The following is a 56,750-nucleotide window of genomic DNA, read 5'->3' on the forward strand; positions in this document are numbered from 1 at the left end:
TCATATATTAATAACTAATCCAGATATGATACATTTAGGTTTAGCACTAAGTAACAGATTTAGATTCTTATTAAGGACAGCTGATCATTTTATATTTGATGAAGTTCACGTATATGAGGGCGTTTTAGGTGCGCACATTAGAAATCTAGCCGATAGAATCAAGGAGTTCAAAAATGATATTCACATAGTTGCCTCAAGTGCGACTATAGGCGCTACTAAATACTTATTTGGGGAGTTGTTCGGAGTTGAGGGGGAAATTATAGAAGGTACAAGAAGAAGAAAAGGAATTGCGCTACATGGTCTAATAGATAGTGGTAATTCTAGTAGGTGGACATTAGCAGCTTATTTGGCTGCAGTTCTAGTTAAAAAAGGGTTTAAAGTACTTGTGTTTACCGATTCTCAACAGATGACAGAATTAGTAGCTAAAATAGCTGATAGATTTAGAGTGAATCTGGAAGTACATAGGGCGGGTTTAAATGCTGAAGAGAGGATAAAAGTAGAGGAAAAATTAAGAAATGGAGAACTGGACGGAGTAGTTGCTACACCTACATTGGAATTAGGAATAGACATAGGAAGTATAGATGCAGTGATAATGGCAGAAAATCCACCAAGTTATACTAAATATATTCAGAGAGCTGGAAGAGCGGGAAGGAGGAATAACGCCGGATTAATATTTACAATTTTAGGAGATGATCCTATAGATAGCTACTATCTTAGGCATCCAGAGGAGTTCTTCAACAGAAAAATTCAACCGCTAACATTTGATCCTACAAACATGGAAGTAATTAAGATTCACGCTTTAGCATATTTGGCTGAAAAATATAGAATAAGATTAGACAATTTACCTCCTCTCTGGAAAAAAGCATATGAAATGTTAAATATTGAAGGAAAAGCCAAAATTATAGGCAGCAACGTTTTGGCAGTTTCAGAAACTAAAAAGTACCTTGCCTCCACATCTCTTAGAAGTGTAGGTCCTATTGTAAGGATATACGAAGATAAGAAGAAAATTGGTGAAAGAGAACTTCCAGCAGCACTACATGATTTATATCCAAACGCAGTATACTTAATTTCAAAAAAGACCTACATTATAGAAGAGCTTGATATTGGCAGATTAATAGCAAAAGCAAGAAAAGTTAATAATGAACTGTCATATTATACTAAACCCCTCTATTCGATGGATTTGTTGGAGTTTAATAAGAAGGATGAGAGGGAAGTGTATGGAGAAAAAGTAGAGTATGGAGAAATGAAACTACTCATGAGAGTAGAGGGTTATGTAACTTATGACGTATATTTAAAAGGTAAAGGTGGGAGGAATGAATACTTCTATGAGAACCCCATTTCGTTTACATATAATACAAAGGGACTGTTGATATATCACCCGTTAATAGATGACTTCACTCTAATAGATCATATGGAGGCTTACCATGCAACCGAACATGTATTAATATCTGCAGCAAGAGTTGCCGCAGGAGCTTCGTTAACTGATCTAGGGGGAATAAGCTATCCTAGTGGGCACGTTGTAATATACGACTCTTCCATAGGTGGAAGTGGAATCGCTAAATTGCTATTTGAAAGATTAGACCAGGCTTATGAAGTTGCCTTAGATATAGTTAAGAATTGTAATTGTGAGGATGGATGTCCTAATTGCGTATATAGCCCATATTGTGGTAATAATAATAAATATTTATCAAGGAAAAAATCATTAAGATTAATAGATGGGTTAATAAGAGGTTCAATCAGGAGAGGAAGTAAGGATAGGGAGGGAAGTCCAATTGCATAATAAGTTTTACAGAATACTCAAGCCAACAAAAATAGGTAACGTTGAGGTAAAAAACGTAATAAAATACTCAGAAGGTTCGTCAATGTTGCCAAATGCTGTACCTAGATATGAATATTTTAGGGGGTCAGAGGGTGAGAATGTAGTAGATTTCATTGATTATAGGGGGATAGATGACTTAGGTGAGAAACTAAAAATAAAGGCTGGTACTAAGTGGAGGGAAGTTCTTGAAAAATATAAGGTAGAATTCTGGTCTAATATGGACTTTACAGTTGGAGGGTCTGTGTATTTTAATGACCCAATTATAGGCTTTAATGAATTTGGCAAGATAAATGGGAGGGTCGAAGTCGATGCCTACCTAGACGGTAAATATTACTCTGGACGATATAAGGGTGGGATTGTAATAAACGTTTATCTGAAAAAAGAGGACAAGGAAATTATTTATAAAAGATTAGATGGGGAATTATCTGAATTAATTCCTATCATAAAGAGTTGGTACGCTTCAAGAATACCCGTATTTAGGGAAGTCAGCCTTGTAAAGAAAGGGATGGAAAGCTACATACTAATATCATATCCCAAAATAAGAGAAGTGCTGTTACAGAAATTATTAAATGGATTCTATGACGAGATCTCACCAGTAGTTGAGCAGTTAGAATATGAGTATTGGTATCTAGGGTACTCATCTCTAAGTGATCTTGAAAATATAATTAATCTTATGAAAGAATCCCAGCTTTCAGTAATAAGGTTTAGAAAGGATGAAATTGCTTTTTCCATATACTCCAATAGACTACTGGAGTCTATAGGAAATACTCTAGAGTATTCTACTACAGAAGGAGAAGGTTTATTTAATGGATGCATTCTTTGTGGTAAGTGTGTTAGTGTTTGCCCATATGGTGAACAAACTAATGATGTATTTCACACTCCTCTAGGCTTCTATTCGATTTCGTATTTCGAGAAGGAGAACGATCTAGCTAATTGCCATATGTGTGGTCTGTGTGAACAAGTCTGTCCCGTAAGATTAGACATCACTAAGGAACTAAGAAAAGTGACAAAAATTAATCAAATACCACCTAAGAATCTGCTTAGAAGTATTAAGAGTGATCTAAATAGTGTACTAATAATAACATCCCTATCAGAGGAACTTGAAGATCAAATAATTAAATCTCTTATTTATCTACTTAAAAAAGGAAAAAGATTAGGTATATTTTACCTGGCCGAAGACTTCTCAAAAATAGTTAAGGATGAATCTAGTTTAGAAGAATTGTTAAAGTTTAAGGAAATTTATACGATAACACCTGAAGAGTATTTCTATTTACAGAGATTAAAGAAAAAGACTGTAGTGGATATCTACAATTTACAGTTATTGGCAATGAATGACTTAAAAATCAATAAAGATAATCTTCACATACCATGCTTGCTAAGAAGTGAATTAAACGAGTCAAATTTTACTTGTAGTAGTGTATTTCTTAATATTCTCAATAATAAAGATAATATCAATAGGACAATAGAGAAAAAAATTACATTATGTCCATTAACTGCAAGGGAATTAAATATTAAAACACCAATAGATCTACTTGAAATAAATCTAGATCAAAACTACATTAATAACTTTTTCAAAAAGTTAGAAATTGCCACGAAAGATTTAAGAGAAGATATTGAAGAAGACTTAGGCTGGTACAAGGATATTGACGATAGAATAGTAGATGAAGTATACTCTACATTAATAGATGGAATAATTAAAGGCGAGAACATAGAGAACCTAGTTCTACTATACTTCAAACTAAATAGTATGAACTTAACTGAAAATATTAAAGTGATCTTAATGGATAAGCTAACTAAAATTATTTTCTCCTAACAATATAGAGCAAATGGCCAACTTCTGGTAATATCAACTCCCTTATGGCTAATCTTACAGCGTCTGGCGAACCTGGCAGTAAGAAAATTACCTTGCCGTTTACTATTCCAGCAGTTGCTTTGGTCAAATATGATGCAGATCTTACTTCAGGATCATTATAACTCACTAGTCTAAATACATCCGAAAAACCCTCAATTTCTCTATCGAATATTCTTCTTATAGTCTCTACTGTAACATCACTCTGTGTATAACCAGTACCTCCTGTTGATATAATTACGTCAGTCTGGGAATTATCTAAGGCATTTGCAAATGCTTTAAGTATCTTTACCTTTTCATCTGGCACCAAATCATAGCCTACTACATTATAATTCGATTGTATAATTAGCTGTTTTATAATATCCCCGGACTCGTCTATTACTGGCTCTTTTTTCATCATCTTTTCATATCTAGAAGTGCTAATTGTAATTACGTAAAAATTTATATTAGTAGGCGCATGTTGCCTATGTTGTTTATGTGATGACATAGATTAATCAGTATTTAGGACGATTTTAACTTTACTACCTCCGCTATATCTAAGTCCAAGTCATTGAACTTCTCTCTAACCAGAATCTTTCCCTTTATATACATGATAGTATTAGGAGATAATTCTGTAAATCTAATTCGAAAACTAGTTAAAATATACTCATTACCACTATCGTCAATAGCAAGATACTTTACTGGGATTGTAAATGGCTTAATTAGTTTAGCAATTCTTATATGGCCATCAAATTCCTTTATCTCCTTGACTTGACCGAATTCTTCGCATTGGACAATTTTAAATGTATATCCTTGTCCTTCAAAAGTACCTTCTAGAACTCTTTTACTTTTCAAAAGTTTGAACGAAGAATAATCTAGAGTCTCTATTTCAGAGTCTTCAACAGTAAGCAATGGTCTAGTAATCCCTTTTTTTCTTAACTCCTCTAACATGTGATAATGTTCTGGTTTAAAGCTCAGTAAATCCATGTCATTACCTTTACCTAAATATAAATAGCTCCCCGTGATTCCTACCTCTCTATCAAAAAAGCTCAAGAATTCTCTTAGCTTATTATCAAATACTTTAAAGTTAAACGGATCTAGGATTTCACTTTCATTTAAGGGAACTAAAGGCACACTAAAGCCTATCTCATCAATATATTTTAATAAATTGCTGAATTTACTTCTAACTATTTCTAGTGCATCGTTAAGTCTCTTTATCTTTATACCATCAACTAGTCTAGGTAGTGCAACAGCATACCCATCTGGATGATAACAGCCTTTAACACTCCATATGACATTTTTATATTTTAGGAAATAACCTTCAACTACCTTATTCATTAGTTAACTTTTTAATAATCATGGCTTATCAACATTACGATTTGAAGATCACCATAGTGGGAGGAGGAATAGTAGGTAGTTCTATTTATAGAATGTTAAAGAAAAATGGAATTGAAGTACGATTAATTGATCCTAAGGTAAAAAGGCCATTTCCAAGCCTGATTCACTCATTGTTGCTAAAGGAAAAAGATATTGAGTTAGCCAAATTATCTTTAAATTTTTATAAAAAATTCAACATCCCCTATTATCCTTATAAATCTTATACTTTAGGTAAAATTAGTCCCTCTATAGTAGATTCGTGGATCTCTGCAGGCGTTAATATTAACATAAAATACGTGAATTGGATAGATGATGAAACTATTGAGGCTATCGGTGGAGATGGATTAGTATCTATTGGAAGTTTAATAAGATATACAGAAAAGATTGTATATCATTCTAATATTTTCATTAACAAAGGTAAAGGTTTCATTAAGATTAATGATAAATTATATGAAAGTGACTTGATAATTCTCTCAGCTGGAGCATGGAGTAAATATTTAGTTAATGTTAAACTTCCCGTAAAGACTTACTACTGTTGGGCTTCACTATTTCTAAGTAGAAAAAAAGAAGTAGGATCTAATATAATATATGATTATGTTAATAATTTCTATTCAAGGCCCGTTATAGGACTTGGATTGCCCTTTGCTATCATGGGAGATGGGAAAGTTATAGAAGCCACTCCCTTTCAGCAAAATATCTGCATAGAAGATAAGAATGAGGTTTCATCCAGAATTTCTAGGAGGTTAGGAGAAGTTAAGGAATTATACACTTCTGGTAATTTCTGTGAAGCTACACCAGACATGAGACCTGCATACGGGAAAATAGCTGAGAACGTGTATTACATTGGTGGATTCAACGGGTATGGTGCTGAAGTAGGACCAGGATTAGCTAACATCCTTGTAGAAGAGATCTTATCTAAAAAAGAGGACACTTATTTTAAAGAATATAAATTGGAGAGGTTTAATGAATATAATGACGATTTCGAAATAGGACAAGAACCTCATGAATTATAGATTTTTAAATGAGCTTCTATTATTTCGTCCTCGCTTACCGCAAACTTACTAATTTCTAAGTGAGCCCTCTGTTTCTCTCTGCATCTAGTGCAATCATATAATATCCACGCCCCCAAAAACTCATCGCCATAATAATATTTAATTCCCCTCCATCCTTTTTTAGCAATCAAATGATTGGCTACTTTTTCGCTCATGGTTTGAAATGCTACCATTTTCTCTAATTTTATATAATATGTAGAATAATACTTGAAGTACTTTGCGTGTATAAGTACCGAAAACGGCGTATAAAATTCGTCTATATCACTAACCTTAACTGTTTGCACAATGTTTTTATTATCAACGTATACTGCTACGTTTCTATAATCTTGAAATAGATCTTCTAAATATGACCAAGGAGGAGCTTGTGATCCTACTAACCATGATATCATAGTTAGCAGAGTTTTTAACTGGAAATAAAAAATTACTTCATAAGTGATGAAGTGACGGTTTTCTGAGTCGTGAAGACCATTCCCCTCACTGAGGCAGATATTATATGAGATCGAAATTAATGTTCATTAACGATATAGAAAAATTAGCCAAAAGAGTAGAAGAATCGTATGGAGGGGTAGAACTAGATGATATAATACAAAGATTAATAAATTTTTATGAATTAGGATTTACAAATATTAACCACTCTAGTATTCAACTAATATTGTCTGCTTACTTTAAGAGTCTAGGCTACAGAGTATTCGTAGAATATGAGAGGAAGGGAAGACTACTCGATCTTTACGTTAGTGATGAAGATATGGGAATTGAAGTAGAATATGGATATATACCTAATTCAAATGCCATAGATGCTGAGGAGTACCTAAAAAGTAGAATTTCGTTGAAAATTTTGAGGTATAGTACTCTATCCTCGAAATTCTATATTGCAGTGCCATCCTTTTATATACCCCCCATCCCTGATGAATTAATAGTTGATATAAAAGATAAGACAAAACTAAGGAGAATACTTGAACTAATTGGAAAATTTCATAAGACTAATGATATAATGTTGAATGATGCCAAATTGGCTAAAATTAATGGTATAATATCTGTAGATGTTAGCAACTTAAGTATAAGTATAATCGATATTAGTAAGTATAAACAGCTAAAAGACTTTTATAAATAGATAAAGAACTAGGAACGACAAAAATGGCACCGAAATATTGTCATCAATATACGGTAAGACTTCAGCAATTGTGGCAATAATCCCAGCTATTAAACCGGGTATATTCAGTAGATAATAACCAACTACTGTGCAGAATATTAACATCCCTAATGATCCCCAAAACCCCTTAACTCTTCTCTTATACACAAAATTTCTTATTATTCCGGTTATACCATCCCCGAAAGACATGAAAATTAAGGGGAGAATAGCAACGTAAATCAGACTTGCATTAGTCCAATAATTATGATCTAACAAGAACATCAACAAAAGAATTGTTCCGAAGGAGAATGCAAAGAATACCTCACCTAGATTTTCTCTATCCATAAACCATCTCATCTCCTTTCTTAGTACTCTTATGGCTATTAAGTACACCATAAGGAGATAAGATGTGACTATTGGTACTAATGGAGAGTTAAAAACGTATGGAGATAGTACTGCAACAATGCCTCCTCCTAACATATGTATCGCCTTTCTGCTTACATAGGCTCCGAATATTTGTGAAATCAGTTTAGAGATATACAGAACAACAATAACTACCCAGAGACTTAATACTATTCCCCAAGTGACATCATTAATAGTAAATAACATCCATAAAAATAGGCGATGAAACCTTATAAAAATTAATCCATAATAATCAAATTATGCAATTATACAGATACTCGTTTAAGGACGGATATTTAGTTCCAGATGAAAATGGCGACGTTACAGTATTCGTGGAAGGAAATTTAATCTCAATAGTTGATAAAAACGGCAATAAGATAGAAGGTGTTAGATTTAAGTATTTGGGTAACGAATCTGTCTCCCTGAAGAAACTTCGGTATTTGGCTAAATTTGTTAACATAGAGGTAAACGAAGATGTTCTTATGGTTTACCCTACATTAAGACAAAGAACTCTTGCCATAAACAAGCTTATGGGCGAAGTATTTGAAGTGTTCATCCATAATCTCTTAATATCGAAAAATTATAGGGTAAAAAGACAAAACGAAATCTATCCTTCGCTCCATAATTTCACTCTTACTAGATGGCATAATAGGCCAGACTTTATAATAGAAGATAAAGTTGTGATTGAGGCTAAGATACGCAAAAATGATTATCTCCAGACTCTAGAATATTCTAAATATTTCAAGTATGGCATGGTGGTATTTCCATTTACTGGAGAGTGTAGAGTACCTAAAGGTTGGATTTGCGTATTTCATACGATAAAGGATCAGTCTAGATTCTACTCTCTTCTTGAAAATTTATTATCTAGAGTTAAGTAGTTGGTATATGGAAATTGGGACTCCCTTATTTGAGGGTTCAAAGAAGATTCTTCTACTTGGGAGTGGAGAGTTAGGAAAGGAAATGGCTATTGAGGCACAAAGAATGGGGTTAGAAGTTATTACTGTGGATAGATATGATTTAGCTCCTGCAATGCATGTCGCACATAGAAAGTACGTAATAGATATGATGAACCCAAACGCTGTTAAGGCAGTTGTGAAAAGGGAAAATCCGGATGCAATTATAGCCGAAATAGAGGCAATTAATACTGATGCACTAGTTGATCTTGAAAGCAATGGTTTTAGAGTAATTCCTAATGCAAATGCAGTGAAGGCATGCATGAATAGAATTGAATTGAGGAGGTTTGCTACGGAAAAACTAGCCCTTCCAACTACAAAGTACGCATTTGCAGAAAATGAAGAAGAGGCAAAACATGCTTGCAAGGATATAGGTTTTCCTTGCTTAATTAAACCAGAGATGAGCTCTAGTGGTCATGGCCATGTACTAGTTAATAAGATTGATGACGTGGAAGAAGCTTATAGGGAGTCAGTATCTCATGCTAGAGGTAAGGGTAGAAGAGTTATAGTAGAAGAGTTCGTAAAGATAGATACTGAGTTAACAGTATTAACGTATAGATACTATTCGAATTCTGGTAGCATAATAACTAAGACTATAGAACCGATAGAACATAAAAGGCCAAGTTACTATTATGTTGAATCTTGGCACCCTTCTACAGTAAGTCGAGAAGTGAAAGAGACTGCTAGGGGAATTGCGCAAAAAGTTGTAGAGGAATTAGGAGGTTTAGGGATATATGGTGTTGAGATAATAGTAAGCGGAAATAGGATTCTCTTTAGCGAAGTAGCACCTAGACCACATGATACTGGATTAGTTACATTAGCTAGTAGTGATATAAACGAATTTCAAATTCATGTTAGAAGCGCAATAGGTCTACCAATTCCAGAAGTTAAGTTAGTCTCTCCAGCGGCTTCTCATGTAATTTTAGCACAAACTGAAAATGTTTGGGGACCTAAATTTATTAACGTGGAGAAGGCAATGGAGATCCCAGGAGTGCAAGTTAGGTTGTTCGGAAAACCTGTTACATATGAAAAGAGAAGGATGGGTATAGTGCTGGCAACTGGAAATAGTGTAGAAGAAGCAATAGAAAAGGTCAGAAAGGCGTCATCAATAATATTAGTTAAATGAATGTATCTTCTTTATTCGATCGATAGTGCTTCTTATTTTCTCCATAACAAACTGTGATGATTTAGTAGAGAAGGGATCATGGAGAGTTTCATACTCTAAGTCGTATATTCCCGCAATCTCAGCTATTGAAATTGTCCAAATTCTAGCAGTCGCATCATAGTTATATCCACCTCCTCCCAACATTATAAGCCTACCACTGGAGTACTTATGGGCTAGATGATGGACCTTTGTTACCACATCTAAATAACCATGGGTGGATAATTTTAACTCAACTAAAGGATCGTTAAAATATGAATCACCGCCCGTTATGAGGATAATAAGCTCTGGTTTATATCTTTCTATAACGGGGATTACTATCTCGTCAAATGCTAAAAGATAACCATCATCTCCAGTACCAGGTGGTAGAGGAATATTAATAGTATAACCTTCTCCTTTTCCTACTCCAATCTCGTTCACATCCCCGCTACCCGGGAAGAAGTTAGGATGAAACATATGCAGGGAAATTTTCAAAACCTTATCATCATCAATTAATAGTTCTTGTGTACCATCAGCATGATGACCATCTATATCAACTATTGCTATTTTTGAAAAGGAATTCTCACCTAATTTTGCTATGAGAGCAACATCGTTAAATACACAGAAACCAGCAGCTCTATTTCTCTTTGCGTGATGAAAACCCCCACCAATATTGATCGCGTGGTTAAACTCCCCACCCTTTATTAATTCTAATGCCTTTACACTACCACTTATCCTTATTAATGCAGCCTCATATATACCCTTAAATGCAGGAGTATCTCCATCATCTAAATATCCTTGACCTTCCTTGCTCTTATATTTTACAAATTCTATATATTCTTTGGAGTGGACTAACTGAAGAACCTCTTCTGATATCGGCTTAGGTTCAATCAATGTGATGAAATGAAACGCACTTCTTTCTTCCAGCAATCTCTTAGTCATACTTTCTCTTAATGATTTAAATGGATGATAGTCTGGGAAGGAGTAGTTATAGTATTCATCTGTCCATATAAAAGCCGTTTTATGCAAAGTATATCACTACTTTTTTATTTTTCAATTTAAAATACTTATCTAGTATGATAGATAGCACACTCATCACAAAGCCACAATATATTGCACATAGTATGGATAAATTGAGTGATATTATTTCTAAGATGAAAGAGAACAAAATGTGGACCGTACCCGTTATTAAGGATAGAAAATTATTAGGTTTAATCTCTTATAAGGATCTTCTTTCTAGAAGGGTGAGTTTAGAGACTAAAGCGATAAATGTTATGAATCCCAGTGTTACCGTACAAATTGATGAGGATATTAATAGATTAATTGCAAAATTTTACACTACCAAGGCAAGAGTGATACCAGTAGTAAATGAGAAGAAGGAATTTATTGGATTTGTAACAAGAGAGTCATTACTCTCATACTTATTGAAAGCTGATGAAATCCCAGAAAATAAAACTGCAAGGGAATACATGACCTCTCCAGCAACAACTATAGATGAAAATGACTCTATAGCTAGGGCTAGATGGGTAATGATAAGAGATAATATAAGCAGATTACCAGCTACTAAAGAGTATAGACTAACTGGAATCATAAGTGCAAGAGATATAGTTGATGCTTTGTATAGTGTAAGTGGAAGGAAAAGAGAGTCGATAATGAAAGATGAGGAAAGAGTTATGGCAATGCCAGTTAAAGAAATTATGAAGTACCCAGTCATAACAGCTAATGGAAAGGAACCGTTACCAGATGTAGTAGAAAAATTACTTAAATTTAGAATTTCTGGAATGCCTGTTATGGAAGGTGATAGGTTAAGTGGCGTAATAAGTGGGCTAGATATTATTAAGGCAGTAGCTGAAAAAATGCAACTATCAATACCAATTGAAGCTAAAATACCTCAAGAGCTAAAATCGAACCTTGATTTTAAGGCAAACATAGATGATATACTTGAAAGATATTTGAGCAAAATAGAAAGACTAACAGAAGTTATAAACTTTAAAGTATCGTTCAAGGAAGAAATGAGGAGTAGCGTAGGAAATAAAAAACTATATACTGCAATGGTAAGAGTAACTACTAAAATAGGCGATTATGTAGCTAAAGATACAGATTGGGAACCAATAGTTGCGTTAAAGAACGCTGTGGAAAAGATAGAGGAAAGAATATTAAGAAAACTAAGAAAAATAGAAGAGAGTAACAAAAAAGGAATTAAGGCAGAAGAGGCTTGAAAATTGGAGTAATACAACCCTTAGAAGTTAAGTCAGCAATTTTATTAGTTGAAAAGGCACTAAAGGAGGGAGCAGAGCTAGTATTATTACCAGAAAAATGGACAAAAAATATAGATGACGTACCATTAGTTGAATTTCAGAAATTGGCTAAAAGATACACTGCTTATATTTTACCTGGGGCATTTGAAGATGGAGTATCGGTAATTACTCCAATAATTGACGATAGTGGAAACCTAAAAGGAATAGCAAAGAAGATTCATCTATTTAATGAAGAAAAATTGAGACTTATTCCAGGTAATGAAGCCGTTCTCTTTACTTATAGAGGGATAAGGTTCGGAATTTTAATATGTTATGATATAGACTTTCCTGAAGTAGCCAGAGAATTGTTTTCTAAAGGAGTCGAGATAATTTTGGTACCCTCCAAAGTAAGAGGCAATGGTCTAGATATTTGGAATGAATTCCTTAGAATAAGAGTCTTAGAAAATAGGATAGGAATAGTAAACGCAAATGTCTATAATCCACCAGATTTCCCTGGAAGGAGCGTGGCAATTGTTCCAGAACAGAGACAAGACGGGATTGTGATACCCAAAGTAGTAGGAGTATTAGGAAGTGAAGAAGGCTATATGATAGTTGATATAGATCCCTTAAAATATATGTATCTAAGAGGAGATAGGCTAAAGGAATATGTTAAATTTACGGTTAAAGAGCTATGAGGGAATTTTATAAGCTAAACCTCTTGCCATGTCCTCCTTTAAAATCCTTTTGGATTTATAATCGTAGTATAGCTCAAGCTTAAATCTGGGATGTAAAGTCTCTCCCATAACCACTTTATCATTAGAAGCCTTTCCATTAAGTATCCTAAAATCTAGACTTTCCTCTTCCCTAGTTATTAATACTTCATTTTCATAAGGAAGAACATTCATAGATATAAGAGAAGGAATCAGATAATAGCTACCTGGTAACGCTAGATTTAATAGCACCTCCTTATTAGATGATAGTATTTTACTTACAACATTAGCATCAGTAAATATGTTCCTTTTCCTATTATGTGACTTGATTTTACCGTTTTCAAATTCTATGACAATATCCTCTTCTTCTCTTGAGGCTATCCGATAATCCAACTCTTGAAAACTTCTATACACCATGAATGTAAATCTCATAACTCCCTTTGTTATTAAAGCCTTAGGGGGTATGGTAGAATTATCAACAAATTTTACTTTCGTCTCTTGGCTAATTGGAATTGCGTAATATGGATAATATATAAAATCATCTTCTTTAATGCCTAATGTTTTAGCTGCATTCTTTACAAATAGGGTTCTATCAAACTTGTATTCTTCATATATATTCTTGACTTTAGACTCCAGACTTCTTGCTACATTAGAAATTATATCGTTTTCAAAATATGCATGAATTGCAAAAACTAAATCTAACTTGTTTGCATACTCTTTCGTCAATTCCAAAATTTTTATAAGATTGCTGTACTTTGATAAAAGTTTAAGTGAATCCATCACCAATACTACTTTTTATAACCTAAAATACTTAACGAGATTCAGAAAGCGTTAAAAATCTTAAGAATAGGAGATTTTTGGAAAATCTAAGCTTTCAGCATACTTAGTTAAAACATTATGGTGATGAACGCGCCCTTATCGGATCTTATGAAGAATACCACCGGCACTGATTCTTTCCAGGATTTCTTTCTTAGCATTTAGTCTCATCTTATCCACATCAAAAGTCTTCTCCATAATCCTCATACTCTTCTCTCTAAAGTTTTCACTTACGAATACTCTACTCTCTAGACTCTTGGACTCTATCAGGTCTTCTGGATCATAACCGCTGTTACGAATTCTCAGAATTATTTTACCGCCATTACAATCAATACAGACTCCATTAATTCCATATCTCGAAATTGGATACAATTTATGTTTTGATGAATAGACTTTACCAGAGGGCGTTATGTTGTAAATGGCGTCTAATCCCATTCTTAAGAATCCCGCACACAAATTCTTACCAATTATTGGAAGATCCTCGTAAAGGAACGCTATATATGCTGATACTACTTCTAGATCATCTACGCCCTTTCCTAATAGTATTTTTTTAAATTCATCAGAATAAATTATCGCACTATAGAGTTTCTCAAACATACTTATATTTTTTAAAAAACTAGCCTATAAATATTATCATTATAATATAGTGGACTAGTAAGTATTATTGTGTAAAGCCCCTTTTTAAACGTTATAGATAGAAGAGTCTAGACATGATAGTCACAGTTATAAATCAGAAAGGAGGAGTAGGGAAAACAACTACTTCAGTAAATTTGTCTTACTATTTAAGCAAGGAAAAGAAGACGGGATTACTCGATTTGGATCCGGAAGGAGGCGCCACCATATCTTATGGAATGAAAAGAGAGCTTAAAGAGCTCCCATTGGGTGAAAAAAGTGTTAATATTTTTAATGTAGAAGTATTTCCAGCACATATAGGGCTACTGAAGTTAGAACTAAATGGAGATGTGGAAGAGATTAGTAACAAAATTAAGGAAATAGGAAAACAGTTCGATTTTCTCGTGATAGACACACCACCCAATCTGGGTACCCTAGCCATATCAGCGATGTTGGTTGCCGATAGGATAGTTTCACCAGTTACCCCTCAACCTTTAGCGTTAGAAGCAATAAAGAATCTTGACTCTAGATTGAAGAGTATAGGGAAAAATGCATACTCTTTTACGAATTTTTCAAAGAAGGTAGTTAAGCTTGATAATCTATCATCGGTGAAATTTACGGAAATTATAATACCACCCTCTAGATTATTCATTGAAGCTTCTAGACTTGGAGTTCCTGCGTTAAGATATGAGGAAGTTAGATTAAGGAAACCTAAGCTAGTTATCTATTATCAGAAATTGGCAAAGGTGATTAGTGAATGAGCGAGCTGGATTTTCTATTAAAGAAGAAGAAAAAAAGTGAAGATGCAGAAAAAAGTGTCAACATCAACGAGAGTGTAAAAAAGGAGGAAAGTTTACACGAAGAGGAGAAAATCAAGAATGAGATGTTAAAGTTTATTGAAAGGGATCCGAAAATAGGTGTATGGAGTTATCCCGCATTTTTAGTCCTTCAGTACTTGTATCATACCGTGCCAGGATTTAAAATGAGCAGAACTGCTAAGGAAGCATTAGAAAAAGGATTAAAGGAAATGTACCCTATCCTCTTTGATGTTGCAGAAAAAATTGCAAAAGAGAAATTTAAAGAGTAGTCTACAGTAATATTTCTAGGAAGTATCACCAATCAGGTTTAAATGCTAGAGTGTATCTTTTTGTAACAATTAAGGTGATTAAATGGATATCTGTTTAAAGGCTAGGAATGACGAAGAAGTTTCAAGAGCTCTTAAATTAAATTATAATTGTATTGTATATACTAAACCTTTAAATAATGTACTAACTTTTATACCAGACCAATATATATCCGATATTGATATATTCAGTGAAAATACTATTATAATTACTAATGATGTACAGTTAATTAACAAATTAAAAAATAGAAATATGAAAATTGCATATAGAGTTGATAAACCATCTATGAACATTTTGGAATATAATTATTTTGTAATAGAATTTATACCAAAGAATATTAGAGATCTGAGATTCTATAAAGGTAAAATTTATATAGATAATATTGATAATTTAGACACTTATAGTAAATTAGAAAATCTAAAGATAACTGGAATATTTACTAATAACTTAGATTTTATAGTCGACGTGAAAAAATTATCTCTCTATAGAAAATAAAATTGTATAAAGACTGTGAACTTTTAAGTATAGAAAGGATAGCTATGGGTTGAAGAAAGATGAGTACAGAGTATAGAGTGAAGAGATTAGGTAATTGTATTCAGTTACAATTTAAGATAATAAGAAAATATTTCGTACTGAATCTAATTATGCTCCTCTAAGATTACAAGGAGTAGCAAAAGTCTTAGCGACAAAGAGGTGCTTTGCGGACTACTTCAGAATTGTACAAAAAGTTTCCAGATTATTCAGTTAAGTATTACCTATGGGAAAAGTGAAGCACAAGAGGGACTGGAGCAAATACAACAAGAACGTCATAACTAGGTACAAACCAATGTTCCCCCTCTACCTATTTGAACACTGGTTAGCTAACAGAGGAGAATAGATACGCTAGGACAAAGTATAAACCCCCAAAAAGAGTTCAACGACTTCCTAGCATCCCTACCTTATACAGAAGGAGTATTGAGAGCCCTAGAACAGTTAAAGATCATCCCCACAAGCCCCCAATTATCCCACATGGGAAGACTAAAAAACATTCCCACAAACAAGTGATGAACTAGAAGTAATTGCAGATGCAACGGGAATAAATAAGGAAGGACAATAACAAAATGGGTAGTAAAACCAGAGATTCAAAATTCCTCAAGATCGAGATAGTAATAGATAATAACGAATCCAACGTAATAAACGCTGAGATAACTAGTAACGAGGTTGAGACTGCAGTTAAGATAATCAAGGATCTCCAAGATAAGGGTAAGAAGTTTTATGGAGATAAGGTTTACGATTCTAATGAGGCTTACAAGACCGGGGTCGAGGCTACTCCTAGGCTTCTACTTAAAGCGGTAATCTTGCTAGGCGTAAGGCTGTAATGGAGTTCAAGAAATCGAGTTATAATCGTTGGGAGTTAGGTATTAGGTAGTGGGGTTAAGTCCTTATTCTCTGCGGTAAAGCTTACTTTTGGGGAGTATGTTAGCACAAGTTTTGTAGGTAAAGTGGTTGAGGCCAAGGTTTTGGGCTTACGCGCGGATAGTTCACTTAGCCAATTCTGTAGTCAGTAGGGCTCCAGCTATTGGGGTTGTGAGCTTTAGAATAACGTTGAAATAAATAATAAATTCTCATTATATCATGCCATTCCTAGAACAAATTGAAGATATCAACAAAGCAACAAAGAGGGAAAAATTAAGTAACCGAAAATTTACTTAAATATCAAATCACGTCAGTATATATAGAGAATAACTTTCTCTATGAAATTAGTAGTAATAAAGCAGAAATTAGAATATCTAGAATATATGAAAAATTTTAGATCCACAGAATTTAAATTATTGCTTAGGGATGAGAAATCTATCATAACTGGGATATCCAACATGGTAATTAGTGCATATAAAATACTTAATGATAATATAGTAAACTATGTGATCGAAAAAGGCAAATTTTATTCAAATTAAATCCACATCGATAGTTTCAAAATAGACTCCCTTCTCTTAAAAATTGATTTTTAACATGAAAAAGGGAATATCGTCAATCTTAGGTGCAATTATAATAATACAAATAGTAGTGTTGTCGGCAGGATTAATTCTTTACCTAACTTCATTAAATGCGAAAATGTCTAGTATAGCATACTCGCAAATACATAAAGAACTTCAAAACACACCTATATCCGTAGTTCCCACTTATCAAGGACCAATGATATTTTCAAGTAGTGCGTCCCATTTAACAATAACATATATAATATACCCTAATGGACAAGTGGTCCATACGAATATTCCGATTACGCAGAATGGTGTATATATTAACTTTGCTGGCTATCCATGGAGCATAGTAGTACTTAATGATGGGAATTGGTATAATATTTCTGCAAACGATAGACTAATAGATCCTAATATTACAGCATTAGGAGAAATTAGAATATACGAACCATATAGTTATACGATAAATCAAGGAAAAATAAACTTAAGTTATCTCATAACTCCACCCCTATATGGTAAAAATCTAGATCCCGCAAATTGGAACCTATTATCGGAAAGCCCAGCCTCATATACACCATATGGGATTCAAAACTCAATAATATTTACTCCAGAAAATAGTTCAATTCCAATTGTAGCCAATCTGACTTCAGGATTCCAATACTTTGACATAGCAATTCCTTATGCTAATCAAGTCTTTGTGGGAGTCCTTCAAGGAGCTACACCGGGAATCTATTACACGAAGAACTCACCACAATTCTCCTATTATTTGCCTTTAGAATTCGGTATCTCATATCAAGTAGATTATCTTGTACCACTCTACAACGCAACATTTAAGTATTCAACATGGGTTGATGGCGCCACATATTATGTAACGCTAAGTTACGTAACATATAATATGATTTACTTCATGAAAGAAAACAATTATATAATAAAAAGCTACCAAGGTGAAATACAGCTACTAGGCTATAAATTTCTAGGTTATCTTATAGCATCTAAAATAGATTATGGTTCTGCTGAGTTTGGTCTATGGAGCCCTTTAATTGGTACATCAATAAGTGATGTACCAATTCCGGGATACAATAATTATACCTTATATTCTGGGGTGATGATAAATGCTTCCTATACAGTATTTAATGAATCTGGTGTAATTCCACCATCAGCTAGCATAATACCATTGCAAGGAGGTAATGAATACTTGAATAGTTCAAATATTACTGAAGAGAGTTTAGTAAGTGTTGAAATGATGATAAGCGGTGGCAACTTAGATTATAACTCTAGCGGCACTCCAATACCTAATGTTATGAATTATACTTACTTTTGGTACTTTTTTAATCCTCAAATAAATCCCAATAACGTTAACCTAATTATCTCTATTACACCTAACTCACAAATAAGCGTAGCTCTAAGAGATTATGGAGAGTTTATATACCCAAACTTTGGATATGTTGCATACTCTTTAGCTGAAAAATACTCAGTTACACATAATTATGTAGGGTTAAATGGTGGACCCCCACTTACTGTAGTTAAGGATTACGTAGCTGGGACACTAATTAATTCAAGTAACGAAGGATACTTACCATTGGGATATCCAGTAGTTAGTGCTAATTATGAATATATGGTAATTCCACAAAATTATAATCAATACACTGAGACTGCAATATATCAGTACTTCAGAGCTATTAACTCACAGATCGAATACGATTTACCATTTATTATAATGATCCCTGAGAACGTCTATTATCCTTAATTTGTGTAGTGCAATTAAATATTAATTTTTTGTTTCAATATTTTTACATGTGATCTCAAAGTTTGGCTTTCAAAGGCTAAAAAGAGGTGCTCTGAAATACTTGGTATTGGAGTGCCTAAATGAGAAACCAATGAGAACATATGAGATTATAAAAAGTATAGAGAAGAAATTCGAAGGTTCTTATAGGCCTAGCACCGGATCTATATATCCAGTCTTAAAGGGCTTAGTGGAAAAAGACTTAGTAGAAGTGAAAGTTGAAAATGGAAAGAAGATCTACATTATAACAGATAAAGGTAAAAAAGAACTGGAAGAGATCAAGAACAAATCACTTAAACTTCTTGGCGATAATGCCAAATTCTCAAGGCAAATATTGCAAGAATTATTACAAATTGCATTTTATTTGTATAATAACAGATCAAAAATAGATGAAAATAATATACAAAAGATTATACAGCACTTAAGAAATTGTAGGAACGAGCTAAGGGATATCTTGTGAAATGTATTTGACTAATTCTAGAGATTTATTTACTACGATAACTGGATCTTTATCTAGAATGAAGAGTGAAGGCTCTTTACCAAAGTCACCTAGATCCACGATATAAGTAGGTACCTTGGATAATTTACGAAAACAAGACTCGACCATAAAGTTCATAGTACTGTGTTCTCTATATTTTACCTCTTTAGGCTCAGAAGATCTGTTAAATATACAAATATCTTGAGATGGAAGCTTCTCAATAACTTCTGTATAGTACTTTAAATTTATTGCACTTCTAAGATTCTTGTCATATTTCATTATAGTGAGGATTATCCTTGCAACATGGTCAGATGCTCCAAAAGCTGGTAGCATACAGTATATTACCTTTTTAAAAGCCACAGTTAACCTGCCCGGAATTGCCGCAACATCATTAACATTAGCTGCATTAGATACTGCATATCCAATATTAGTTCTAATTTCTGGAACAAGAAGATAGGCCCTTTCATTAGATACAAAAATATCTGCTGCTTCCTTAAGTCGTTTTAAAACATATTCTCTTTCACTTTCATCCTGCATAGAAAATAAATAGTATCTTGGCATATAATATTTTTAACTATTATTAGCCGTAGTCAATAGCTTCCGTTAGTCCATGGAAGTTATCAACTTGTTTGTATACTCCTTTAGACCGTAAGGGCAAAGGTAAAGCTAGCTAATACTTCTAATTTGAGCTTCATAACTTGCTCGGAAAAGTCGTGCTGACCTTTGCTTTAAAAGTTTAATGAAGTATAATCATATATTAAAACAACCAAATATGGGCATAAAACCCCTTTACCTATTCACTAATATGTTACTAAAAATAACTTCCTCCTTAAGGATTATTGATTCTCTCCTCACTTCAAAAAGTAATGTCTATCTTAATATTCTGATTTCTTTCCCATCCTAAATGTGAAAGCTTTTGGCCTATATCATTGTAAAATAAGTGTCTATCTTTAAGGTATTAGCGTAAGTTGATTCTTTTTTCATATAATATAGAATAAGCTAAATTAACCTAATAAACTGAGATAGTTACAAACCTTGTTAAAATAACCCGATAAAGAGTTTATAAGAAAAATATTTAAGTTAAGAAGAACCTTTTAATAGTTAGAGTTGAGTGATATGGGATTAAAGGATGTTATTGTAGATCTTTTCCAACTTGACAAAGATTGGACTACAAGAATTGTTATGGGAATGTTAGTTTTAGGTATTATATGGGGTTTATTAGGTGTTATTGATTCCTTAATGGTTAGATTAGTTGAAGCATCTTGGGGCCTTTCAGCTGTATTACCTCTAACACCTCAAGAATATTTTGCCGGTATAACATTACATGCTGAAAGGGATCTATTTGGTTTTGCCCAACAAATTATTTATGCAATATTTATTTATTTTACTATAAAACTTTTAAACATAGAGCCAAGAGCCAAGTGGATGCTTAACCTTGGGTTTATTGCAGTTAACCTTTCAATGATGTTTATGGAAGGGCCTATTCTAATTGTACCGGCAGCGGGTTTTGATAATTACTTCTCAGCTACAATATGGTACTATATATCGCCTCTAGGAATTCCGGGTTATTCTCAGTATGTGGTAAGTCCATTATTCTTCTGGGGCTGGATATTACTGGATGCCTTCACTTATATAGGAGGTTTCTGGATAGTATATCACTACTATTTAGCTAGTAAAAATATGAAAGAAAAACTTCCAGTTCCTCTAGTTTACTTCCTAATGGTTACCTTAATGTTCATGATAGGGTATTCTGGTGTTACTGCAGCTGATGTATGGGATGTTTTGGCATTTTATCACATAGTAGGATTAGATCCAATAGCGAATCAGATAGCGTTTTGGATATTTGGTCACGCCGTAGTGTATATGGCCTGGGTTCCGGCTGTTGGTGCCCTTTATCTACTGATACCTATGTTAGCTAATAAACCACTATATAGTGATAGAATGGGAAGAATATCTGCACTATTATACTTAATATTCTCTAACAATGTTCCTATTCATCACTTATACATGGTCAATCTCCCTATAACATTAAAGTTCCTCCAAGAAGTTCTAACATATTCTGTAGTTATACCATCTATGATGACGTTCTTTAACCTATGGGCTACTGCTAAAGGCACAAACGTAAATTGGAACATTATAACTGCCTGGACTGTAACTTCGTTTGCTGGTGCAATAGCTGCTGGTGTTACTGGTATATCTAATGCGACTATAAGTTTTGACGCAATCGTTCATAACACGGATTGGATTGTTGGACATTTCCACGCGATGATATTATTCTCTATAGTGCCTGCAGCGTGGGCTGTATTATATATTATGATAACCATGATCAGTGGAAGAATGTGGTTTTCAAAGGTAATGGCATGGGTTCATTACATTGGTTATATGATAGGGACTACTCTCCTAATTGTAGGATTTGAGCTAGTAGGATTCTATGGTATAGTTAGGAGAGCTGAGGTTTATCCTAGAGTGCCTGGACTCATAGATGCTGAGGTTATTACGACTGTTGGTGCCATCATAGCTGATTTAGCTACTTTAGTTTGGTTCTTAAATCTGGTGTTAACGTTAGTTAAAGGAAGACTAGTTAGGCTGGAAGGACTATCATTACCTCAAATTGCTGGTGCTGTAGCTATGAGTTTGGAGTGGCCATCATCAGTTCCCTTCACCCCTATATTACAGTTCATAAAAGCTCATAATGCTAGTAAAAAAGGTCTTGGATCCATGATAGCATTGGCAGTTGTAGGTGCAATATTGATAATAATTAGTGCTTTTATACTAGCTTTTGCGGGTGATGCGTATACTACGCAAACCTGGATTTGGATTACCATTTTAACAATTGGAATTGTTTTTTCAGCTATTGGTTCTCTTAAAGGTATGAAGTCAATATGAGGTGGTTTAAGTGGATAAGAAGGAGAAATTCGAACTCTATTGGGTTATATATGTAATTGTATTATTCGCAATAGTGATATACGCTACTGCACCTGCAGTATATACTATTGGAGGTGATTCAACTTCTGTTCAAGCTGGTGTCATAATTCCTACCAGTGCAGTCAATGAAGGTAAGATCGTACAAGGTACTTTATACGCCTACCAGTACTATTTTGCAATAAAGGAGAATGGTGGTGGTATTACCTCTAACGAATTAGGAAGTCCGTTTTATTACAACATAATGGTGACTCATCCTGGACAATATATTAACTTGACTATGTACGCTGCACCACATATGGCCACTACTGATTTCTATTTTCCAGATTACGCTACACATGTCGATGATGTCCAAGTAGTTCCTGGCATAGTTCAATACGCGCCAATAGTAGTTCCTAATATTACTGGTGCTTTTGCTTTCCTAAACGGTGAATATAATGGCCCTTGGTTTAGCTATCAAGATGGACTGTTACTAGTACTACCCTACCAAGGATATATGAACCCAACTGATATCGATAAATACATTACACAAACTCATTTAGCACAGACAAGTACATTAGTTGGCGATCCGTACAATCCTCCTATAGTTGTATATAATACTACAACGAGCCCAACCATAACTCTTGTTGCCAATAACTACGCAATGTTCAATGACTCTGTTCCAGGCCCGACGGCTATAGTATTAGCTAGCTCCAATGTTACTGTAAACATGTACATACCAACCCCTAATAATGATCATAACTTCTTGTACAATTATTCAACCACTGGTACTTCATACCCAGTTACTGACGTTTATGTGGGAATATATGCTGTTTGGTGGAATGGAAGTATAACTCTGGTTAAAGAGGTACCAATACAATACGATAAGACAATTACTTTCACCTTTACTGCTACTGCACCAGCATATCTATATGGTCTAATAACACCTGTTTACTATAATTATAACTTTATGAAAATGTCAACCACATTAACCGGGGAACAAACTGGATATGTAATGGGGTTATGGGGTGCAATACTAGTTGAACAGGGGTGAGGATCGTGGTAAGTTTCTTTAAATTATTAGGTATAGCCTATATTTTGGCTATAGGGTTACTAGTTTGGGAATTAACCATGGAGACTCTACATGCAGCTGCTGTTAGCTATATTTTACCATTCACGATCGGTGCGTTCATAGGGTTCATATCATTCTTCTTGTTTGTCTATTTTGCACCAGAAGATGAACATAAGTAAGTGAAGGTAATCTCTTTTTTTAATTATTTTTGATTTTTCTCATATAGAGTAAAACTTTTTAAGCTAAATTAAGTTAGTATATATTAGTGAGATGTAATGGAAAGAATAGATAAACCAATGGCAATAAGCGGAATTTTAATATTAGGTCTTTCACTTACGATGTTGTTAATGGCAATATTCTCATCCTCAATGTTGGCATGGCTTGCACCAGAACCTAGATACTACATCCCAACATTAGGTTTTATAATATCCATGTTTTTGCTAGCTTGTTGTAAGACGACTAGAAACTAAAGCGAGGAAATTCTTGTATATTTTTTCCTCAACTTCATCTTCTTCTACTCTTTTTAATTGACTAATTTGCTTTATAGCAAACTTTACATTACAAGGTTTATTTCTACTCATTTTTTCTGGACCCATAAACGGTGAATCAGTTTCTGTAAGAATAAAATCTAAAGGTATCTCCTTAACCACTCTCTGTCTATCCTTATCCCTCACTATTATTGGGGGAATTGATATTAATCCACCAAGTTCAATTACCTTATCAGCTATTTTTATACTTCCCTCAAAACTATGTATTACAAATTTAACTTTTCTGAATGAGGTAATCATCTCCAAGAAATCTTTCATTCCTCCCCTTATATGGATTATTACTGGCTTTTCTTCTATCTCAGCTATTTGCAAGAATCTCTCTAGAATTTCAATTTGTTTTCTTTTGAGTTCGTTCTCCTTTATCCAAAAGTAATCTAAACCAACCTCACTTATTATATTTGCGTATCTTGTTAACTCCACGCACTTATCTACCTCATTTATCTTATCTTTCACAAACTCAGGATGAAAGCCTATTGCCGGAATAATATTGTTATATTTTCTAGCTAATTTAAGCGTTTTTAAATTGCTTTGGAGATCAACACCAGCGTTTACTATTAGAATTTCACATTCATTTACTATAAAATCCCTATCCGCATCAAAGTCTCCAACATCTATATGAGCGTGAGAATCCACTAACATTAAAGGAAAAAGAGAAAAAAGATTTAAAAAACTACTTCCAAGGCTCCTTCAGTAACTGTATTTTTACTACTCCCTCACTTTCATCGTAGGTTACTTTAACTAAATCTCCTTCCTTAATTTGAAACTTCTGTCTTACTTTTGCTGGAATTGTTACTTGATAGTTTCTTGATACTTTTACTATTTCTTCTACTGCCATTCTATTCACCATAATACTCTATTACTAATCTAATATATAAATCTTACCCATATCTGTAAATAATAGATACTAGTACATAAGTGAGAATGATGTAGTAATGCTTTATATCCAAAATATATTAGTAATACTTTATGCTAATTATTTTTGTATAATACTTGCATTAGAGGTTTATAGATTCAATAGTTACCTTACTATGATTGGAAAAAATTTTTATATGTGACTTGTTAGATTCTTTATTAGTGAGATAAATGTCGGAAACCCAATTAAGTGAGGGAACTAGAATAAAGCTACCATCTGGAAAGGATGCTGGTCTAGTGGATATTTTGTCATTTTGCTATGGTCTATCGGAAACTGATGTCACAGTATTATTAGCCTTAATGAAAGGCGATGCTAGAGGTACTGAAGAGTTGGAAAGTGATCTTAAGCTTTCTAAAGCTTCAATTAATAGAAGTTTAAACAAGTTACTTGAGATGGGATTAGTAATGAGAATAAAGGAGCCAGGGAACAAGGCTGGAAGACCAAGATATTTATACAAGGCTAGAGATTATACTGAGCTTAAAGGTAAGATGCTTAGCGATATAAAGGATTGTGCAGATAAAATGGCACAACTAGTTGAAAAGGAGTTTAAGCCATTGTAATTTTTTCTGAGTTTTTCTATTTTTAGTACTTTAGCTTTAAAAGCTTTAATATAATAATGAATATTAATGTTTTGGCATAGGAGAAGAGGCTTAAAGTGGCTTATATTGTACGTATTATCTAAAGGGACAATGACTGGCGCCCAAATTATGGATGAGATTGAGAGGACAAGCTATGGTATGTGGAGACCATCTCCAGGCTCTGTGTATCCTGCATTGGACGCTCTGGAATCTGAAGGTTTAATAAGAATTAGTAAAGTTGACGGGTGGAAAAAATATTATGAATTGACAGAAGAGGGTAGAAAAGCTATCGGAGTTATGTCAGAGGAGGATAAAGTTAAAGAAGCAATAGAACAATTGGAGTTCTCTGCTAGATACATAGTTGAGAATCTAGAGAAATTGAATGACGAGGATAAGCGAAAAGTGAAAAATATTTTGGATGAGTTAAGTAAAGTTATGCGATAAATTTTTATTTGTTAAGTTATATTTACTCTCAATATGCCTATTGAAGTTTACGAGTATGATAAGTATATTTTGTTGAAATTTTACCCAAAAGACAATAAATATAATTTATTTAATGTTGAGTTCATGACACAGTTGATAGATACTTTATCAGCAATAAATGACAATAAGGGTAAAAGATTTCTTATTATTAGGGGAGAGGATAACTTTGGTACAGGTGCGGACATTAGAGAATTAATTAAAGCCTCCAACGATAATGAATTCGCTATTACATTCTTCACCTATATGAGGGAAATATTTCATAAAATGCTAGATATGAATAAAATAGTTATTTCCCAAGTAAAAAAGATAGCCTATGGAGCTTCTATGGAGCTTCTATTGCTATCAGATTACGTCATATCGGAATCTAAGGCAATGTTCGCAACACCGGGTGTAAAAATAGGTGTATTTCCCCCGGTTCTCTCATCAATTGGCCATTTTATATTAGGTTATAATAACATTAAAAGAATAGCAATGAAAGGTGAGGTTATTGATGCAAATGAGGCTAAATCTATAGGTTTAGTACACATTGTTAATGACGATTTGGATAAGGCAACCTTTGAATTGATTAAAGAACTATCAATTTCTGCACCTTCTGCAACTTTATATATAAAAAGAAATATGCTAAGACCATTTAGAGATTACATTGATAAAGCTTTTAATGATCTTATTATACAAATCCAGAGTGAAGAAGCAAGAGAGGGACTATTAAGCTTTATTAATAAGACCAACCCACCCTGGTTTTAGTCAATTTCTCTTAACTTTAAAAGTCGTCCTCCCGCATAAAGGAAGAGTACGGTAAAGAAGAAAACTATGGAGACTAATATGGGATTTGGCGATACACCGTATACTATTAAATCTCGTATAATTGTTATAATTACAGATAATGGTTGGTATTCTACAAATATTCTTACTATCGGCGGATATACGTTAGGAGGGAAGAAGGCATTACTCAAGAACATTAGCGGAAATACTAGAACGTTAGCCACTATCTCTGAAAGAAATATCTTATCCTTTGGTGTTAATCCGTAGATTATTGCCCCTAGGCCACCAAATAATAAGGTTGAGATTACTAAGAATCCCAAGAATTCTATACCTATTATTGGTATAAAACCAAATAGAATTCCCAGAATTATTACTGCAGCTGTGGAAATTAGTGTTATAATTATCACATAGATTATTAGTGAGATCACCCACTCATAACTCTTTAATGGAGATGTAGCTAATCTTTCGATTATCCTATCTCTGAAATAACTAGCCGAAACTCCTATCGTACTAAGTATTCCATTAGAGAGTGATATTATCCCTATTATTCCAGATATTAAATAATAATAATAAGTATATCCTGATATTTGTAAAACTGTGAAGTCACGTGTATTATTAACCTTTTGATAATACTGGTCAATAACTGACTCTAATACTGGTACAAACTCTTGATTTTGCTTACTGGTATATATTGTGAAACTAGACCCATTCACCTTGACGTAAATATAGTCATGCTCTACTGCGTATTTTAGACTTACGTTAGTTAATCCTTGAAATATCTCAGTGGTATTAAGATACTTGGCTAGACCATAATCTCCCTCCACTGCAACAATAACGTGAAAATAACTACTAAAACCCCCAAATACGAGACCGAATAGTAACGTTATGATAATAGGAAATATTATTATCCAGAAGATTACGAATCTATTTCTTAAATTATCCTTAACCAATGCAGAAACAGTCAGTAATATCCTATTCATTATTCTCACCATCCTCTAAAGACTTAATTAATTCTAGGTAAGCATCTTCCAAATTACTAGTCTTAAATTCTGCCATTATCTCGCTTGCAGTGGAAACTTTAATCACCTTGCCCCCGTATAGTATTGCTACTCTATCTGATAATTTTTGTGCCTCATCTAAATAATGCGTTGTTAGAAATATCGTTACCCCTTTATTTTTCATCATCTTTATGATTTCCCAAAACTCTCTTCTAGCCTTAGGATCTAAACCCAAGGTGGGTTCGTCTAAAAATAAAATTTCTTGATTTCCAGCAAATGCTGATGCAAGACCTACTCTTCTCATATAACCCCCAGATAAGTATCTTAGTTTTTGGTTTTTCACTTCCTCTAAGTCTAACAGTGAAATTAGTTCATCAACTTGTGTTTCCTTTCCATTATATAATTTAACGAAATATTCTATGTTCTCCCTTACCGTTAAATCTAGAAATCCTTGATAATCTTGAGGCATTACTCCAATCTTTTCTCTAATTTTTCCACACTCCTCCGGTACCCTATACCCTATTACCCTAACTTCTCCCCTATATGGTTTTATCACACAAGATAGTACTTTCACAGTTGTTGTCTTCCCTGCTCCATTGGGACCAAGCAATGAGAATATTTCGCCTTTATAGACTGTAAATGAGATCCCCCTTAGTACTTCTTTATCTTTGTAATTTTTATATAAATCCCTAACCTCTACTATAACATTACTCATATATGCTAATTATTTTATAATAGTTAATGTGAATTTCGGTAAAGTTTCTATCAATAAATTTATTTATAATTTACCAACAGGGGACTGTCTTACTTGTCCATCAATAGGTGAAGACGCTGCAGTTCTTGAGACAAAAGGCGAGTATTTGATCGTACATTCAGATCCAATTACCGAGGCTAAAAGTGACAACGGTTTTCTTTCAATAGCGGTGGCGTGTAATGATATAAATATGAAAGGAGCGCAATGCAGATGGGTAAACAGTGTTATCTTACTTTCAGATATTTCCCATTTGGGTGGTATAATTTCTGGAATATCAGAAGCGTGTAACTTAATAGGCTGTAAAGTTGTAGGTGGTCATACAGAGGTTACAAGTAATGTTAAACAAGACATTGTAATTACTACCGCAATGGGCACTTCTAATAAGTTTTTGAACTACAAGAGTGTAAAAGAGGGAATGAAAGTCGTACTTGTTGGAAGCCCGGGTATTGAGGGAACATGGATTTTAGCTAAAGATTATAGTGAATTGCTATTAGAAAAGGGTGTAAGTAGGGAGGTTATTGAGAAGGCAAAGGGCTTTAAGATGGACATAATAGTCCAACAGAGAGCTTTAAGTATTTTAGATTATGTAGCTGCAATGCACGACGCTACAGAAGGAGGAGTAATGCAAGCACTACTTGAGATCGCAAAAGCCACCGGATATACTGTCTTGATTAATTTGGATAAGATTGGGTTGAGATATGAGACTAAAATTATAACTAAGGCTTTAAATATTGATCCTTTAAAACTAATTTCCTCTGGGTCTTTTATTGCAATATCTAATCATCCAGAAAAGATTCTTGAGAGAATAAGTGAGGCATATGTAATAGGAGAGATTAAGAGGGGAGATTCGGTTTTAGAGATTAAGGGCGTTGGAACTTTTAATCAAGATTTCGAGGAGGAATTGGTCAAGTTTGAAAGCAATTATCTTAGCTGGGGGAAAGGGTAAAAGAGTAACGTTATTTAAACCTTTTTTAGTAGTTTGTGGTAAACCGTTAATTTCATGGGTTTTTGACGCGGTAAATAAGGTATGTGATAAGGTATACTTAGGTATTAGTCCATCCCATCCCTTATTTCCAATATTTAAGGATTCTATTTTCAAAATATTTCCTACTCCAGATATTAGTTATGAAAACGACATCAAATATGTAGTTGATAATCTAAAACCACCAATACTAGTTTTACCTATTGATCTCGCGTTCATTGACGATAATGCCATAAAAACTTTGATTGACAAGTGTAATGTTGACGTATGTAGTCTCAAAAGTAACGGTAATTATCTAGGTGTCTCATACTGGATTGGATTAAATTTTTCGAATTATGCTACTATTGAAGTAAAGAGAAGGTTATATAATATAAATACTTGGGAAGATTATATTAGAGCCAATAAGGAGTGTAATATGCTTTGAAAAGAATAATCGTTCTTTCGCCTTTTAGGGGTCTTTTTAGGTCTATATTATACTTTTTATTAGGCCTTATTATGGCACTAATATCTGCAGGATATTTCTCCCAGCTTTTTTCGATAGTTGGAATTAATAAGGATATTGCAATAATTGTTTCAATTGCTATTTCATTTCTAAGCCTATTTAGTAGTCCTTTTAACTTAGTTTTGAAAGAGGTGAAAAAAGAGGCTATAGCAATCGAGGAAGACGTTGTATTCTTCTTTGGGTTTCCCATATTTATACCACGTATATCTAGACGCAATATGAACACATTAGTTGCAATAAATCTAGGCGGAGCCCTAATTCCAGTAGGAGTCTCGTTGTTTTTGATGTATGAATTACAAGGTTATAGTATATATTTTATAATAAATATACTAATTGTGACTATTATTTCAAAATTTTTTTCTAGGGTAATTAGAGGAATTGGAGTTATAATGCATCCTATAATACCTAGCGTATTTTCAGTAATAACTAGTTATGTTCTTTTCTATAAATTTCATTTTCTTATACCCTTATCTGCATATATTGGCAGCATATTGGGTACGTTAATAGGTGCCGACTTACTTAACTTAAGGAGAATTATTAATGAGGCAAGACCACAAATTATAAGCATAGGTGGAATGGGTACGTTTGACGGTATATTCGTATCTGGTATTATATCTGTTTTCATAAGCGAACTTCTTATTATCTAAAATAATTAGGGGTTCTCAAGGCTTTTGTCCCCTCGTTTCCTAGTCTGCTCAAGTAGCTTCCTCTAGCCTTAAATAAGGCATCAGCATGTGTTCAAGTTCATCACGGAAAAAATATTTGATAGGAGTGTATAAATTAATTTGAGGCGGATCTGGCAAAATCCTTGTTGGATTTAGCTTGCTTAACCTCTTTTGTCTGTGTCATATGTTTAGGTCCACCCTCGCTTATACGAACTTTTCTTCAAAAAAGTATTATTTTCCAGACTTTTTATGTATCTTAATCATCTGGTTTTTTACGCAAAAAAGAGATCCCCATACTGACGTGTTATAAAATGTAAGTCTAGAGCGAGAGAAGTGGGATATAATACATTTATGTATAAGAAATATGGTTCTAAGAATAATTGTTATTGCATTGCAGTTATGAATTTGTATTTTGAGGAGACCTCTAATCCTTCCACTACTGCTTAAATTCTGAATAGATAAAATAAGCATTTAGAATTCAGAGGAAGTCAGTCTCTCCGTCTTATCTTTATCAAAAGAGTAAATCATTTATAACCTTTAGAAACTACTATATGAGGGGGCCGTAGTCTAGCCTGGACTAGGACGCCAGGCTTGGGCCCTGGTGATCGCGGGTTCAAATCCCGCCGGCCCCACTCAGTTAGTAGAAAAACCACTTGATAAATTGAAAGAAGTTATCACGACTAACACCAAAAACACGCTAGTATTTCCTATATAGGGCTACTAAGGCAGTAAATAGGAGCATTAGTACCATGATGTACCCCATAGCCCTAGTCTTATGGGAGAGAAGGTTAATTCCAGAATTTGTAGCTTAATGACTACACTGTGCTTAAGATTCAGTAATAAAAAATTCTGAATCGGAATTAACTAATCCGACTCAATCCCGACTCAGAGATAGAATCGCTGAATCTGGATCATCCCAAAGAGGGGTAAGAAAAATTTGGTAATTCAAGATATGACAGCCAAACAACAACAAATTTATGACTCCCTGAAGACATTAAGTGAACATAAGACAGCAATGCCTCTGAGTAAGCTTAGCAAAGAAGAGCTAAAATTGTTACCGGAATTAAGAGAAAAGGGTATATAAACCACGACAATAGACTTGTCTTGGCTTACAGCGGAAGGATATGTTTTAGTGCCGGTAAGGCGTGTTGAGTCCCCCAGTAAACCTAATTATATTAGTGACCCTCTTTATTATTGCCACACCATCTGGTTTGCCTCACGTTATAATGAAATAAAGGGCAAAACCTTGAAGATGAAGATATCGACAATTGACTTAATGGCGTGCTTGAAGCTACATAATAAAAAAGAGATGGTGAACAGCGATGCTGTGTATATTAAAGAATGAAATTCAGTTTTTTGCCTAACTATGGAATCGTTATCACACCCTTTCAATTCTACTGGAGATATGATAATTAACAGTCCTTAAATACCCTCACGTGATAATTATAAATGATTTAGAGCATGGGTAATAAAACTTATACTTTTGGTGATATCCGAATAAGGGAAGTAAAAGGTAAGTATTATGTTTACATCATAGAGAAGGATAATGAAGGTAACAGAAGGGACCATTACATAGGTCCTTTAGATAAGATCGTGGAATTTTATATTAGCAGTGGGGGTCTGGAGGGGACCCCCAATGGGGGTAGTAAGGGGACCCCCTACCGGTCAGGCTTGGTCCTGGTGATCGCGGGTTCGAATCCCACCGTCTCCATCTCATGGGTTTGAAATTATGACAAGAAATAAAGCAAAATCTTTACTTATCAATTCGGTTAGAAGAGTAAAAATTTCCCTATTTTACCTTGAAAGCGGTTTCATCGATGAGGCTCGCAAAGAGATTCAAAAATCTTGGAGGGAGGTGATATCTGCATTATTGATACTAAACTTATATAGCATAGTTGAGGATAATAAAGATAGGGAAATAATACATTATAGCGTACCCAGATCGAAAATCTTTAGCATTTCTAAATCCTTAGAGGATAGGGGCTATAAAGATCTAGTTAAAATCTCTTCAATGTATTTCTCATCATTACAAGAATTGCCAAAAAGCGAAATAAAGGTACTTATATCAGCCTTAGCTGATGAAGAGATTATGCACATTAAGGAATGGTTTAGCGAGATATGGGATGAGAAGTTGGACGAAATGTTAAATGAGGTAAAAATAAGGCGTTAAATAGAAAATCTTTAAGGTTTTAATCAAGGCTGGCTAAAGATAACTTTTTATCCCATGAATAGTATTGTTTCTCGCCGGAGTAGCTCAGTTGGCAGAGCGCCCGGCTGTTATGCCGGGTGCAGAAACCGGGTGGTCGGAGGTTCGAGTCCTCCCTCCGGCGCTTTATTACTTCTATGATTATAAAATATAATACTGTTAATTATCGTAAATTCGGTTATAAGCATAATCAAAATAATATTTGATTTTATATTAAACTTTAAGTAACTATAAAATTCATATAATGTTAAGACAAAGAATGATGGTGATAGTAATTATTCTCACGATAATGTTTAAATAATGAGAACTTGGTATATATTATATTTCTCCTTAAAGCGAAAGAGGAACACCTAGCACTTCACGATATTTATCTTATTGCTAGAAATATACTCAAGATAAAAAATTTATATGCGCCGAGGGCGGGATTTGAACCCGCGTGGGGAGAATCCCCAGCGGCTTAGCAGGCCGCCGCCCTACCTGGCTAGGCGACCTCGGCACTACTTTAATAGTATGATTTATCCCTTTTTATGCTTTATGGGGCCAGACCCCCTACTCCATGGCCTACCTATCTATAGGCTTGCCCCAGTTTCACTCTGACTGTTGACCAGCGAACGCTGGCGTCCGGGCACGGCTGCTCCCTTCCGGGCCTCGCCGATTCCCCCAGCTATCGTGGTACTTCCCCTCCCTCCGGAGAGGAAGCCCATGACCGCCAAGCCCCGCTGGGCAGCCTTCATAGCTCCACTGGGACCTACAGATAGGAGACACCATGGGGTAGGAGTTACTGGTGCCCGCATTACGCCTTGCGGGTCACAGGGATTGGCGATATCCCCCACCCTCCCTGGCCCCATCTATATATATCTTTAATGATTTTTAAGAGTATTGATAAATGCCAAGAGTTCTGTTATATTACTATTGTTACACTTTGTAGAATTACAGCTATTATTGCGAATATTGCTTCTACTCCCCATAAAATTATAACCACTTGATACTCCTTAAATCGGCCCATTTTCATTACTATATGTGTTAATGAATGAGGCTTTTCATCCCAATATAATCTACCAGAAGAGTCAACTTTGCCAAACGATACGCCCTTAAACTTTGTTCTTAACTTCAACATGAATTCCACAACGTATGGTATATAGAGAATCGCTAATGCAGTGTACATGAAACCCGCAATTCCTATGGCTCCTATCAATGCTCCTATGAAATACGTGCCAACATTACCTGGAAATATTTTCGCAGGATATTTATTAAATAAGAGAAAAGCCACTAATGAAAAAATTGCTGAAAGTGCCACTAAACCAGCCTGGTATGAAGAGCCACCATGAGTTAGTCCTATATACGCTAATGCAGATAACATTATAATCCCCATACCTACACCCAACCCGTTTAGACCCTCTAGCATATTGAAGGCATTAGATGTTATCGTTAACGCAAAAGGTATTATTATGACATAATACAATATTCCGAAATTTACCGGACCTAAAAATGGAATTGATATTACTGAGTGTCCAACGCTGTAAACTATTAGCGGAACTGATGCGAAAATTGGTAGAAATGCTCTTACTGATTGCCTAACGTTAAATATATCATCTAATAGCCCAAGAAATGCTATAAGCAATGAGGAGAGTATTACAGATGGAATTACTCTCTCACTTCTTACATCAGTTAGTAATAAGGAGAAGGATCCCGCTATAAACCCAGCTATTATACTTATCCCACCCATTAGTGGTATTTCCGGTTTATCTGGTTTATTTACATCCTTACCTACAAGCCCACTCTTTTTTGCTTGTCTTATTACCCAGACTGTTGTGATATAGCTTATGAAAAAGGATATAAAAATTGAAAGCAATATTCCCGATATGCTCATTTACTTTCTCCTTTCAATGGTAAACTGCGCTAGATATTTTAAAGCCTTTTCAGCAGTTTCATTGTAAACTGGAATTTTACGCAAGTGTTCTAATGCAAGATCTGAGTACTTTTTAGCTAAATTGTATGCATATTGCAATGAATACTTCCTTATTATTTCCGACGCTCTCTCAAGATCGTCCTTTTTAGCCTCCCTATTCCCAAGCGTAGAAACCAGAATTTTCTTTTCATCGTCTTTAGCTTCACTTAAAGTTTTTATAACAAGAATTGTTTTCTTACCTTCCCTAATATCACTGTAAACTGGCTTCCCTAATTCCTTTTCATCTCCAATAATTCCTAAGATATCATCCACTATTTGAAATGATATGCCTAAATTTAATCCATATTCAACTAAATTTTTAATTATATCATCGCTAGCCTTGTTAATTATACCGCCTAATGCTGCAGAGCATGAAAATAACATTGCAGTCTTTCCTTTTATCATTTGTACATACTCTTCTTCAGTTACATCTACTCTATTTTCAAATGACATATCCATTGCTTGACCTTCCGATATTATCTCGATAGAATTAATAAATATGGAAAAAGCCTTATAAAATGTATCCCCGTCAAGACCTTTTAGAGCCTCATTTAAGGCTTCAAAAGCCTTAGCGTGTAAGTAATCCCCTGCAAGTATTGCCATTGGTTCACCCCACTTTACATGAACAGTTGGTAATCCTCTTCTTAGGTAATCCCTATCCATTATGTCGTCATGAACTAGAGTAAAGTTGTGAAGAATCTCCACGGCAGCTGCTGCCTTATATGCCCTTTGCCTGTCCCCGCCAATTAAGTCTGACGATGAAACCAGAATTAAGGGTCTAAGTCTTTTGCCCCCAGCTGTAAATAAATGAAACGATGCTTCCTCAAGCGTTCTAACATTGCTCTTTACAAAATTTTTTATATGAAAATTTACATTGTTAACTATATCATTAAAATACGAACTTAATTCGTCACTCATTTTATTCTCTCTTTCTAACTTTATCGTATGTAGATAAATTTATCCCCCTATATTCTGCCCACTCTTTAAGTTTACCTAAAATAACAATACTGGTCTTCTTTAACGCATTAACGTCTTTAGAACCAGTAAGCATCATGGCAGCCTTCAATTCAAATATTATCTTTCTAAAGAATTGTTCTAAACTTTCCTTACCTTCTATAGCACTTTTTAACACTGGTAATGCCATACCAGCAATATCAGCACCTAAGGCTATAGCCTTAGCTGCATCTAACCCACTCCTAATACCTCCGCTACCCACTAGAAAGGAATCTGGAACTGAATATCTCACTTCCATTATCGACGCCGCAGTTGGTACACCCCAATCCAGAAAATTTTTTGCACTCTCTGCCTTCCAGTTCCCTCTTCTAATATCCCTTATCATCTCAATTGCTATCCAATTAGTACCGCCTTGTCCAGAAGTGTCAAAATTCTTTATACCATAACTGTAAAGAAGTTTTGCAGTTTCCATGGAAATGCCGTTGCCGCTTTCCTTTACTATAATCGGCACAGATAACTCCTTAGAGATGTCTCTCAGTTTTTCTAGAGCATAAATCTGATACTCAGGCTCACCTTCTGGTTGAAATACTTCTTGAGCTGGATTTAAGTGAACAGCTATTGCATCAGCTTCAATCATTTGTATGGCGTCTTGGAATTCCTTTAGCCCATATCCTTTAACTAGTTGCGGCATCCCTAAATTAGCAATAATAGGTATTGTAGGAGCTACCTTTCTAACTATCGCAAAACTTTCCCTTGCCTCAGCCTTTTCTATCGCAACTCTCTGACTACCTACCCCCATTGGTATTCCGAATTTTTCAGTGACCTCTGCTATAATCTTGTTTATTCTTCCCAATTCATTCCTTCCACCTGTCATCCCAGTTACCATTATTGGCACACTTATCTCTTTCCTAAAAAATTTTGTCTTAGTATTTATTTCACTAAATGATATCCCAGGAAATCCTTGGTGGACTAAAATTACATCATTTAAGAACGTTGATGAAGATAAGCCATCTACATTTTCAAAAGCGGCAATTTCAACGTGCTCCACTTTCCTATTTACTATATCAGGCATTCGGATTACCTCTTACCAAAGTACCTATATTATATCCCTTTAATGCTAAATATATATTTCCAGCTTTACTTCCATCAAAAATCATAGCATTTAAATTGTTTTCAAATATCTTTTGTATCTTAGAACTTATTCCACCAGTAACATCATAATAATTAGCTTGTAGCAATCTACCAACCTCATCTATCCTTCTTAACTCGCTTATGACTCTTCCATCCCTTCCTAAAATTCCAGCCTTATCGATTGCGAAAAGTAATCTGGCATTGAGTTTCTTCGCAATATCTATACTCATATCATCTGCAGAAATTATGGATGCATCAAATTTAATATCACCGTATATCAAGGGCACAAGGCCCTTCTCTAGAGCATTTAGCACTATATCAAAAGTATAGAATTTTCCTGGAATACTAATAACGTTAACACCACTTTTTAACAGTTGTTTAGTTATCATATAATTTAACTCCTGCATGGCTTCAGAGGTCCTTACGGCTCTACTATCATCGAATATCGATGCCTCATAATGACCAAAACTCCCACCACCATGTAATAATATAATCTTTTCATTAGGATTTTCATCAACGAATTTCTTAATTTCTTCCGAAACTTTTCTTAGCAATTCTAATCTAACACACCTAGGGAGATCTTTGCATGTGATTAGACTTCCACCTAATTTGAGAACTCTATAATCGTAAGCCAATTCAGATCCCATATCCATTTCCAATTATTTATTTTTAAATACGGTAAGGAATATATAGCACTCCATAGTCCATTTTCAAATTCTATCAGATTTCGTGCTTTACTCTCAGCATATTCAACTGGAATAATACCAGTTAGATGAATTAGCGAATTATCTAGATATTTAGGATTGCCATAAAAAGGGTATGAGGAAACTACTTTAATTTTAATTGATTCTAATTGAATTCTAATTGGTTCTTCACCATCTCTAAAGAGGATGGGGGAATTAAGTTGTTGTGAAGTTCGGAGTGCTTTAACTAAAGAGTTTTGGGGGAATATTGCCTCATCCACAAGGTGAAGGATTTCAAATTTCTCATCTTCACTCATTGGGACCTCACAATTTCTTATAGCATCATTTGCCAACTTCTCAGTAACGTAAATATAATATGAAGAGAAGGGAATCGAGGAATCCCAATATTCCTCCTCCTTAACGCACTGAAAACCAATTGCCTCATTAAATTGCCTTATAAACTGGCCAATTGCCTCAGTCTTCACAAAAATGTTTAATGGCTCTATGATTCCGTCAAGTACCAGAATCGGATTATTTACTCCTTTTAGAGGGATTCCGAGAAACGGAACTCTAACTCCCAAAACGCGCTGCAAGATAACCCACAACTGAATCTTTAGGTCCCGAAGTGTCACCAGAAGTTGCATGTTTCAAAATATAGGCTTTTTTACCGAACTTCTTAGCTAGGATTAGGTTAACCATTATAGGACCATAGCCACATAAAGTAACATCTTTACCTTCTACAACCTCGTATAAACCCTTATAATCTAATTGTTGGATTTTTTCTATTGCTTCTACATCTTTCTTTACCGTAATCTCATGTGGGTCGTAATGGTTCATATCACTACTTGCCAAGACTACTATATCCTTATCTGGATTCTTTTGCATAACATTATAAATTGCATCTGCTAGGAATTCGGCAATTTCAGGGGTTTGCATCATAATTACAATTGGAACTATCTTAAAGTCATCATCAAAAAAGTACTGCAAAAATGGCAATTGAACCTCGATTGAATGTTCGTATAAGTGCGATTTTTCATCTAAGTCTATCACTTCCGATTCCTTTACTAATTGCATTAAAATTTCTTCATCTATTTTCACACTACCTAATGGAGTTTCCCATTCTCCCTTAGGCCAAGCAGAAACATAAGAACCCAAACCGGTATGATTAGGACCTAATATTATCACAACATCTGGCCTACCTTCTGAAACCAAATAATAATATGAGTGAGCTGCCACGGGGCCGCTATAAATATATCCAGCATGGGGCACGACAAAAAATAAATTATCTCTTTTCTTTTTCTCGTAAGTTTGTTTAGGAATATCTCTTGGACCTATATTATGTCTGAATGACCACTCAATCTGCATTTTAAGTTTTTTCGGATCTGATTCATAAAAAGAACCTGCAACCGCTGGTAATCTCTTCATTGAACAAGCCTCATCTCGAATTCACTTACTGGTACCGCCAAATCACCATCTAGGGGAATTATCCTCTTCTCTCTGAGTATTTGCCTAGCTAATGCCCAATATAATAGCGCCAATGATTTCCTACCTTTATTATTGGCCGGTATTATGAGATCAATATAATCGATTTTAGCATCAGTATCAGCAAAAGCAACTATTGGTATTCCTACCTTAGCAGCTTCTTTTATTGCTTGAGTATCAGTTCTAGGATCGGATACTAACAATACCTTTGGTTCTGTATATGTTGATAAATATGGATTTGTAAAAGTTCCCGGTATTATTCTACCTACCAATGCTCTAGCTCCTACCACTTCTGCGAACTTTTGGACTGGCCTATATGCATAAGGCCTACTCGCTACTGCAATTATATCTTGTGGTTCATATCTTGATAAGAATTTAGCTGCTATTCTTAATCTTTCATCTATCTTTCTAACATCTAATACATACAATCCTTCTGCTCTTACTCTATACACGAAACTCTCCATATATTTAGTACAACTATGAGTACCTATATGAACTCCAGCCGAAAGATAAGTCTCTACTGGAACTAATAATTCTATTATTGTACCTTTTTCGGATTTTCGTAACTCCTCTTTTTCTGCTTCAGTTAATTCTCCTCCTCTTTCTTCCTTTTCACTCAAATTGATCACCTTTCAAATTGGTCTAGTATAGTGGATTACTTCACTAATTATATCTATGTGAGATAAAAGCATTCTTCTGCAACAATATCTTTTTACACCTAAGTCATCGAGAACCTTTCCTGGATTTTCTCCTGCATTCACTCTTGTTATAAATGGTTGCCACTTATCAGCTATCAATGAACCACATGTAAAACATCTAATCGGAATCATCATATAGATTCACCTATACGATTTCTGCCTCCATCTCCTTGCACTATATCTCATCCATTTCTCTGATTCTGTCTGCCTTGGATCTCCAGCTAGCATTGTCCTATCATAAGCCCTATATATTTTCTTTAATTCATCACTACCAGTGAACTTAACCAATGCCCTAGCCAAAGCCATCCTTGCTGCATCAGTCTGGCCCATTATCCCACCCCCATAAGTTACTATTTTGGCATCTATCTTTGATCTAACGCCATTCCCAGCTAAAAGTAATGGTTCCATGACTTTCAATCTTACCATTTCAATTGGTATTAACTCAATTGGAATGTTATTTACGAACACTCTTCCTTTCCCGGGTAATATATAACATGTAGCTCTAGCTGTCTTCCTTCTAGCACTGGAAATAATTACTTTCTGTTCCTCACTCATCCACTCCACCCTAGCTCTTTTGCAACTACTTCTACTGTGACATACTTACCTTTAAGTCTACTCACATCAGCGTCTGGGAATTTAATAAATTGTCTCCCCTCAAATTCCTTCGGCACTCCAATATATACCTTAACATTGTTAAGCATTCTACGTCCCTTACTACTTTTAGGTAACATTCCTCTAATAGTCCTTTTAACTATATTTATCGGTGATTTAGGCCTTCTAATCCCATTTCTATAAGGATTAAAAAGCGTTCTTACTGTTAAAAGTAATTTATAGGACTCGATAACTCTGTTTTTCTCCCCACTTATTACTGCTTTTTCTCCATTTACTATAACTACCTTTTTACCTTCCTTTAATAATCTAACTATGTTACTCGCCATTCTACCTAAGATCTGACCTTCAGCGTTAATTACTACTTCTTGCTCTTGAACTTGCGTACTCATTGCTTCATCAACCTCACATTTTTTCCTTTAAAATCCTTAAAGGTTTCTAAAGCTTTATATATACTCATAGCCTGACCTCCCGAAGCTCTAATTTTTTCTATAGCGGATTTTGAGAAATCCAATGCAATAACTGTTACTACGTGATCTAGTTTACCTATACCTAAGACTTTTCCTGGAACAACAACTATGTCATTGGGCCTAGTGTACTTGTTTATTTTGTATAGGTTAATATATGGCCTCTTTCTGGATGATGCCGATAACTCTTCAGCTACTTTTCTCCACAATGGTTTCTTAGACTTTTCCAAATTTCTAATAACCTTTCTAACCATTATATTCGTACTACCAGTTACCTTCATTTAATCACCTCTACTAGCTTCTTCTCTAATTCTTCAATCTTTCTAATAATGCTTTTACCAGCCTCTAATAAAATTCTCTCTGGCTTAAGAGATCCAACACTTTCTAGCTCCAGAATATATTTATCCTCTATAGACGAAATTCTAATTAAGCCATTGCAATATCTTAAACACTCTTCACACAGGGTACAAGCCAACTCGTTCTTTACTGAGAGTTTACCATCTTTTAATTCAAATACCCCCTCTGGGCAAACAGTAGCTGCTTTTTCACAATTTCCTAGTATCTCAACTTTCGGATAGTATCTAACTATTGCCAAAGAAACTGGTATAAACTTAGCGTGCTCTTTTCCGTAGCCTAATCTTAACCTAGCCTCAAGTGATATCTTTTGATTGGCACCTAATAGCACGATTGGTATGTCTCCAGATATTGGAACTATTGATGGATCCTCTGATTTTATATCTTTAGAGTATAGCATCTTAGGCTCATTCAATGCTTCCGCTTCAATGTAAATCTTAGTATAACATTTTTCACAGTTTTCAGTACATTCAATACATTCTTCTGGCCATCTATACGTATCTAAAGCTTCCTCTGAAGTAAATGGTATTAAAGCCAACCTATGTGCCAATATCTCATCGTATAAAGGACTGTTATTCTCTATGAAATATACATCGTCAATAGACATTACTGGAACATAAAGCATCGTCGCTCTCCTAATTGCATTTACAAATTCTAAAGGATAACCCTCAAAAACTAGATCTATCCTTTTATCATCCTTATGAAGTAAATTAATTGACATGTATAAGCCGCCTATACTCTTCTTCCTCTTCTTCCACCGGGTCTCCTTATAGTATCATGAGGAATAGGCGTCACGTCTTCAATCCTTCCTATAATGAATCCAGCTCTAGCTAATGCTCTAATTGCAGGTTGAGCACCGGGTCCTGGCGTCTTACTACCATATCCACCAGGCGCCCTAACCTTAATGTGAAGTGCCATTATACCTTTTTCAAGGGCGTCACTAGCAGCTTTATTTGCAGCTAACATTGCAGCATAGGGAGATGATTTCTCTCTGTCCGCTTTCACTACCATGCCTCCGCTAGCTCTGGAGATGATTTCCGCGCCAGTAAGATCACTTATAGTTATTAGAGTGTTATTTTGTGATGCGTAAATATGAGCTATTCCCCATCTAATTTCACGCCTGCTTGACACCTGCTTCACCTCCTTCCTGTTGTGCCATAACTGGTGGTCTTGATTTAAATGAGGAAGTAACGTAATAATCGATTAGATTTTCCTCATCTACATTAACAATATAACCTGGAGACGTAACTCTTTTACCATTGACCGCAATGTGCCCATGAATTATTAATTGCCTAGCCTGATATGTTGTATTTGCTAATCCTTTCTTATACACTATAGTTTGCAATCTTCTCTCCAATAGATCTTGCTCAGTTAAACTTAGAATATCATCTACAGTTGCAGTTTCCCTCTTTAACAAACCCATCTTCAATAACTTCCCGACTAATTGTTTCTCCCTGACGGCCCTTTCTGCAGGTGGCAATGCTAATAATGATCTTGCTTGGTGTCTAAACTTTCTAATTATTGACTGTGCTATCCAGATTTCCCTTTTGTTTCTTAGACCGTATTTTCCTAACAGTTCTTGCTCATAACCTATTCTTTCTTTTATCCATGGATGACCTGGACTTTCCCATTTTTTCCTACTTTTTTTAGGATCTCCCATCTAGATCACCTTAAGAGGATTTCTGTTGTTGTTGGGAAGAAGATTGTTGAGCTTGGGGTTGTGCGGCTTTCTTTCTAGCTACACCTATAGTCATACCAGTTCTTCCCGTAGTCCTTGTTCTTTGTCCTCTAACCTTTAAGCCCAATGAATGCCTAACTCCTCTCCAACTTCTACTCTTCTTCTCTCTTTCTATATCATTTCTTACGTAAAAGATTAGATCAGAAGTAACTAAATGAAGATCTAAGCCACTCTCATAGTCTTTACGCCTATTATATAACCAACTAGGTAAACCTTTAATTGCATGATCACTTATTACAGACTCAACTTTCTTTATATCAGCATCAGATAATTCACCTAATCTCGCGTTTGGATCCATCCCTAGTTTTAGTATCATTGCTTTAGCAGTATTATAACCAATTCCTTTTACCATTGCTAAGGCGTAAGGTAGTTTCATAGTTCCATCTACATCTTGTCCAAAAATTCTAACAACGTACTTAAACTGTTGACTCATTAAGTATCAGCTTGTATGGTCTATGTAAAACTAGTTTTTAAGTTTTTCAATATGTTATCCATTTTTGTTTTGGCCTCAGCTATAGCATAGTCTAAACGATTTGATATATATTCTATGCTATAAGGAGAATAATTCCCAATATATTTCTTTATAGGAGTATAAGGACTTTCCCTAAATTGTGGTTTAAGTTCTTTTCCTCCATATGTAATTATAGGATATTGTCTAAAATCATCTATATAACCTATGACTTCACTTCTAATATTATGTTGAGCTAATCTCTCTTTAACTAAATCTGGGTTGTCAGTAAATATAAGTATTGAATCGATTGATATACCAAAGGGGTCTATGTTAATCTCTTCTAGCATTTTTCTTACTTTTGGATTTATTAATGAAAGAAACTTCTCATCATCTATCACAAAACTTAGGTTGGTTATTTTTGAAACCTCCAAGGCATCAGCACGTATCCCGCCATTAGTAACATCTGTCATAGAATAAACATTACTTGACAAATGATCCCTAACTACGATACAGGTGATTAGGTCCTTAATATTAAGCGTTTCCGAAATCACATCGGGCATACCATTATAAATGGCTGTAGTGGCAATGGTCCCACCACCATTTCCTTCAGTCATGAGTATTTTCAATCCTTTCGTTACTCTTCTTCTTAAGAAATCCTTAGACTTCAATACTCCTATTGAACCTACGGCCCCGCTTATTCTATCTCCTAAAACTAAGTCTCCACCTATTCTTAACGTACTACCACTTAATATTGGCACATTTAAAGCTTTACCAATTGAAGTAACGCCTGCCTCAAAGTCTATTAACATTCCTACATCGCTATCATCAGAAAGATGTATATCTACGATTAGGCCTAATGGGTAGGCTCCCTTGACCATTATATCCCTCAATGTTGCTCTGGTAGCATAGAAACCAGCTAGGAACGGGAAATAAGAGAGCCTCGAATGAATACCATCTATAGAAACAACTATGTTTTCCCTTATTCCCGCGTCATCATATTCTTCGATTTGCTTACCAGTCAATTCAAATAACTTGGTATGTATTAAATTATCCCCTATACCTCTAGATCCTAATCCTGCTTCTCCAGCTTTTATGTTAGTTTTAGGAAAACCAAATATGCTATCAGCTTTCATGGAATTCATAACCTCAGTCAAAATAACGTTAGAGATCTCCTCTGCATTATACCTATCACCCTTATAGAACCTTATTTCCTCTATTAGTTTCGTTTTTGCCTTTTCAACGTCTGGATAAAGTCTTCTCACTATTCCCTCCAAATCCATTAAACGCAAAATGTAATACCATTATAATATATTTTTCCCATCACACGATTAGATGTATTTGGTTTTAAAATACAATAAGAGTAAAGTATTATATCTTAATTTTTTCAACTAGTAACCAAAAGGAATCTGTGTAGTGATTAAGGTCGTGTTTATCGTAAAATAACGGGATAATAATAGCTTTTTTAGTAGTATTAGCGTAATAAATATGGGACAAAAATTGCCACCCACAAACAAACCTCCTTTTGAAAAGTTATATGATTGTGAAAGTGAAAGTTGTATTCAAAAACTAGTAGATGATTACATTTACAATTTAATGGCAAATAACAATAATAGTAATAACTATACTATGTTTAAATTATTTAAAGATGAAGATGATAGTGATCATAAATTTGTTTTAAATGAAAAAGTAATGTTAAACAGTTACTTATTCATCAAAGTACTTCTAAGGAGAATACTTGAGACGGACCTCGATTTTGAATATGTAATAGATGATCTCGAGAAAAAACTGGGAAATACGCATCCAGTTGTTCTCTTTTTGAAACAATTCAAAGATGATTAGCGCTTTTTTACTTAAACTTCTTTTTACTTTTTGGGGAAACTGATTATGAGTATCGATCAAAGGTTACAGCTTATAACGAGAAATGCAGCTGAAATAATAACTATAGATGAGTTAAGGAAAAAAATAGAATCTGAAGAGAAATTAAAAGGTTATATAGGATTTGAGCCAAGTGGGCTCTTTCACATTGGATGGTTGATATGGACGCAAAAAGTGAAAGATTTAGTGGAAGCAGGCGTTAATATGACCTTATTAAGAGCAACTTGGCATGCGTGGATTAACGATAAGTTAGGTGGAGATCTAAGCCTAATAAAGATGGCAGCTGATTACACAGTTGAAGTAATAAAGAATTACGGAGTTGACACAACTAAGTTAAACATAGTTGATGCTGACGATATGGTTAAGGAGAAAGATTATTGGGCTCTTGTAATAAAAGTAGCTAAGAACGCTAGTCTAGCCAGAATAAAAAGAGCACTAACAATAATGGGGAGAAGAGCAGAAGAAGCGGAAATAGACGCATCAAAACTGATATATCCAGCCATGCAAGTTAGTGACATATTTTACCTAGATTTAGATATTGCACTAGGAGGAACAGATCAGAGAAAAGCCCACATGTTAGCAAGAGATGTAGCAGAAAAAATGGGCAAGAAGAAGATAGTATCGATACATACACCACTTTTAGTTGGACTTCAAGGAGGGCAGAGAATGAGCATAACGGAGGGAATGGAAGAAGATGACATACAAGCTGAGATAAAAATGAGCAAGTCAAAGCCAGAATCTGCGATCTTCGTTAGTGATAGTAGAGAGGATGTAGAGAGAAAGATAATGGGTGCATATTGTCCTAAAGGTGTAGCAGAAAATAATCCAATTCTTCAAATATTGAAGTATATTATATTTCCACGTTATAATTTTGTAAAGATTGAAAGAGATATTAGATATGGTGGAGACGTTGAATTTAAGGATTACGAGGAGTTAGAAAGGGCTTATATTGAAGGAAAAATACATCCGATGGATTTAAAGAAGGCTACTGCGAGAAGATTAAATGAGATATTAGAACCTATAAGAAAGAGTTTAGAAAGGAAACCCGAATTCGAGGAAATGATTCAGAAGATATCTAAAAGTGTAACAAGGTAATGTAAAGGTGAGCTTCCAAATGAAATATGATATAAAGTTAAGATTTGAAGTAGAAGGTATTGTCGAAAAAACTGATGTAATAGGCGCAATATTTGGTCAAACTGAAAACCTATTTGGAGACGAATTTGACCTAAGAGAGTTACAAGATAAAGGAAGATTAGGAAGAATTATTGTAGAGATTAGAACTAAAGGAGGAAAAAGCGAAGGGGAAATAATAATACCATCTAACTTAGACAGGATTGAGACTGCGTTAATTGCTGCAATGGTTGAAAGCGTAGACAAGGTAGGACCATATAATTCAAAATTTGAACTGATAGAAATAGAAGACATTAGGGCTGAAAAACTTAAAAAAATCATAGAAAGAGCAAAGGGAATCTTATCAAGCTGGAGTAAAGAGAAATCACTAGATATAAAGGAAGTAATAAACGAGATAAGCAGTGCAGTAAAAGTAGGCGAAATAACAGAGTATGGACCAGAAAGATTACCCGCTGGTCCAGATGTGGATAAGGATCCTAATTTAATTATAGTAGAGGGAAGAGCTGACGTAATAAACTTACTAAGATATGGTTATAAAAACGTAATAGCTGTAGAAGGGGCAACATCAAGGATACCAGAAACAGTAGTTAGTTTATCCAAGATGAAGAAGACAGTAATAGCGTTTTTAGACGGAGATCATGGTGGAGATCTAATACTCAAAGAATTATTGAGTAATAATGTAAAGATAGATTTTGTAGCAAGAGCACCAGTAGGGAGAGAAGTAGAAGAGTTAACAGGGAAGGAGATCGCAAAAGCACTATCTAATATGATGCCATTAACTCAATATCTAAAGAAGATTCAGGAGGCAGAACAAGCGATAGCTAAAAATGTGATTGCAAAAGAAGAAAAACCAATACAACTTGAAGCTACACAACAGCTAGTGCAGATAACTTTACCACAGAATGTTTTAGAAGAGATCAAAAAACTTCCAGGAACTTTAGAAGGTGTTCTCTACGATAATAATTGGAATTTAATTGAGAAAGTTCAAGTGCGAGATATAATACCTAAGCTAGAGGCTTACGAAGATAATAAAGTAGCATATATAGTATTTGATGGAGTTATAACTCAAAGACTACTAGATCTAGCCTCTCAAAAGAATATTAAGATGATAATAGGAGCTAGAATAGGTGGAATAAACAAGAGACCACAAAACGTCGACATATTAACATTTACTGACATTATTTCTTCTTAGAAGCCCCGAACATATCTAGTATATCAGTTATATTAGTTTTTTTCAAACTCTCCTCACTTACTCCTAAAGGTGTGAGTACCTTTAGAGATTCTCTGAGTAGTTGATCAACGTAATATTCTATATCTATTCTGTTTTTCTCCTTGACAAAGAAAAAAGGTTCTGCACGATCATGAACACTACCATGACCCTTTACTATAAGATAACCTATTCTTGAATCTTTAGATATTAAATAACCAGATTGAATAGCTTTTCTTGCAGCAACTACAAAAGCTAGTTGTTTATCGTACTCGCTAAGATCTTTTTCTATATGAACCCAAGTTATTAATTCCCTAATATTAAATTCCCCTCTCCTCAACTTGATTACAGCAGACTTAACTAACTTTACTGCTTTCTTAACATCTTTACTAATTAATATTTCTTCTACAACTTTTCTTTTTACATTCCTAACCAATTCACAAAGATCCATATCCTCTTTACCTATTCTTGCAATATCTATCTTATCTCCTTCTAATAACCCTGCATACCTATCATTACCTAAGATTAATAATGATCTGTAGATCTTCCTTACCTTAAGGTTAAGATCGTATAGGCTATTTATCTTAAATATTAATTCATTCAGTTTATCTCCAGATCCTCCTTTCACAAATACTAAAAGGTCATTAGCTAAAATCGCTTCGAAACCTGAGTTTTTAATTAGATCTATAACCAACTTAACTATTTCATAACTTAACTCGTCTACCGCACTTGCAATCTCTCTTGAGTACCATCTTGAATTTATCCAATGAATATAATCATAAAATGATGACATTAATTCTTCAATTACCTCTAATTTTCTAATATCTTGAATATTACTTAATTCTTCCAGAAATGTTTTATAAAGACTTGACGGTTCTCTCTTAAATTTGTAATTAGAGATTGTGGACACATAACAATCATCGCACTGCCCTTTGACTAGAGTATCTGGACCTATATTGAATTTCCTTATTACTGATAGATAAACTGATGATATATCAAGAACATAAGCATCGCTATAGATACCAATCTTTGGTTCAATAACGGTCTTCTTTATTTTTAAAGAACGATTAGGATTATCCATTCGAACTGGGATTAATTCCTCAGATTTTGCAGCGGTCCTTATTAGTGAAGCCTCGATCCTATTTCCCCAACTAGCTACTGATAATTTATCTAAAGGTAGACCAGTTATCTTAACCAGTTCACTATAAGGCGATAATAGAAAGTTGCCTAATAGATAAATGGATTTAGCATTTTCTAAACTATATTGTTTGACTAGATCTCTATTCTTCTCGTCATCCCAATATCTTGAAATTTCATACCAATTTAAGGAGTCACGCCTAGGAGATATACCTAAATAATTCGCTACTTCAATCAAATCTACATGACCAGTTAATCTCTCATTCATTAGTAGACCAACTAAATCTACGTTAAGTCTCCCTGAAATCGAGTAGTGCCCATAGGTACCTTGACTCACTTCAGAGCCTATCTTCCTTCCTATATCTATTTTCACTCCTAACGAATTGGCTCTTTCTGTAATATATTTCCAATGAAAGACGTCTACGTCAAAGACATATATTATATCGGGGTCATAATTCAATATGTAGTCAACGAATTTCCTTATAATTTTAAGATCATCCATGCTTTCGTCTAAACTAAACTGCATGCTACCTTCCTTGCTCCACAAGCTCAAAACAACTATTGGATCTTTTCTAGGGTTCAAGGATCCATATTTACTATAGATCTGAAAATCGATCCCAATAGCCCTTAATTCTGGTATCTTACCCTCATAGTGCGAAAGAATTTTATCTAAAATATATACTTTTTTTGTGCGAAAACCCTCCAGCTTTACCTCACTTACTTCAGCCTTAAACCAAGTAAATGGTCTTAGATCGAAATCTATTGAATATCTCATAGTAAACCTTATGTCCGCATCGAAAATACTTTTTATACCATTTATCCTACTGATCTTTTCTCTGCACCTCTTAATTTGAGTAGGTGTGGAAGTTTGAACAAGTAGAGCATCTACAACATTACCTAAGTATTTCCTTTTAACTTTAGTAATTAGGAGAACCTCACAATTCTTTCTTATGTTTTCAATTATTTCATCCCCATTACCCTCATATACGAGGTAAAAATATGGTTTAAAATTTCTCTCTACTACTACGCAACTGTTCCCTTCATCATCAATGCTCCAAATGTAAATTAGTGGAATGTTATCTTTGATTTCATAAGAGAAGTCTAATATAAAGAAATCCTTAATCATATATTACTAACCAAATGACTGGCTTTTTAATTTATTCAAAGTTTCTAACAATTAATCTAAAAATTTATAGTATAAATTCTTTATCATCACAAACGCGTGCTTACTTCTTCCATAATAATTCCTACGGATATACATTATAAGATAACCGTTTTCTTGATAAAAGGAAATTGCTGGCAAGTTATTAATATTGACTTCTAAATATGAGTATTTCGCTCCATTCAACTTGAATCTTTCCTCAATCTCACTCAGAAGTTTGGTGCCAATACCCTTCTTTCTGTATGCGGGTTCTACAGCTATTGAAACGATGTGCCCTCTATAGCCATATTGAATTATGCCTATTATATACCCTATTATTTTCTCTCCTTCTTTTGCAACCAAGTAAAGTTTATTCGCAAGAAACAAATATGTCCTTAATAACGAATAGGGATACGGATCGTCAAAGCTTTCCGTCTCTATCTGGAATATCTGACCTAAATCCGCCTCTGTTGCATCAGTTATAATTACCATGCTATGAAACTATAATTTGTGAGGATATTAGAATTTGATGAGAAACGCCAAGCAGCCAAACTACATATAGAGTCAGAGGACGATTTATGGATTTTACATTTAATTCTAGAAAAAGGTGATAAAGTAGTAGCTAAAACTACCCGAGATATAGGATTGGGAAAGGAGAGTAGAAGAATACCAATGACCATTGTCCTTAAAGTAGATTATACAGAGTTTCAAGAGTTCACAAATAGATTACGAATTCATGGAATAATAGAAGATGCTCCTGAAAGATTTGGAATAAGAGGAGCTCATCATACTATTAATTTAGATATAGGAGATGAGATTATTATTATAAAACAACAATGGAATAAGTATGCGTTAGATAAACTTAAGAAGCAAGCTGATAAGAGAAGCAAGATAATAATTGCATTGGTAGATTTTGATGAGTATTTAATTGCAATACCATTTGAGCAAGGGATAAAGATACTCTCGGAGAAATCATTAAGATCATTAAATGAAGAAGAAGGAATAATAGAGCAAAATGCGTTGGAGGTTGCAACGGAGCTTGCAGAGTATGTGAAACAATACAATCCAGATGCTATACTACTAGCTGGGCCTGGATTCTTTAAAGAGGAAGTTGCTAAAAAAGTAAATAATATTTTAAAAAATAAGAAGGTTTATATTGATAGCGTATCATCGGCCACTAGGGCTGGTCTTCATGAGATATTGAAGAGAGATATAATAGACAAGATAATGTCAGATTATGAGATTGCAATAGGAGCTAAGAAAATGGAAAAGGCTATGGAACTTTTGGCGAAACAACCAGAACTAGTGACCTATGGCTTGGAACAAGTGAAGAATGCTGTCGAAATGGGTGCTGTAGAAACAGTTTTACTGATCGAAGACCTATTATCTTCAAACAATCAAGAAAGGCTAGCAATTGAAAGAATTCTTGAGGATATAGAAAATAAAAGGGGGGAGATAATATTAGTGCCTAAAGAATCGCCAATCTATTTTGAATTAAAGAATCTTACTGGTATATTAGCTATTCTTAGATTTAGAATAAATTAGCTTCTCTCCTACTCTTAATCTTCGTGAATCAGGGTGCTCCTCAACTATATAAATTTCGTCTATTAAATCAGTGTACTCATTTAATAGATCTTTGATAATACTTGGCGAAACAGAGTATTCATTTGAACCATTAAACTCACCAAAATTCTCCAATGAGGGAATCTTATGGTTGGTCTTAACTATAGCTCTTACAATTGTGGCCTCATTAGTATACTCCTCATAGGGTTTTGAATTATATTTGATTATTCTAAAAAATCTAGTTCTAGTTTCCACCAGATCTTTATAAACAGAACTACAATAATGGACAGTAATCTTTTTGTCTTCTTCAAATTTTTTTAGAACATCTAAGGCAGTATCAAAACTACCTTCTACTCCCGTTATTCCATGTTTAGCATGAAGACCTTTACTATTTAGATTCAAATAGTTCCTAGCATTTAGCTCTAGCTCATTTAAATTTACAAACTTAACATTATTTTCCTCAGCCCATTTAACTAATCTGACAATTTTATACCCCTCGTTCGGAATAGCTGGTAATTCTAAACCTACATCAATATCGTACTTTAAAGCTATCTTTACTGCATTTAGATATAGCTCTTTTACTGGGTGAAAACGTATCTCATCCAGCCCTGCACTAACCAGCTCCTTCATTACATCGTCATTAACATAACGTCCAGTAGTGTAAAGATGAATATGAAAATCCGAACCGAATTCATTCTTTAGTTTGTCAATAATCTCAATTACTCTACCTATTTCAAGAATAGGATCACCACCAGTTATTCCCGCACCTAGAGCTTTCATCCTATATGCCTCATATATGACGTCCATAGCGTCTTTTACTTCAGTCTCATTTGCAAATATCCTATTTTTTCCAAATCTGTCATCACTTACGGGACAATAATAGCAGTTGTCATCGCATTCGCCAGTGATAAAGAGGACTAATTTACCTCCTAACCTACAGAGTTCACATCCTTTAGGTAATTTTCCAGTGTATAGTCCTATCTCTGGATTTCCTATAATGGTCAATTAACTCATCTATCCTTTTAATGATATTCACGTTTTTAATTTCTTCTCTTATTACCTCTAGCTGTCTGACTCCCTCATAACCATTAAGGGGCTTATTTGACTGTAGCTTAGGAAAGCCCTCGTTACCACCCTCCGGAAAATACCAATCTTTAAACCAAGTGAAGCCTGCTAATAATAATGATAAACCTAGAGGAGTCTCAACAGGGTGAGTGCCCTTATATAGCATCTCACGGGTTTCATTATCCCTAATGTAGGTTACAAATAGTTTTCCTCCTGGAGAGAGGAAGTTATATATAACCTTGAAAAAATTTTCCTCTAGATTTTCATTTCTTAGAATAGGATAGTAGTCTATCTCTAACCAAGGAGTATAGTAACCCCTGCCGCTAAAGTAATTACATTTACCTATTTGACTACCATCGTTTAATACAAGATTAAATGATACAAGTTCCTTTATATGAGTATTTTTCAAATCTCTTACTTCTAACTTATAATATAAACTAAGACTTACTCCATTAAGCTCAGACATCTACCATCCTCTTGAAAAATTTGTTGGACTTATACATCTTGTTAAATGCGTCATAAATACTTTCGTTACCGCTTAAATCATATCTCAAAAAAATGCCAGTGTGTCCTCGCTCAATTCTCTTAGTCAATAACCTTTTTCTCTCCATTATAGTATCTAGTGAAATCTTAAGAAGTTTTGAAACGTAATCCTCATTTCCTTCCAATGGAATTTCCATATGACCGTTTTCAGTTGGGATTATTAGCATTAGTTTCTTATTAACGCCAGGGACTCTTCTATTTTCTAGAAGATCCTTTAAATCTACTAGACCGCCAAATGAATAAAACTCAATCTCATTTCTCCTTAATCTGCCCAATGGAAAGGAAATAACTATAGTTTCTTCTTCATCTATTGATAAATATGCCTTAGGCGCGGAATTTGGTGTAGCTTGAACGATATACTTATGATTTACATTAAGTGTATCCAATACGATTTGATTAGGGTTAAATACTATAACATCTACGTCGCTTTTCTCATTCACATCACCACGAGCAACAGAACCATAAACATAGCCTTCCATCCCATATTGTTTCAAGAGTGAAAGTATTTCAATGGCTATCTTTCTCTTGCCATTTAAGATTTTCCAATGACGCTCCGTATAATCTATTTGCACATCTTTTTAATTTCTAAATACATTATTAGATTTGTGGATCAAATATACCTAGCTGTAACGATATTCTTATCCTTTTGGCTAATTATCTATGTTTTTAGAAGAAAACTAGAGAAATATAACCTAACAGTTTATCCATTTTTTATATTATGGAGGAAAAAAGCCAGGGAATATTGGTTTCCTAGATTTTCCAGATCAAAAGGTTATAAAGTTTATGAAAAAATTGCCCTACCTTTAGGTTTTTTACTTATGATAGCTGGAATTTCAACAATATTATATGTAATAATAGAAATGCTGACCATCAAACCCAATCAAACTCCGACAATAGCGCTAAAACCAATAATTCCAGGTTTAACGATAAGTATTTCCCAGTTACCCTACATATTACTAGCTATAGGAGTTTCAGTAGCTATACACGAGATTTTTCATGCATTGTCCGCCACATCAAATAATGTAAAGGTAAAAAATGGAGGAGTTCTATTACTTGGAATATTTCCTGGAGCATTTGTAGAACCAGACGAAGATGATTTTAATAAATCCACAACTGATGCAAAACTTAAAATAATTGCTGCAGGAATAGTGATTAACTTGGTTTTAGCACTAATAGCACTTCCGTTTTCCTTTGAACTTCCATATTTACCTTCAGAACTATCTCAAGGAATAATGATAGAGGGAATAGTTAATAACTCTCCGGCTGCTAATGCATCAATTCATGCCGGTGATGTGATATGCTATATAAATGGTTATCGTGTAACAACATTATCCCAGCTTCATGAACTTCTTTATAAATACAATACCGTCTTTATAACTCTTAAACATCCTAATGGTACTTTGAGTAATGTAACTGTTAACGTACTTGATCACCTTTTGGGAGTGTATGTAACGTATTATATTCCAGATTATTTGATTGCAATTTTAACGTTCTTTACATGGCTATTTATAGTGAATTTCAGCTTAGCTATATTTAATGCTGCACCCCTTATAATAACGGATGGAGGAAAACTCTTCACTGAATTATTAAAGAGAGTACTGGGAGAAAGTAACGGCGAAAAAATTTCATATTATTTACAGTCACTATTCTTCTTGATCTTTATATTTGCAATATTTCTCTCTAATCGTCCTCTAGGATAACCTTACTACTTATCATGGGGAAAGGAATAACTTCTTTGATGCTGTAATTATTTGTCACTAACATAACTATTCTATCTATACCAATACCTAAACCTCCAGTAGGTGGCATTCCATAACTCAAGGCCCTTACAAAATCCTTATCGTAAGGATGAGCCTCCTCATCTCCTCTTCTAAACATCTCTTGTTCTTCTCTAAATAGTTTATCTTGTAATATAGGATCATTCAGTTCCGTGTACGCATTTGCAATCTCCATGCCTGCTATGAACATCTCGAATCTTTCTACTAGTCCAGGTTTATTCCTATGTGGTTTACAAAGGGGTGTAGTCTCTATTGGATAATCAGTTATAAAGGTTGGGTTGGTTAAAGTGGGTGTAACTAGTTTATCGAATAATTTCTCTATCATTAGACCTCTAACATACTGGTTTCCTCTAGGAATTAGATTATATTTTTTCATTAGCTCCTTAAGTTCATCATCACTCATATTTTCAACGTTCTTGCCTAAAATTTCAGATAAAGAATCATACATACTGATTCTCTTGAAGGGAGCTTCAAAGTCTATTTCATATTTTCCATATGCTACCTTAGTACTATTTGTAACCCTTTTGATCACACTTTTAAGTAGATCTTCAGTTAAATTCATTATATCATTGTAGTCAGCGTATGCCCAATAGAGCTCTAAGAGAGTAAACTCAGGGTTATGAGTTACATCAATATCTTCGTTTCTAAAGACCTTTCCTATTTCGAAAACTTTGTTAAATCCGCCTATTATATACCTTTTTAAGTACAATTCTAATGCTATTCTTAAGTACCAATCTTCGTTTAAGTAATTTACATGTGTTTTAAACGGTTTTGCTAATGCCCCACCATATACTGGTTGAACAATAGGCGTTTCAACTTCAATAAAGCCTTTAGAATAGAGAAACTCTCTAATTTCTCTTATGATCATATATCTTATTTCCATAGCCTTCCTAGCACTATCATTATAGAGGAAATCCACATATCTATGCGCATATCTAAATTCTGGGGAAAGTTTAGACCAATCTGGAGGTTCTATAAGGGCTTTCGATAATAATTGGTAATCCTTTACGAGTAGGCTTAATTCTCCCTTCATGGTATAAAATAAATCACCTCTTACACCTATTATATCCCCTCTACCAACGTATGTGAAGAATCTGTCATATTTCTCTTTAAGCTCATCAACCCTCATATATATTTGTAATTTCTCACCTTCATCAAATATATCTACAAATGATGCTTTTCCATGCCTTCTGATATTAGCTACACGCCCTGCTGTAGATATATTAAACATAAATGGCTCATGGGATTTGTTACCTTGTGATGATGCAAGAAGCTTAATATCTTTGATTAAATGTGTTATTTCGTATTTATGAGGATATGGCTCAATGCCATTTTTTCTTAATTCTTCAACGATTTTTATTCTCCTTTCGTCCCAGTTCATCAACAATTAGATAACTTGACAAAAATTAAAGTCTGTCTTCTTTTTCGTTTAGATGTATGGGCCCGGCGGGACTCGAACCCGCGACCACTGGGTCTCTCCTCTCCAGATACACTTCATCCCCATAAAGGGTCTTTAGACCCAATGTCTAGCATTAATATCTGGAGCCCAGCACTCTACCTGGCTAAGCTACGGGCCCATAACTAATTATTAGATAGGACTAAAAACAAAATAAGTTTACTGGTAAAAAATATTGTTGGATTTAACTTGAAGTTTTACCTTTAATTTCGTTTACTCTCTTAACTATTTCGTCAACTAAATCCTTAGCCTCGCCAGGCTCTAAGATAGCAGCAGATGCTGTAGCCACTTGCAACCCACAAGCTTCACCTAAAGCTTTTTTAGAGGAAACGTACACATAAGGTATCTTTTTCTCATCGCATAGCAATGGTAAGTGTGCAACTATTTCCTCTGGTTGTACATCTTCAGCAATAACTACTAATTTAGCTTGTCCCCTTTCTACTGCTTTTGTTGTCTCATTTGTACCTTTCTTTATTTTTCCACTTTCCTTAGCTTTTCTTACTGCCTCCAATACCTTATCTGCTAGATCTTGCGGTACTTCAAACTTAACATAACTAGC

The 56,750-nt window shown here is 34.5% G+C and carries 67 protein-coding genes, 4 tRNA genes, 1 other RNA gene and 3 pseudogenes (2 of these 75 cut by a window edge); 36 read left to right on the forward strand and 39 right to left on the reverse strand.

The window, feature by feature from the left end; genetic code table 11:
* Positions 1-1,780, forward strand: partial view of a DEAD/DEAH box helicase gene (locus YN1551_RS03315; protein ID WP_012716512.1) — the 3' portion only. The gene continues 446 nt to the left of window position 1, outside the view; only the last 1,780 of its 2,226 coding nucleotides appear in the window; its start codon lies off the left edge, out of view; the stop codon is at positions 1,778-1,780.
* Positions 1,773-3,632 carry a 4Fe-4S dicluster domain-containing protein gene (locus YN1551_RS03320; protein WP_012717190.1) on the forward strand — a complete coding sequence of 620 codons (1,860 nt, stop codon included), beginning with the start codon at positions 1,773-1,775 and terminating at the stop codon, positions 3,630-3,632. Before YN1551_RS03315 ends, YN1551_RS03320 begins: the two co-directional genes overlap by 8 nt.
* Here YN1551_RS03320 and YN1551_RS03325 read toward each other — a convergent pair.
* Together YN1551_RS03325 and YN1551_RS03330 are read right to left on the reverse strand one after the other, a co-directional pair.
* Positions 3,619-4,155, reverse strand: a complete 537-nt coding sequence (locus YN1551_RS03325) for a MogA/MoaB family molybdenum cofactor biosynthesis protein (protein ID WP_012717191.1) — start codon at positions 4,153-4,155, stop codon at positions 3,619-3,621. The genes YN1551_RS03320 and YN1551_RS03325 overlap by 14 nt on opposite strands.
* Positions 4,156-4,169: 14 nt before the next feature.
* Complete coding sequence (locus YN1551_RS03330; protein ID WP_012714184.1) at positions 4,170-4,985, reverse strand: hypothetical protein; 816 nt, start codon at positions 4,983-4,985, stop codon at positions 4,170-4,172.
* Positions 4,986-5,005: 20 nt separating this feature from the next.
* Here YN1551_RS03330 and YN1551_RS03335 point away from each other — a divergent pair, with 20 nt between their 5' ends.
* Positions 5,006-6,037 carry an FAD-dependent oxidoreductase gene (locus YN1551_RS03335; protein ID WP_012717192.1) on the forward strand — a complete coding sequence of 344 codons (1,032 nt, stop codon included), beginning with the start codon at positions 5,006-5,008 and terminating at the stop codon, positions 6,035-6,037.
* On the opposite strand, the gene YN1551_RS03340 is transcribed toward YN1551_RS03335, so the two are convergent.
* Entirely contained in the window at positions 6,025-6,465 is a 441-nt protein-coding gene (locus YN1551_RS03340) for a hypothetical protein (protein ID WP_012712057.1), read from the reverse strand. The genes YN1551_RS03335 and YN1551_RS03340 overlap by 13 nt on opposite strands.
* Before the next feature lie 104 nt (positions 6,466-6,569).
* Here YN1551_RS03340 and YN1551_RS03345 point away from each other — a divergent pair, with 104 nt between their 5' ends.
* Entirely contained in the window at positions 6,570-7,187 is a 618-nt protein-coding gene (locus YN1551_RS03345) for a hypothetical protein (protein ID WP_012714182.1), read from the forward strand.
* Here the strand turns inward: YN1551_RS03345 and YN1551_RS03350 are convergent.
* The gene (locus YN1551_RS03350; RefSeq protein ID WP_012714181.1) at positions 7,167-7,814 is read right to left on the reverse strand and encodes a hypothetical protein; all 648 of its coding nucleotides are present in this window, start codon (positions 7,812-7,814) and stop codon (positions 7,167-7,169) included. The two genes, YN1551_RS03345 and YN1551_RS03350, sit on opposite strands and share 21 nt — an antisense overlap.
* 53 nt (positions 7,815-7,867) lie before the next feature.
* On the opposite strand from YN1551_RS03350, the gene YN1551_RS03355 reads away from it, so the two are divergent.
* Both YN1551_RS03355 and purT read left to right on the forward strand, forming a co-directional pair.
* Positions 7,868-8,485, forward strand: coding sequence for a hypothetical protein (locus tag YN1551_RS03355; protein WP_012714180.1), 618 nt, complete (start codon positions 7,868-7,870; stop codon positions 8,483-8,485).
* A 7-nt stretch (positions 8,486-8,492) separates the two neighbouring features.
* Positions 8,493-9,686 carry a formate-dependent phosphoribosylglycinamide formyltransferase gene (gene purT / locus YN1551_RS03360; RefSeq protein ID WP_012717193.1) on the forward strand — a complete coding sequence of 398 codons (1,194 nt, stop codon included), beginning with the start codon at positions 8,493-8,495 and terminating at the stop codon, positions 9,684-9,686.
* Here purT and YN1551_RS03365 read toward each other — a convergent pair.
* Entirely contained in the window at positions 9,675-10,730 is a 1,056-nt protein-coding gene (locus tag YN1551_RS03365; protein ID WP_012712051.1) for an acetoin utilization protein AcuC, read from the reverse strand. The genes purT and YN1551_RS03365 overlap by 12 nt on opposite strands.
* A gap of 47 nt (positions 10,731-10,777) precedes the next feature.
* Here YN1551_RS03365 and YN1551_RS03370 point away from each other — a divergent pair, with 47 nt between their 5' ends.
* On the forward strand, positions 10,778-11,920 hold the full coding sequence (locus tag YN1551_RS03370; RefSeq protein WP_012712050.1) for a CBS domain-containing protein: 1,143 nt from the start codon (positions 10,778-10,780) through the stop codon (positions 11,918-11,920).
* A complete protein-coding gene (locus YN1551_RS03375) occupies positions 11,917-12,633 on the forward strand; it encodes a carbon-nitrogen hydrolase family protein (protein WP_012717194.1) in 717 nt (238 codons plus the stop codon). Before YN1551_RS03370 ends, YN1551_RS03375 begins: the two co-directional genes overlap by 4 nt.
* On the opposite strand, the gene YN1551_RS03380 is transcribed toward YN1551_RS03375, so the two are convergent.
* Positions 12,628-13,428: a hypothetical protein gene (locus YN1551_RS03380; RefSeq protein ID WP_012714177.1), complete on the reverse strand. Its 801-nt coding sequence runs from the start codon at positions 13,426-13,428 to the stop codon at positions 12,628-12,630. The two genes, YN1551_RS03375 and YN1551_RS03380, sit on opposite strands and share 6 nt — an antisense overlap.
* A gap of 135 nt (positions 13,429-13,563) precedes the next feature.
* Complete coding sequence (segC, locus tag YN1551_RS03385; protein WP_012714176.1) at positions 13,564-14,061, reverse strand: SegC family DNA-binding protein; 498 nt, start codon at positions 14,059-14,061, stop codon at positions 13,564-13,566.
* A 113-nt stretch (positions 14,062-14,174) separates the two neighbouring features.
* On the opposite strand from segC, the gene YN1551_RS03390 reads away from it, so the two are divergent.
* The 7 genes and pseudogenes from YN1551_RS03390 (at position 14,175) to YN1551_RS03420 (ending at position 19,398) form a co-directional block, all read left to right on the forward strand.
* Complete coding sequence (locus YN1551_RS03390; protein ID WP_012716509.1) at positions 14,175-14,837, forward strand: ParA family protein; 663 nt, start codon at positions 14,175-14,177, stop codon at positions 14,835-14,837.
* Positions 14,834-15,163 (forward strand): hypothetical protein, encoded by a 330-nt coding sequence (locus tag YN1551_RS03395; RefSeq protein ID WP_012716508.1) that lies wholly within the window; start codon positions 14,834-14,836, stop codon positions 15,161-15,163. The genes YN1551_RS03390 and YN1551_RS03395 overlap by 4 nt, the downstream gene beginning before the upstream one ends.
* 82 nt (positions 15,164-15,245) lie before the next feature.
* A complete protein-coding gene (locus tag YN1551_RS03400) occupies positions 15,246-15,695 on the forward strand; it encodes a hypothetical protein (protein ID WP_012714175.1) in 450 nt (149 codons plus the stop codon).
* Between the two features lie 262 nt (positions 15,696-15,957).
* A pseudogene (locus YN1551_RS15725) lies at positions 15,958-16,793 on the forward strand (transposase).
* A gap of 140 nt (positions 16,794-16,933) precedes the next feature.
* The gene (locus tag YN1551_RS03410; protein ID WP_012716506.1) at positions 16,934-17,134 is read left to right on the forward strand and encodes a hypothetical protein; all 201 of its coding nucleotides are present in this window, start codon (positions 16,934-16,936) and stop codon (positions 17,132-17,134) included.
* 55 nt (positions 17,135-17,189) lie between these two features.
* Entirely contained in the window at positions 17,190-18,902 is a 1,713-nt protein-coding gene (locus YN1551_RS03415) for an archaellin/type IV pilin N-terminal domain-containing protein (RefSeq protein ID WP_012716505.1), read from the forward strand.
* A gap of 49 nt (positions 18,903-18,951) precedes the next feature.
* Entirely contained in the window at positions 18,952-19,398 is a 447-nt protein-coding gene (locus tag YN1551_RS03420) for a PadR family transcriptional regulator (protein ID WP_012716504.1), read from the forward strand.
* Here YN1551_RS03420 and YN1551_RS03425 read toward each other — a convergent pair.
* Positions 19,381-19,977, reverse strand: coding sequence for a thiamine-phosphate synthase family protein (locus tag YN1551_RS03425; RefSeq protein ID WP_012717195.1), 597 nt, complete (start codon positions 19,975-19,977; stop codon positions 19,381-19,383). The two genes, YN1551_RS03420 and YN1551_RS03425, sit on opposite strands and share 18 nt — an antisense overlap.
* A 555-nt stretch (positions 19,978-20,532) precedes the next feature.
* On the opposite strand from YN1551_RS03425, the gene YN1551_RS03430 reads away from it, so the two are divergent.
* The 4 genes from YN1551_RS03430 (at position 20,533) to YN1551_RS03445 (ending at position 23,859) form a co-directional block, all read left to right on the forward strand.
* Positions 20,533-22,302: a cbb3-type cytochrome c oxidase subunit I gene (locus tag YN1551_RS03430; RefSeq protein WP_012714172.1), complete on the forward strand. Its 1,770-nt coding sequence runs from the start codon at positions 20,533-20,535 to the stop codon at positions 22,300-22,302.
* 10 nt (positions 22,303-22,312) lie between these two features.
* Entirely contained in the window at positions 22,313-23,371 is a 1,059-nt protein-coding gene (locus tag YN1551_RS03435; protein WP_012717196.1) for a hypothetical protein, read from the forward strand.
* Between the two features lie 5 nt (positions 23,372-23,376).
* Positions 23,377-23,568, forward strand: coding sequence for a hypothetical protein (locus YN1551_RS03440; protein ID WP_012712038.1), 192 nt, complete (start codon positions 23,377-23,379; stop codon positions 23,566-23,568).
* Between the two features lie 96 nt (positions 23,569-23,664).
* Positions 23,665-23,859 (forward strand): hypothetical protein, encoded by a 195-nt coding sequence (locus YN1551_RS03445; protein WP_012716502.1) that lies wholly within the window; start codon positions 23,665-23,667, stop codon positions 23,857-23,859.
* Here the strand turns inward: YN1551_RS03445 and YN1551_RS03450 are convergent.
* Both YN1551_RS03450 and YN1551_RS03455 read right to left on the reverse strand, forming a co-directional pair.
* Positions 23,830-24,576 carry a TatD family hydrolase gene (locus YN1551_RS03450; RefSeq protein WP_012714170.1) on the reverse strand — a complete coding sequence of 249 codons (747 nt, stop codon included), beginning with the start codon at positions 24,574-24,576 and terminating at the stop codon, positions 23,830-23,832. The genes YN1551_RS03445 and YN1551_RS03450 overlap by 30 nt on opposite strands.
* A gap of 31 nt (positions 24,577-24,607) precedes the next feature.
* Positions 24,608-24,772, reverse strand: a complete 165-nt coding sequence (locus YN1551_RS03455; RefSeq protein ID WP_012712036.1) for an AbrB/MazE/SpoVT family DNA-binding domain-containing protein — start codon at positions 24,770-24,772, stop codon at positions 24,608-24,610.
* Between the two features lie 248 nt (positions 24,773-25,020).
* Here YN1551_RS03455 and lrs14 point away from each other — a divergent pair, with 248 nt between their 5' ends.
* The 3 genes from lrs14 to YN1551_RS03470 all read left to right on the forward strand — a co-directional run bounded on the left by lrs14 (position 25,021) and on the right by YN1551_RS03470 (position 26,655).
* A complete protein-coding gene (gene lrs14, locus YN1551_RS03460) occupies positions 25,021-25,410 on the forward strand; it encodes an HTH-type transcriptional regulator Lrs14 (RefSeq protein WP_012712035.1) in 390 nt (129 codons plus the stop codon).
* Between the two features lie 66 nt (positions 25,411-25,476).
* Positions 25,477-25,872: a PadR family transcriptional regulator gene (locus YN1551_RS03465; RefSeq protein ID WP_012717197.1), complete on the forward strand. Its 396-nt coding sequence runs from the start codon at positions 25,477-25,479 to the stop codon at positions 25,870-25,872.
* Positions 25,873-25,905: 33 nt separating this feature from the next.
* A complete protein-coding gene (locus tag YN1551_RS03470) occupies positions 25,906-26,655 on the forward strand; it encodes an enoyl-CoA hydratase/isomerase family protein (protein WP_012712033.1) in 750 nt (249 codons plus the stop codon).
* Here the strand turns inward: YN1551_RS03470 and YN1551_RS03475 are convergent.
* Together YN1551_RS03475 and YN1551_RS03480 are read right to left on the reverse strand one after the other, a co-directional pair.
* Positions 26,652-27,653: an ABC transporter permease gene (locus tag YN1551_RS03475; protein ID WP_012714168.1), complete on the reverse strand. Its 1,002-nt coding sequence runs from the start codon at positions 27,651-27,653 to the stop codon at positions 26,652-26,654. The two genes, YN1551_RS03470 and YN1551_RS03475, sit on opposite strands and share 4 nt — an antisense overlap.
* Entirely contained in the window at positions 27,646-28,386 is a 741-nt protein-coding gene (locus tag YN1551_RS03480; protein WP_012717198.1) for an ABC transporter ATP-binding protein, read from the reverse strand. Before YN1551_RS03480 ends, YN1551_RS03475 begins: the two co-directional genes overlap by 8 nt.
* 28 nt (positions 28,387-28,414) lie before the next feature.
* Here YN1551_RS03480 and YN1551_RS03485 point away from each other — a divergent pair, with 28 nt between their 5' ends.
* From YN1551_RS03485 to YN1551_RS03495, 3 genes are read left to right on the forward strand one after another with little or no spacing between them, the layout of a single operon-like run.
* Positions 28,415-29,371 (forward strand): AIR synthase family protein, encoded by a 957-nt coding sequence (locus YN1551_RS03485; protein ID WP_012717199.1) that lies wholly within the window; start codon positions 28,415-28,417, stop codon positions 29,369-29,371.
* Positions 29,337-29,831, forward strand: coding sequence for an NTP transferase domain-containing protein (locus YN1551_RS03490; protein ID WP_012714166.1), 495 nt, complete (start codon positions 29,337-29,339; stop codon positions 29,829-29,831). The genes YN1551_RS03485 and YN1551_RS03490 overlap by 35 nt, the downstream gene beginning before the upstream one ends.
* On the forward strand, positions 29,828-30,556 hold the full coding sequence (locus YN1551_RS03495) for a DUF1614 domain-containing protein (protein WP_012714165.1): 729 nt from the start codon (positions 29,828-29,830) through the stop codon (positions 30,554-30,556). The genes YN1551_RS03490 and YN1551_RS03495 overlap by 4 nt, the downstream gene beginning before the upstream one ends.
* Before the next feature lie 4 nt (positions 30,557-30,560).
* Here the strand turns inward: YN1551_RS03495 and YN1551_RS18065 are convergent.
* Positions 30,561-30,758 (reverse strand): annotated as a pseudogene (locus tag YN1551_RS18065) (hypothetical protein); the annotation flags it as partial.
* Between the two features lie 372 nt (positions 30,759-31,130).
* On the opposite strand from YN1551_RS18065, the gene YN1551_RS03500 reads away from it, so the two are divergent.
* The 6 genes and pseudogenes from YN1551_RS03500 to YN1551_RS03515 all read left to right on the forward strand — a co-directional run bounded on the left by YN1551_RS03500 (position 31,131) and on the right by YN1551_RS03515 (position 32,904).
* Positions 31,131-31,206: transfer RNA gene (locus YN1551_RS03500), tRNA-Pro, on the forward strand.
* An 81-nt stretch (positions 31,207-31,287) separates the two neighbouring features.
* A pseudogene (locus YN1551_RS16505) lies at positions 31,288-31,386 on the forward strand (IS1 family transposase); the annotation flags it as partial.
* A 125-nt stretch (positions 31,387-31,511) separates the two neighbouring features.
* Positions 31,512-31,658 (forward strand): hypothetical protein, encoded by a 147-nt coding sequence (locus YN1551_RS16990; protein ID WP_187146899.1) that lies wholly within the window; start codon positions 31,512-31,514, stop codon positions 31,656-31,658.
* Between the two features lie 377 nt (positions 31,659-32,035).
* Positions 32,036-32,299, forward strand: coding sequence for a putative integrase (locus YN1551_RS16510; protein WP_012716499.1), 264 nt, complete (start codon positions 32,036-32,038; stop codon positions 32,297-32,299).
* Between the two features lie 4 nt (positions 32,300-32,303).
* Positions 32,304-32,744 (forward strand): hypothetical protein, encoded by a 441-nt coding sequence (locus tag YN1551_RS03510; RefSeq protein ID WP_012717201.1) that lies wholly within the window; start codon positions 32,304-32,306, stop codon positions 32,742-32,744.
* Between the two features lie 73 nt (positions 32,745-32,817).
* Positions 32,818-32,904, forward strand: a tRNA-Asn gene (locus tag YN1551_RS03515).
* A gap of 287 nt (positions 32,905-33,191) precedes the next feature.
* Here YN1551_RS03515 and YN1551_RS03520 read toward each other — a convergent pair.
* The 18 genes from YN1551_RS03520 to YN1551_RS03605 all read right to left on the reverse strand — a co-directional run bounded on the left by YN1551_RS03520 (position 33,192) and on the right by YN1551_RS03605 (position 44,575).
* A tRNA-Ser gene (locus tag YN1551_RS03520) sits at positions 33,192-33,276 on the reverse strand.
* A gap of 41 nt (positions 33,277-33,317) precedes the next feature.
* Positions 33,318-33,625, reverse strand: an RNA gene (ffs, locus tag YN1551_RS03525) — signal recognition particle sRNA.
* A gap of 56 nt (positions 33,626-33,681) precedes the next feature.
* On the reverse strand, positions 33,682-34,650 hold the full coding sequence (locus YN1551_RS03530; protein ID WP_012714164.1) for an MraY family glycosyltransferase: 969 nt from the start codon (positions 34,648-34,650) through the stop codon (positions 33,682-33,684).
* On the reverse strand, positions 34,651-35,646 hold the full coding sequence (gds, locus tag YN1551_RS03535) for a geranylgeranyl diphosphate synthase (protein WP_012714163.1): 996 nt from the start codon (positions 35,644-35,646) through the stop codon (positions 34,651-34,653).
* Between the two features lies 1 nt (position 35,647).
* Positions 35,648-36,754 (reverse strand): type 2 isopentenyl-diphosphate Delta-isomerase, encoded by a 1,107-nt coding sequence (fni, locus tag YN1551_RS03540; RefSeq protein ID WP_012712024.1) that lies wholly within the window; start codon positions 36,752-36,754, stop codon positions 35,648-35,650.
* On the reverse strand, positions 36,747-37,466 hold the full coding sequence (locus tag YN1551_RS03545) for an isopentenyl phosphate kinase (protein ID WP_012717202.1): 720 nt from the start codon (positions 37,464-37,466) through the stop codon (positions 36,747-36,749). The genes fni and YN1551_RS03545 overlap by 8 nt, the downstream gene beginning before the upstream one ends.
* Entirely contained in the window at positions 37,418-38,140 is a 723-nt protein-coding gene (locus YN1551_RS03550; protein ID WP_012717203.1) for a hypothetical protein, read from the reverse strand. The genes YN1551_RS03545 and YN1551_RS03550 overlap by 49 nt, the downstream gene beginning before the upstream one ends.
* Positions 38,067-38,921, reverse strand: a complete 855-nt coding sequence (gene amrB, locus YN1551_RS03555) for an AmmeMemoRadiSam system protein B (protein WP_012717204.1) — start codon at positions 38,919-38,921, stop codon at positions 38,067-38,069. Before amrB ends, YN1551_RS03550 begins: the two co-directional genes overlap by 74 nt.
* Positions 38,918-39,598: a 30S ribosomal protein S2 gene (rpsB, locus tag YN1551_RS03560; RefSeq protein ID WP_187146812.1), complete on the reverse strand. Its 681-nt coding sequence runs from the start codon at positions 39,596-39,598 to the stop codon at positions 38,918-38,920. The genes amrB and rpsB overlap by 4 nt, the downstream gene beginning before the upstream one ends.
* Before the next feature lie 12 nt (positions 39,599-39,610).
* Positions 39,611-39,811: a DNA-directed RNA polymerase subunit N gene (locus tag YN1551_RS03565; protein ID WP_012712019.1), complete on the reverse strand. Its 201-nt coding sequence runs from the start codon at positions 39,809-39,811 to the stop codon at positions 39,611-39,613.
* Between the two features lie 6 nt (positions 39,812-39,817).
* Complete coding sequence (locus YN1551_RS03570; RefSeq protein WP_012717205.1) at positions 39,818-40,231, reverse strand: 30S ribosomal protein S9; 414 nt, start codon at positions 40,229-40,231, stop codon at positions 39,818-39,820.
* Complete coding sequence (locus YN1551_RS03575; RefSeq protein ID WP_012716493.1) at positions 40,228-40,677, reverse strand: 50S ribosomal protein L13; 450 nt, start codon at positions 40,675-40,677, stop codon at positions 40,228-40,230. Before YN1551_RS03575 ends, YN1551_RS03570 begins: the two co-directional genes overlap by 4 nt.
* Positions 40,674-41,033 carry a 50S ribosomal protein L18e gene (locus YN1551_RS03580; RefSeq protein ID WP_012717206.1) on the reverse strand — a complete coding sequence of 120 codons (360 nt, stop codon included), beginning with the start codon at positions 41,031-41,033 and terminating at the stop codon, positions 40,674-40,676. Before YN1551_RS03580 ends, YN1551_RS03575 begins: the two co-directional genes overlap by 4 nt.
* A complete protein-coding gene (locus tag YN1551_RS03585; protein ID WP_012714155.1) occupies positions 41,030-41,827 on the reverse strand; it encodes a DNA-directed RNA polymerase subunit D in 798 nt (265 codons plus the stop codon). Before YN1551_RS03585 ends, YN1551_RS03580 begins: the two co-directional genes overlap by 4 nt.
* 11 nt (positions 41,828-41,838) lie before the next feature.
* On the reverse strand, positions 41,839-42,237 hold the full coding sequence (locus YN1551_RS03590) for a 30S ribosomal protein S11 (RefSeq protein WP_012712014.1): 399 nt from the start codon (positions 42,235-42,237) through the stop codon (positions 41,839-41,841).
* Positions 42,221-42,766 (reverse strand): 30S ribosomal protein S4, encoded by a 546-nt coding sequence (locus tag YN1551_RS03595; protein ID WP_012712013.1) that lies wholly within the window; start codon positions 42,764-42,766, stop codon positions 42,221-42,223. Before YN1551_RS03595 ends, YN1551_RS03590 begins: the two co-directional genes overlap by 17 nt.
* Positions 42,767-42,776: 10 nt before the next feature.
* Complete coding sequence (locus YN1551_RS03600; RefSeq protein WP_012716492.1) at positions 42,777-43,277, reverse strand: 30S ribosomal protein S13; 501 nt, start codon at positions 43,275-43,277, stop codon at positions 42,777-42,779.
* A 20-nt stretch (positions 43,278-43,297) separates the two neighbouring features.
* Positions 43,298-44,575 (reverse strand): AIR synthase related protein, encoded by a 1,278-nt coding sequence (locus YN1551_RS03605; RefSeq protein WP_012717207.1) that lies wholly within the window; start codon positions 44,573-44,575, stop codon positions 43,298-43,300.
* A 205-nt stretch (positions 44,576-44,780) separates the two neighbouring features.
* Between YN1551_RS03605 and YN1551_RS03610 the strand changes: the two genes are divergently transcribed.
* Genes YN1551_RS03610 through dnaG form a run of 3 tightly spaced genes read left to right on the forward strand, consistent with a single transcriptional unit; the run spans position 44,781 to position 47,493 of the window.
* Positions 44,781-45,134 (forward strand): hypothetical protein, encoded by a 354-nt coding sequence (locus tag YN1551_RS03610; protein ID WP_012712010.1) that lies wholly within the window; start codon positions 44,781-44,783, stop codon positions 45,132-45,134.
* Between the two features lie 45 nt (positions 45,135-45,179).
* Positions 45,180-46,265 carry a tyrosine--tRNA ligase gene (locus YN1551_RS03615; RefSeq protein WP_012717208.1) on the forward strand — a complete coding sequence of 362 codons (1,086 nt, stop codon included), beginning with the start codon at positions 45,180-45,182 and terminating at the stop codon, positions 46,263-46,265.
* Between the two features lie 19 nt (positions 46,266-46,284).
* A complete protein-coding gene (gene dnaG, locus YN1551_RS03620; protein ID WP_012712008.1) occupies positions 46,285-47,493 on the forward strand; it encodes a DNA primase DnaG in 1,209 nt (402 codons plus the stop codon).
* Here the strand turns inward: dnaG and YN1551_RS03625 are convergent.
* Positions 47,480-49,771, reverse strand: coding sequence for a DNA-directed DNA polymerase (locus YN1551_RS03625; RefSeq protein ID WP_012717209.1), 2,292 nt, complete (start codon positions 49,769-49,771; stop codon positions 47,480-47,482). The two genes, dnaG and YN1551_RS03625, sit on opposite strands and share 14 nt — an antisense overlap.
* Positions 49,772-49,822: 51 nt before the next feature.
* Positions 49,823-50,278 carry a ribosomal protein S18-alanine N-acetyltransferase gene (gene rimI, locus YN1551_RS03630; RefSeq protein WP_012717210.1) on the reverse strand — a complete coding sequence of 152 codons (456 nt, stop codon included), beginning with the start codon at positions 50,276-50,278 and terminating at the stop codon, positions 49,823-49,825.
* Between the two features lie 18 nt (positions 50,279-50,296).
* On the opposite strand from rimI, the gene YN1551_RS03635 reads away from it, so the two are divergent.
* Positions 50,297-51,331, forward strand: a complete 1,035-nt coding sequence (locus tag YN1551_RS03635; protein WP_012714149.1) for an mRNA surveillance protein pelota — start codon at positions 50,297-50,299, stop codon at positions 51,329-51,331.
* Here YN1551_RS03635 and YN1551_RS03640 read toward each other — a convergent pair.
* The 3 genes from YN1551_RS03640 to YN1551_RS03650 are packed head-to-tail and all read right to left on the reverse strand — an operon-like array spanning position 51,302 to position 53,529.
* Positions 51,302-52,354: a radical SAM protein gene (locus YN1551_RS03640; RefSeq protein ID WP_012716490.1), complete on the reverse strand. Its 1,053-nt coding sequence runs from the start codon at positions 52,352-52,354 to the stop codon at positions 51,302-51,304. The two genes, YN1551_RS03635 and YN1551_RS03640, sit on opposite strands and share 30 nt — an antisense overlap.
* Positions 52,302-52,880: a DUF1122 family protein gene (locus tag YN1551_RS03645; RefSeq protein WP_012712003.1), complete on the reverse strand. Its 579-nt coding sequence runs from the start codon at positions 52,878-52,880 to the stop codon at positions 52,302-52,304. Before YN1551_RS03645 ends, YN1551_RS03640 begins: the two co-directional genes overlap by 53 nt.
* A complete protein-coding gene (locus YN1551_RS03650) occupies positions 52,873-53,529 on the reverse strand; it encodes a nucleotidyltransferase domain-containing protein (RefSeq protein WP_012714147.1) in 657 nt (218 codons plus the stop codon). Before YN1551_RS03650 ends, YN1551_RS03645 begins: the two co-directional genes overlap by 8 nt.
* On the opposite strand from YN1551_RS03650, the gene YN1551_RS03655 reads away from it, so the two are divergent.
* A complete protein-coding gene (locus YN1551_RS03655; RefSeq protein ID WP_012714146.1) occupies positions 53,503-54,657 on the forward strand; it encodes a site-2 protease family protein in 1,155 nt (384 codons plus the stop codon). The genes YN1551_RS03650 and YN1551_RS03655 overlap by 27 nt on opposite strands.
* Here the strand turns inward: YN1551_RS03655 and lysS are convergent.
* The 3 genes from lysS to rpl7ae all read right to left on the reverse strand — a co-directional run.
* A complete protein-coding gene (gene lysS / locus YN1551_RS03660; protein ID WP_012717211.1) occupies positions 54,638-56,116 on the reverse strand; it encodes a lysine--tRNA ligase in 1,479 nt (492 codons plus the stop codon). The two genes, YN1551_RS03655 and lysS, sit on opposite strands and share 20 nt — an antisense overlap.
* A gap of 57 nt (positions 56,117-56,173) precedes the next feature.
* Positions 56,174-56,312, reverse strand: a tRNA-Trp gene (locus YN1551_RS03665).
* A gap of 63 nt (positions 56,313-56,375) precedes the next feature.
* Positions 56,376-56,750, reverse strand: partial view of a 50S ribosomal protein L7Ae gene (rpl7ae, locus tag YN1551_RS03670; protein WP_012711999.1) — the 3' portion only. The gene runs 9 nt beyond the window's last position; the window shows 375 of its 384 coding nt (coding positions 10-384); its start codon lies off the right edge, out of view; its stop codon occupies positions 56,376-56,378.

It is taken from the genome of Sulfolobus islandicus Y.N.15.51 (genome assembly GCF_000022485.1).
Taxonomy (GTDB): Archaea; Thermoproteota; Thermoprotei_A; order Sulfolobales; family Sulfolobaceae; genus Saccharolobus; species Saccharolobus islandicus.

Coding starts and splice junctions, on each gene's coding strand:
- YN1551_RS03450 (WP_012714170.1), bottom strand. CDS start 24,576: ATGTTAGTGGATTCTCACGCTCATATAGATGTTGGAGACTTTGATGCG.
- YN1551_RS03645 (WP_012712003.1), bottom strand. CDS start 52,880: ATGTCTGAGCTTAATGGAGTAAGTCTTAGTTTATATTATAAGTTAGAA.
- YN1551_RS03545 (WP_012717202.1), bottom strand. CDS start 37,466: ATGGATATGGGATCTGAATTGGCTTACGATTATAGAGTTCTCAAATTA.
- YN1551_RS03570 (WP_012717205.1), bottom strand. CDS start 40,231: ATGAGTGAGGAACAGAAAGTAATTATTTCCAGTGCTAGAAGGAAGACA.
- dnaG (WP_012712008.1), top strand. CDS start 46,285: ATGAAATATGATATAAAGTTAAGATTTGAAGTAGAAGGTATTGTCGAA.
- YN1551_RS03465 (WP_012717197.1), top strand. CDS start 25,477: ATGTTTTGGCATAGGAGAAGAGGCTTAAAGTGGCTTATATTGTACGTA.
- YN1551_RS03565 (WP_012712019.1), bottom strand. CDS start 39,811: ATGATGATTCCGATTAGATGTTTTACATGTGGTTCATTGATAGCTGAT.
- YN1551_RS03415 (WP_012716505.1), top strand. CDS start 17,190: ATGAAAAAGGGAATATCGTCAATCTTAGGTGCAATTATAATAATACAA.
- amrB (WP_012717204.1), bottom strand. CDS start 38,921: ATGAAGAGATTACCAGCGGTTGCAGGTTCTTTTTATGAATCAGATCCG.
- YN1551_RS03325 (WP_012717191.1), bottom strand. CDS start 4,155: ATGTCATCACATAAACAACATAGGCAACATGCGCCTACTAATATAAAT.
- YN1551_RS03480 (WP_012717198.1), bottom strand. CDS start 28,386: ATGAGTAATGTTATAGTAGAGGTTAGGGATTTATATAAAAATTACAAA.
- lrs14 (WP_012712035.1), top strand. CDS start 25,021: ATGTCGGAAACCCAATTAAGTGAGGGAACTAGAATAAAGCTACCATCT.
- YN1551_RS03550 (WP_012717203.1), bottom strand. CDS start 38,140: ATGCAACTTCTGGTGACACTTCGGGACCTAAAGATTCAGTTGTGGGTT.
- YN1551_RS03510 (WP_012717201.1), top strand. CDS start 32,304: ATGACAAGAAATAAAGCAAAATCTTTACTTATCAATTCGGTTAGAAGA.
- YN1551_RS03430 (WP_012714172.1), top strand. CDS start 20,533: ATGGGATTAAAGGATGTTATTGTAGATCTTTTCCAACTTGACAAAGAT.
- fni (WP_012712024.1), bottom strand. CDS start 36,754: ATGCCTGATATAGTAAATAGGAAAGTGGAGCACGTTGAAATTGCCGCT.
- YN1551_RS03380 (WP_012714177.1), bottom strand. CDS start 13,428: ATGGATTCACTTAAACTTTTATCAAAGTACAGCAATCTTATAAAAATT.
- YN1551_RS03615 (WP_012717208.1), top strand. CDS start 45,180: ATGAGTATCGATCAAAGGTTACAGCTTATAACGAGAAATGCAGCTGAA.
- YN1551_RS03605 (WP_012717207.1), bottom strand. CDS start 44,575: ATGGATTTGGAGGGAATAGTGAGAAGACTTTATCCAGACGTTGAAAAG.
- lysS (WP_012717211.1), bottom strand. CDS start 56,116: ATGAACTGGGACGAAAGGAGAATAAAAATCGTTGAAGAATTAAGAAAA.
- YN1551_RS03410 (WP_012716506.1), top strand. CDS start 16,934: ATGAAATTAGTAGTAATAAAGCAGAAATTAGAATATCTAGAATATATG.
- YN1551_RS03345 (WP_012714182.1), top strand. CDS start 6,570: ATGAGATCGAAATTAATGTTCATTAACGATATAGAAAAATTAGCCAAA.
- purT (WP_012717193.1), top strand. CDS start 8,493: ATGGAAATTGGGACTCCCTTATTTGAGGGTTCAAAGAAGATTCTTCTA.
- YN1551_RS03610 (WP_012712010.1), top strand. CDS start 44,781: ATGGGACAAAAATTGCCACCCACAAACAAACCTCCTTTTGAAAAGTTA.
- YN1551_RS03595 (WP_012712013.1), bottom strand. CDS start 42,766: ATGGGAGATCCTAAAAAAAGTAGGAAAAAATGGGAAAGTCCAGGTCAT.
- YN1551_RS03585 (WP_012714155.1), bottom strand. CDS start 41,827: ATGTCAATTAATTTACTTCATAAGGATGATAAAAGGATAGATCTAGTT.
- gds (WP_012714163.1), bottom strand. CDS start 35,646: ATGAGTGACGAATTAAGTTCGTATTTTAATGATATAGTTAACAATGTA.
- YN1551_RS16510 (WP_012716499.1), top strand. CDS start 32,036: ATGGGTAATAAAACTTATACTTTTGGTGATATCCGAATAAGGGAAGTA.
- YN1551_RS03575 (WP_012716493.1), bottom strand. CDS start 40,677: ATGAGTACGCAAGTTCAAGAGCAAGAAGTAGTAATTAACGCTGAAGGT.
- YN1551_RS03395 (WP_012716508.1), top strand. CDS start 14,834: ATGAGCGAGCTGGATTTTCTATTAAAGAAGAAGAAAAAAAGTGAAGAT.
- YN1551_RS03330 (WP_012714184.1), bottom strand. CDS start 4,985: ATGAATAAGGTAGTTGAAGGTTATTTCCTAAAATATAAAAATGTCATA.
- YN1551_RS03530 (WP_012714164.1), bottom strand. CDS start 34,650: ATGAGCATATCGGGAATATTGCTTTCAATTTTTATATCCTTTTTCATA.
- YN1551_RS03370 (WP_012712050.1), top strand. CDS start 10,778: ATGATAGATAGCACACTCATCACAAAGCCACAATATATTGCACATAGT.
- YN1551_RS03340 (WP_012712057.1), bottom strand. CDS start 6,465: ATGATATCATGGTTAGTAGGATCACAAGCTCCTCCTTGGTCATATTTA.
- YN1551_RS03600 (WP_012716492.1), bottom strand. CDS start 43,277: ATGAGTCAACAGTTTAAGTACGTTGTTAGAATTTTTGGACAAGATGTA.
- rimI (WP_012717210.1), bottom strand. CDS start 50,278: ATGGTAATTATAACTGATGCAACAGAGGCGGATTTAGGTCAGATATTC.
- YN1551_RS03355 (WP_012714180.1), top strand. CDS start 7,868: ATGCAATTATACAGATACTCGTTTAAGGACGGATATTTAGTTCCAGAT.
- YN1551_RS03470 (WP_012712033.1), top strand. CDS start 25,906: ATGCCTATTGAAGTTTACGAGTATGATAAGTATATTTTGTTGAAATTT.
- YN1551_RS03350 (WP_012714181.1), bottom strand. CDS start 7,814: ATGTTATTTACTATTAATGATGTCACTTGGGGAATAGTATTAAGTCTC.
- YN1551_RS03625 (WP_012717209.1), bottom strand. CDS start 49,771: ATGATTAAGGATTTCTTTATATTAGACTTCTCTTATGAAATCAAAGAT.
- YN1551_RS03400 (WP_012714175.1), top strand. CDS start 15,246: ATGGATATCTGTTTAAAGGCTAGGAATGACGAAGAAGTTTCAAGAGCT.
- segC (WP_012714176.1), bottom strand. CDS start 14,061: ATGTTTGAGAAACTCTATAGTGCGATAATTTATTCTGATGAATTTAAA.
- YN1551_RS03475 (WP_012714168.1), bottom strand. CDS start 27,653: ATGAATAGGATATTACTGACTGTTTCTGCATTGGTTAAGGATAATTTA.
- YN1551_RS03335 (WP_012717192.1), top strand. CDS start 5,006: ATGGCTTATCAACATTACGATTTGAAGATCACCATAGTGGGAGGAGGA.
- YN1551_RS03655 (WP_012714146.1), top strand. CDS start 53,503: ATGACGCTCCGTATAATCTATTTGCACATCTTTTTAATTTCTAAATAC.
- YN1551_RS03580 (WP_012717206.1), bottom strand. CDS start 41,033: ATGAAGGTAACTGGTAGTACGAATATAATGGTTAGAAAGGTTATTAGA.
- YN1551_RS03445 (WP_012716502.1), top strand. CDS start 23,665: ATGGAAAGAATAGATAAACCAATGGCAATAAGCGGAATTTTAATATTA.
- YN1551_RS03455 (WP_012712036.1), bottom strand. CDS start 24,772: ATGGCAGTAGAAGAAATAGTAAAAGTATCAAGAAACTATCAAGTAACA.
- YN1551_RS03425 (WP_012717195.1), bottom strand. CDS start 19,977: ATGCCAAGATACTATTTATTTTCTATGCAGGATGAAAGTGAAAGAGAA.
- YN1551_RS03390 (WP_012716509.1), top strand. CDS start 14,175: ATGATAGTCACAGTTATAAATCAGAAAGGAGGAGTAGGGAAAACAACT.